54 protein-coding genes and 4 pseudogenes (2 of these 58 running past the window's edge) are annotated in these 54,734 nt (G+C 65.0%); 24 read left to right on the top strand and 34 right to left on the bottom strand.

What is annotated here, in order from left to right; translation table 11 throughout:
- Positions 1-947: the 5' portion of a beta-ketoacyl-ACP synthase III gene (locus tag KDD17_RS11015; RefSeq protein WP_212703702.1), read on the bottom strand. 178 nt of this gene lie to the left of the window's left edge; the window shows 947 of its 1,125 coding nt (coding positions 1-947); its start codon is at positions 945-947; its stop codon lies beyond the left edge, outside the window.
- Positions 948-1,125: 178 nt separating this feature from the next.
- Between KDD17_RS11015 and KDD17_RS11010 the strand changes: the two genes are divergently transcribed.
- Positions 1,126-1,560 (top strand): BrnA antitoxin family protein, encoded by a 435-nt coding sequence (locus KDD17_RS11010; protein ID WP_212703701.1) that lies wholly within the window; start codon positions 1,126-1,128, stop codon positions 1,558-1,560.
- A 186-nt stretch (positions 1,561-1,746) separates the two neighbouring features.
- Here KDD17_RS11010 and KDD17_RS11005 read toward each other — a convergent pair whose 3' ends face one another.
- From KDD17_RS11005 to KDD17_RS10985, 5 genes and pseudogenes are all read right to left on the bottom strand, one after another.
- Positions 1,747-2,703 carry an ABC transporter substrate-binding protein gene (locus KDD17_RS11005; RefSeq protein WP_212703700.1) on the bottom strand — a complete coding sequence of 319 codons (957 nt, stop codon included), beginning with the start codon at positions 2,701-2,703 and terminating at the stop codon, positions 1,747-1,749.
- A 39-nt stretch (positions 2,704-2,742) separates the two neighbouring features.
- Entirely contained in the window at positions 2,743-3,084 is a 342-nt protein-coding gene (locus tag KDD17_RS11000; RefSeq protein ID WP_212703699.1) for an ABC transporter permease subunit, read from the bottom strand.
- On the bottom strand, positions 3,081-4,532 hold the full coding sequence (locus KDD17_RS10995) for a hypothetical protein (protein WP_212703698.1): 1,452 nt from the start codon (positions 4,530-4,532) through the stop codon (positions 3,081-3,083). Before KDD17_RS10995 ends, KDD17_RS11000 begins: the two co-directional genes overlap by 4 nt.
- Positions 4,529-5,589 (bottom strand): annotated as a pseudogene (locus KDD17_RS10990) (quaternary amine ABC transporter ATP-binding protein). The gene KDD17_RS10995 and the pseudogene KDD17_RS10990 overlap by 4 nt, the downstream one beginning before the upstream one ends.
- On the bottom strand, positions 5,586-7,388 hold the full coding sequence (locus tag KDD17_RS10985; RefSeq protein WP_254796779.1) for a DUF1989 domain-containing protein: 1,803 nt from the start codon (positions 7,386-7,388) through the stop codon (positions 5,586-5,588). The pseudogene KDD17_RS10990 and the gene KDD17_RS10985 overlap by 4 nt, the downstream one beginning before the upstream one ends.
- Before the next feature lie 236 nt (positions 7,389-7,624).
- Between KDD17_RS10985 and KDD17_RS18870 the strand changes: the two genes are divergently transcribed.
- Both KDD17_RS18870 and KDD17_RS10980 read left to right on the top strand, forming a co-directional pair.
- The gene (locus KDD17_RS18870) at positions 7,625-8,029 is read left to right on the top strand and encodes a hypothetical protein (protein WP_254796778.1); all 405 of its coding nucleotides are present in this window, start codon (positions 7,625-7,627) and stop codon (positions 8,027-8,029) included.
- A gap of 61 nt (positions 8,030-8,090) precedes the next feature.
- Positions 8,091-9,062 carry a LacI family DNA-binding transcriptional regulator gene (locus KDD17_RS10980; protein ID WP_212703697.1) on the top strand — a complete coding sequence of 324 codons (972 nt, stop codon included), beginning with the start codon at positions 8,091-8,093 and terminating at the stop codon, positions 9,060-9,062.
- Between the two features lie 414 nt (positions 9,063-9,476).
- Here the strand turns inward: KDD17_RS10980 and carB are convergent.
- Both carB and KDD17_RS10970 read right to left on the bottom strand, forming a co-directional pair.
- Positions 9,477-12,832: pseudogene (gene carB, locus KDD17_RS10975) on the bottom strand (carbamoyl-phosphate synthase large subunit).
- A gap of 146 nt (positions 12,833-12,978) precedes the next feature.
- Entirely contained in the window at positions 12,979-13,737 is a 759-nt protein-coding gene (locus tag KDD17_RS10970) for an alpha/beta fold hydrolase (RefSeq protein ID WP_212703696.1), read from the bottom strand.
- A 55-nt stretch (positions 13,738-13,792) separates the two neighbouring features.
- On the opposite strand from KDD17_RS10970, the gene KDD17_RS10965 reads away from it, so the two are divergent.
- The gene (locus KDD17_RS10965; protein WP_212703695.1) at positions 13,793-14,167 is read left to right on the top strand and encodes a hypothetical protein; all 375 of its coding nucleotides are present in this window, start codon (positions 13,793-13,795) and stop codon (positions 14,165-14,167) included.
- On the opposite strand, the gene KDD17_RS10960 is transcribed toward KDD17_RS10965, so the two are convergent.
- Both KDD17_RS10960 and KDD17_RS10955 read right to left on the bottom strand, forming a co-directional pair.
- The gene (locus KDD17_RS10960; RefSeq protein WP_212703694.1) at positions 14,158-14,553 is read right to left on the bottom strand and encodes a (R)-mandelonitrile lyase; all 396 of its coding nucleotides are present in this window, start codon (positions 14,551-14,553) and stop codon (positions 14,158-14,160) included. The genes KDD17_RS10965 and KDD17_RS10960 overlap by 10 nt on opposite strands.
- A 168-nt stretch (positions 14,554-14,721) precedes the next feature.
- Positions 14,722-15,042, bottom strand: coding sequence for a superoxide dismutase family protein (locus KDD17_RS10955; RefSeq protein ID WP_254796962.1), 321 nt, complete (start codon positions 15,040-15,042; stop codon positions 14,722-14,724).
- 41 nt (positions 15,043-15,083) lie between these two features.
- Here KDD17_RS10955 and KDD17_RS10950 point away from each other — a divergent pair, with 41 nt between their 5' ends.
- Positions 15,084-15,299 (top strand): hypothetical protein, encoded by a 216-nt coding sequence (locus KDD17_RS10950; RefSeq protein WP_212703693.1) that lies wholly within the window; start codon positions 15,084-15,086, stop codon positions 15,297-15,299.
- A gap of 119 nt (positions 15,300-15,418) precedes the next feature.
- Here the strand turns inward: KDD17_RS10950 and glyA are convergent, their stop codons facing one another.
- A complete protein-coding gene (gene glyA / locus KDD17_RS10945; RefSeq protein ID WP_212703692.1) occupies positions 15,419-16,708 on the bottom strand; it encodes a serine hydroxymethyltransferase in 1,290 nt (429 codons plus the stop codon).
- 218 nt (positions 16,709-16,926) lie between these two features.
- Between glyA and KDD17_RS10940 the strand changes: the two genes are divergently transcribed.
- The gene (locus KDD17_RS10940) at positions 16,927-17,688 is read left to right on the top strand and encodes an NAD kinase (RefSeq protein WP_212703691.1); all 762 of its coding nucleotides are present in this window, start codon (positions 16,927-16,929) and stop codon (positions 17,686-17,688) included.
- A 68-nt stretch (positions 17,689-17,756) separates the two neighbouring features.
- On the opposite strand, the gene KDD17_RS10935 is transcribed toward KDD17_RS10940, so the two are convergent.
- The 3 genes from KDD17_RS10935 to KDD17_RS10925 are packed head-to-tail and all read right to left on the bottom strand — an operon-like array spanning position 17,757 to position 19,329.
- The gene (locus KDD17_RS10935; protein WP_254796777.1) at positions 17,757-18,320 is read right to left on the bottom strand and encodes an SCO family protein; all 564 of its coding nucleotides are present in this window, start codon (positions 18,318-18,320) and stop codon (positions 17,757-17,759) included.
- The gene (locus KDD17_RS10930) at positions 18,320-18,883 is read right to left on the bottom strand and encodes a hypothetical protein (RefSeq protein ID WP_254796776.1); all 564 of its coding nucleotides are present in this window, start codon (positions 18,881-18,883) and stop codon (positions 18,320-18,322) included. Before KDD17_RS10930 ends, KDD17_RS10935 begins: the two co-directional genes overlap by 1 nt.
- Positions 18,880-19,329: a hypothetical protein gene (locus KDD17_RS10925; protein WP_212703690.1), complete on the bottom strand. Its 450-nt coding sequence runs from the start codon at positions 19,327-19,329 to the stop codon at positions 18,880-18,882. The genes KDD17_RS10930 and KDD17_RS10925 overlap by 4 nt, the downstream gene beginning before the upstream one ends.
- A 151-nt stretch (positions 19,330-19,480) precedes the next feature.
- Here KDD17_RS10925 and KDD17_RS10920 point away from each other — a divergent pair, with 151 nt between their 5' ends.
- Complete coding sequence (locus KDD17_RS10920; protein ID WP_212703689.1) at positions 19,481-19,678, top strand: CsbD family protein; 198 nt, start codon at positions 19,481-19,483, stop codon at positions 19,676-19,678.
- Positions 19,679-19,785: 107 nt separating this feature from the next.
- On the opposite strand, the gene KDD17_RS10915 is transcribed toward KDD17_RS10920, so the two are convergent.
- The gene (locus tag KDD17_RS10915) at positions 19,786-21,675 is read right to left on the bottom strand and encodes a propionyl-CoA synthetase (RefSeq protein ID WP_212703688.1); all 1,890 of its coding nucleotides are present in this window, start codon (positions 21,673-21,675) and stop codon (positions 19,786-19,788) included.
- 116 nt (positions 21,676-21,791) lie between these two features.
- Positions 21,792-24,056 carry an NADP-dependent malic enzyme gene (locus KDD17_RS10910; RefSeq protein WP_212703687.1) on the bottom strand — a complete coding sequence of 755 codons (2,265 nt, stop codon included), beginning with the start codon at positions 24,054-24,056 and terminating at the stop codon, positions 21,792-21,794.
- Positions 24,057-24,203: 147 nt separating this feature from the next.
- Here KDD17_RS10910 and KDD17_RS10905 point away from each other — a divergent pair, with 147 nt between their 5' ends.
- The 5 genes from KDD17_RS10905 (at position 24,204) to KDD17_RS10885 (ending at position 29,171) form a co-directional block, all read left to right on the top strand.
- A complete protein-coding gene (locus tag KDD17_RS10905) occupies positions 24,204-24,596 on the top strand; it encodes a cytidine deaminase (protein ID WP_212703686.1) in 393 nt (130 codons plus the stop codon).
- On the top strand, positions 24,597-25,901 hold the full coding sequence (locus tag KDD17_RS10900) for a thymidine phosphorylase (protein ID WP_212703685.1): 1,305 nt from the start codon (positions 24,597-24,599) through the stop codon (positions 25,899-25,901). It abuts the gene before it with no gap.
- Positions 25,901-27,073: a phosphopentomutase gene (locus tag KDD17_RS10895; protein WP_212703684.1), complete on the top strand. Its 1,173-nt coding sequence runs from the start codon at positions 25,901-25,903 to the stop codon at positions 27,071-27,073. Before KDD17_RS10900 ends, KDD17_RS10895 begins: the two co-directional genes overlap by 1 nt.
- A 1-nt stretch (position 27,074) precedes the next feature.
- Positions 27,075-27,710 (top strand): uracil phosphoribosyltransferase, encoded by a 636-nt coding sequence (upp, locus tag KDD17_RS10890; protein ID WP_212703683.1) that lies wholly within the window; start codon positions 27,075-27,077, stop codon positions 27,708-27,710.
- An 87-nt stretch (positions 27,711-27,797) separates the two neighbouring features.
- The gene (locus tag KDD17_RS10885; RefSeq protein WP_212703682.1) at positions 27,798-29,171 is read left to right on the top strand and encodes an SPOR domain-containing protein; all 1,374 of its coding nucleotides are present in this window, start codon (positions 27,798-27,800) and stop codon (positions 29,169-29,171) included.
- 163 nt (positions 29,172-29,334) lie between these two features.
- On the opposite strand, the gene KDD17_RS10880 is transcribed toward KDD17_RS10885, so the two are convergent.
- The 3 genes and pseudogenes from KDD17_RS10880 to KDD17_RS10870 form a co-directional block, all read right to left on the bottom strand.
- Complete coding sequence (locus tag KDD17_RS10880; protein WP_212703681.1) at positions 29,335-30,042, bottom strand: SGNH/GDSL hydrolase family protein; 708 nt, start codon at positions 30,040-30,042, stop codon at positions 29,335-29,337.
- The gene (locus KDD17_RS10875; protein WP_212703680.1) at positions 30,039-31,049 is read right to left on the bottom strand and encodes a hypothetical protein; all 1,011 of its coding nucleotides are present in this window, start codon (positions 31,047-31,049) and stop codon (positions 30,039-30,041) included. The genes KDD17_RS10880 and KDD17_RS10875 overlap by 4 nt, the downstream gene beginning before the upstream one ends.
- Before the next feature lie 214 nt (positions 31,050-31,263).
- Positions 31,264-32,890, bottom strand: a pseudogene (locus tag KDD17_RS10870) (AMP-binding protein).
- An 87-nt stretch (positions 32,891-32,977) separates the two neighbouring features.
- On the opposite strand from KDD17_RS10870, the gene KDD17_RS10865 reads away from it, so the two are divergent.
- The 5 genes from KDD17_RS10865 to KDD17_RS10845 all read left to right on the top strand — a co-directional run bounded on the left by KDD17_RS10865 (position 32,978) and on the right by KDD17_RS10845 (position 36,913).
- Positions 32,978-33,919 (top strand): DMT family transporter, encoded by a 942-nt coding sequence (locus KDD17_RS10865; protein ID WP_212703679.1) that lies wholly within the window; start codon positions 32,978-32,980, stop codon positions 33,917-33,919.
- Positions 33,916-34,563, top strand: a complete 648-nt coding sequence (locus KDD17_RS10860; protein WP_212703678.1) for a sulfotransferase family 2 domain-containing protein — start codon at positions 33,916-33,918, stop codon at positions 34,561-34,563. Before KDD17_RS10865 ends, KDD17_RS10860 begins: the two co-directional genes overlap by 4 nt.
- A 222-nt stretch (positions 34,564-34,785) precedes the next feature.
- Positions 34,786-35,451 (top strand): Hint domain-containing protein, encoded by a 666-nt coding sequence (locus KDD17_RS10855; protein WP_212703677.1) that lies wholly within the window; start codon positions 34,786-34,788, stop codon positions 35,449-35,451.
- Positions 35,452-35,543: 92 nt separating this feature from the next.
- Positions 35,544-35,858 carry an ArsR/SmtB family transcription factor gene (locus tag KDD17_RS10850; RefSeq protein WP_212703676.1) on the top strand — a complete coding sequence of 105 codons (315 nt, stop codon included), beginning with the start codon at positions 35,544-35,546 and terminating at the stop codon, positions 35,856-35,858.
- A gap of 113 nt (positions 35,859-35,971) precedes the next feature.
- Positions 35,972-36,913 (top strand): permease, encoded by a 942-nt coding sequence (locus KDD17_RS10845; protein WP_212703675.1) that lies wholly within the window; start codon positions 35,972-35,974, stop codon positions 36,911-36,913.
- A gap of 106 nt (positions 36,914-37,019) precedes the next feature.
- Here the strand turns inward: KDD17_RS10845 and KDD17_RS10840 are convergent, their stop codons facing one another.
- The 10 genes and pseudogenes from KDD17_RS10840 to KDD17_RS10795 all read right to left on the bottom strand — a co-directional run bounded on the left by KDD17_RS10840 (position 37,020) and on the right by KDD17_RS10795 (position 45,889).
- Complete coding sequence (locus tag KDD17_RS10840; protein ID WP_212703674.1) at positions 37,020-39,224, bottom strand: 3-hydroxyacyl-CoA dehydrogenase NAD-binding domain-containing protein; 2,205 nt, start codon at positions 39,222-39,224, stop codon at positions 37,020-37,022.
- Between the two features lie 46 nt (positions 39,225-39,270).
- Positions 39,271-39,735: a hypothetical protein gene (locus KDD17_RS10835; protein WP_212703673.1), complete on the bottom strand. Its 465-nt coding sequence runs from the start codon at positions 39,733-39,735 to the stop codon at positions 39,271-39,273.
- On the bottom strand, positions 39,732-39,959 hold the full coding sequence (locus KDD17_RS10830; RefSeq protein WP_212703672.1) for a hypothetical protein: 228 nt from the start codon (positions 39,957-39,959) through the stop codon (positions 39,732-39,734). Before KDD17_RS10830 ends, KDD17_RS10835 begins: the two co-directional genes overlap by 4 nt.
- Positions 39,956-40,129 (bottom strand): hypothetical protein, encoded by a 174-nt coding sequence (locus KDD17_RS10825; RefSeq protein WP_212703671.1) that lies wholly within the window; start codon positions 40,127-40,129, stop codon positions 39,956-39,958. Before KDD17_RS10825 ends, KDD17_RS10830 begins: the two co-directional genes overlap by 4 nt.
- A 50-nt stretch (positions 40,130-40,179) precedes the next feature.
- Positions 40,180-41,390: pseudogene (locus KDD17_RS10820) on the bottom strand (acetyl-CoA C-acetyltransferase).
- A gap of 22 nt (positions 41,391-41,412) precedes the next feature.
- The gene (locus KDD17_RS10815) at positions 41,413-42,051 is read right to left on the bottom strand and encodes a glutathione S-transferase family protein (protein ID WP_212703670.1); all 639 of its coding nucleotides are present in this window, start codon (positions 42,049-42,051) and stop codon (positions 41,413-41,415) included.
- Between the two features lie 158 nt (positions 42,052-42,209).
- Positions 42,210-43,334 (bottom strand): acyl-CoA dehydrogenase family protein, encoded by a 1,125-nt coding sequence (locus KDD17_RS10810; protein WP_212703669.1) that lies wholly within the window; start codon positions 43,332-43,334, stop codon positions 42,210-42,212.
- A gap of 46 nt (positions 43,335-43,380) precedes the next feature.
- Complete coding sequence (locus KDD17_RS10805) at positions 43,381-43,593, bottom strand: hypothetical protein (RefSeq protein WP_212703668.1); 213 nt, start codon at positions 43,591-43,593, stop codon at positions 43,381-43,383.
- Positions 43,594-43,644: 51 nt separating this feature from the next.
- A complete protein-coding gene (locus KDD17_RS10800) occupies positions 43,645-45,426 on the bottom strand; it encodes an acyl-CoA dehydrogenase C-terminal domain-containing protein (RefSeq protein WP_212703667.1) in 1,782 nt (593 codons plus the stop codon).
- A gap of 64 nt (positions 45,427-45,490) precedes the next feature.
- The gene (locus KDD17_RS10795) at positions 45,491-45,889 is read right to left on the bottom strand and encodes a MerR family transcriptional regulator (RefSeq protein ID WP_212703666.1); all 399 of its coding nucleotides are present in this window, start codon (positions 45,887-45,889) and stop codon (positions 45,491-45,493) included.
- A 258-nt stretch (positions 45,890-46,147) separates the two neighbouring features.
- Between KDD17_RS10795 and KDD17_RS10790 the strand changes: the two genes are divergently transcribed.
- Both KDD17_RS10790 and KDD17_RS10785 read left to right on the top strand, forming a co-directional pair.
- Complete coding sequence (locus KDD17_RS10790) at positions 46,148-46,876, top strand: helix-turn-helix transcriptional regulator (RefSeq protein WP_212703665.1); 729 nt, start codon at positions 46,148-46,150, stop codon at positions 46,874-46,876.
- A 97-nt stretch (positions 46,877-46,973) separates the two neighbouring features.
- A complete protein-coding gene (locus KDD17_RS10785; protein ID WP_212703664.1) occupies positions 46,974-47,207 on the top strand; it encodes a hypothetical protein in 234 nt (77 codons plus the stop codon).
- 15 nt (positions 47,208-47,222) lie between these two features.
- Here KDD17_RS10785 and KDD17_RS10780 read toward each other — a convergent pair whose 3' ends face one another.
- Positions 47,223-47,603: a MerR family transcriptional regulator gene (locus tag KDD17_RS10780; RefSeq protein WP_212703663.1), complete on the bottom strand. Its 381-nt coding sequence runs from the start codon at positions 47,601-47,603 to the stop codon at positions 47,223-47,225.
- A gap of 133 nt (positions 47,604-47,736) precedes the next feature.
- Here KDD17_RS10780 and KDD17_RS10775 point away from each other — a divergent pair, with 133 nt between their 5' ends.
- The 3 genes from KDD17_RS10775 to KDD17_RS10765 are packed head-to-tail and all read left to right on the top strand — an operon-like array spanning position 47,737 to position 49,977.
- Positions 47,737-48,159, top strand: a complete 423-nt coding sequence (locus tag KDD17_RS10775) for a PaaI family thioesterase (RefSeq protein ID WP_212703662.1) — start codon at positions 47,737-47,739, stop codon at positions 48,157-48,159.
- Positions 48,156-48,665, top strand: coding sequence for a PaaI family thioesterase (locus tag KDD17_RS10770; protein WP_212703661.1), 510 nt, complete (start codon positions 48,156-48,158; stop codon positions 48,663-48,665). The genes KDD17_RS10775 and KDD17_RS10770 overlap by 4 nt, the downstream gene beginning before the upstream one ends.
- Positions 48,658-49,977, top strand: a complete 1,320-nt coding sequence (locus tag KDD17_RS10765; RefSeq protein WP_212703660.1) for an MATE family efflux transporter — start codon at positions 48,658-48,660, stop codon at positions 49,975-49,977. The genes KDD17_RS10770 and KDD17_RS10765 overlap by 8 nt, the downstream gene beginning before the upstream one ends.
- Here KDD17_RS10765 and KDD17_RS10760 read toward each other — a convergent pair.
- From KDD17_RS10760 to KDD17_RS10750, 3 genes are read right to left on the bottom strand one after another with little or no spacing between them, the layout of a single operon-like run.
- Entirely contained in the window at positions 49,947-51,011 is a 1,065-nt protein-coding gene (locus tag KDD17_RS10760) for a quinone-dependent dihydroorotate dehydrogenase (RefSeq protein WP_212703659.1), read from the bottom strand. The genes KDD17_RS10765 and KDD17_RS10760 overlap by 31 nt on opposite strands.
- A complete protein-coding gene (locus KDD17_RS10755) occupies positions 51,008-51,439 on the bottom strand; it encodes a DUF1330 domain-containing protein (RefSeq protein ID WP_212703658.1) in 432 nt (143 codons plus the stop codon). The genes KDD17_RS10760 and KDD17_RS10755 overlap by 4 nt, the downstream gene beginning before the upstream one ends.
- A complete protein-coding gene (locus tag KDD17_RS10750; RefSeq protein WP_212703657.1) occupies positions 51,436-51,786 on the bottom strand; it encodes a DUF952 domain-containing protein in 351 nt (116 codons plus the stop codon). Before KDD17_RS10750 ends, KDD17_RS10755 begins: the two co-directional genes overlap by 4 nt.
- A 133-nt stretch (positions 51,787-51,919) precedes the next feature.
- On the opposite strand from KDD17_RS10750, the gene KDD17_RS10745 reads away from it, so the two are divergent.
- Positions 51,920-53,479 (top strand): bifunctional metallophosphatase/5'-nucleotidase, encoded by a 1,560-nt coding sequence (locus KDD17_RS10745; protein ID WP_212703656.1) that lies wholly within the window; start codon positions 51,920-51,922, stop codon positions 53,477-53,479.
- Positions 53,480-53,539: 60 nt separating this feature from the next.
- On the opposite strand, the gene KDD17_RS10740 is transcribed toward KDD17_RS10745, so the two are convergent.
- Positions 53,540-54,010 (bottom strand): DUF1203 domain-containing protein, encoded by a 471-nt coding sequence (locus KDD17_RS10740; RefSeq protein ID WP_212703655.1) that lies wholly within the window; start codon positions 54,008-54,010, stop codon positions 53,540-53,542.
- A gap of 118 nt (positions 54,011-54,128) precedes the next feature.
- On the opposite strand from KDD17_RS10740, the gene KDD17_RS10735 reads away from it, so the two are divergent.
- Positions 54,129-54,734, top strand: partial view of an SOS response-associated peptidase gene (locus tag KDD17_RS10735; protein ID WP_212703654.1) — the 5' portion only. Its footprint extends 78 nt past the window's final position; the window shows 606 of its 684 coding nt (coding positions 1-606); the start codon lies at positions 54,129-54,131; its stop codon lies beyond the right edge, outside the window.

Below are 54,734 nucleotides of genomic sequence, written 5' to 3'. Positions count from 1 at the left end.
ACCCGGCCAAGCACCTTGCGGCCGATAAAATCATTCATGGATTTGTTGGCCTGATGCAGCCAAATTCGTTTGAGATCAGAGGCTTGAACGCCCTCATCGTCCATGTGGCCTGCGATGTGCTCGGACACCATCGGCAGCACCTCCTTGAACACCTTGCGACCGTTCTGCATGAACTGCATGTCGCGGCGATCGGCCACGCCGTCGGGGCGCGAGCGGCGCAGGAAGCCGTTGTTGTTGCGGATGTTGTTGGAGAACTCTGTCGCGCAGCGCGTTGATTTGATTTCGAAATAGCTCCCCGCCGCGTCCTCGCTCCGCTCGATCAATGTGGCGGTTGCCACATCGCCAAAGATGAAATGGCAATCGCGATCGCGCCATTCTAGATGGGCGGAGCATATTTCCGGGTTAACGACCAGTGCGCTGCGGATCGATCCGGAGCGGATCATGTCCGCCGCCGCCTGAATCCCGAAGGTGGCAGAGGAGCAGGCGACGTTCATATCAAAGGCGAAGCCATTGATTTGCAACAACTCCTGTATCTCGATCGCGACGGCGGGGTAGGCGCGTTCGAGGTTGGAGGCCGCACAGATGACCGCATCCACGTCCGCCGCCGTCTTTCCCGCCTGCGCAAGCGCCTTTTGGGCGGCATCCAGCGCCATTTCGGCCATGAGCGAAGGCTCATCATCGGCGCGCTGGCGCAGCAGGGGATGCATGACCTGCGGGTCGAGAATGCCAGTCTTGTCAATCACATAGCGCTGCTCGATCCCCGATGCCTTGACGATGAATTCTTCCGATGAGTGGGCCTTGGCGGGCAGGGTGCCTGCGGCAATCTCCTCGGCGTGCTCCGCGTTGTAGAGATCCACGTAGGCGTTGAACGCGGCGACCAATTCGGCGTTGGTGATGACCTGTTCGGGGGTGAATACGCCGGTGCCTGTGATCGCGGGTGTGTACATCTTGCTTCTCTCATTCATTACAACGGGTTGCACGCGTATTGGCATGTGGATAACCGCGCCGGGCGGGCGGAGTCACATCCTGTACACCGCGCGTGCACAGCCCGTGCATACGGTCGGGTTACGCTGTTTTAATCAAATTTGCGCAGTCTTGCCACGGGTTTTCAGCAAGGAGTGTCCCATGGCCGTTCGCAGCCCCGTCAAGCAGGCGCATCGCAACTATTTCAACAACCTGATGATGCAGATCGAATGGGATCTGCACCAGACGCTGCTGGATGAAAAACGTATCCCCGACGACTGGCACAAGATCGCGCGGGGCCGGATGCCGCAAAAGAAAACCCGCATCACGCTGCGGGTGGAGGAGGACGTGGTGAAGTTCTTTCGCCGCATGGGGCCGGGGTATCAGCAGCGGATGAACGACGTGCTGGCGGCCTGGATGCAGGGACGGCTGGCGGCGCTGATCGACGGGCCGGATGCGCGAGATCTGGACGCCGAAGCCTTTGGCAGTATCACGCGCCCGCGGCTGGGGGATGTGGAACTGCTGTCGCGGGGGCTGGCGCGGGACGCCGACGGCGTTGTGCGCGATATGGAGACGGGGGAGGCGGTGGAGGAGTGAGGCGCGTCCGCCTGCCGGGAAGGTATGTGCGGAGGGGGGACGAAATGTGAGCCTGATCGCCGGATGCAGCACCTTGCACCACGCGGACGCCAAAGACTGACTGCGAAGATTTGCGTCCGTCGCCCAACCTCAAAAAAAGGGCCGCCCGGGAAGCGGGCGTCCCGATTGGATTATCCGAGGGGCAGATCAGCCGCTGATCCAGCCCGTCACGGTCTCTTTGTTATCCGCGATCCAGTCTTCTGCCACTTCGCGCGGATCACGCTTGTTCTCGAACATCTCGACGATCCATTCGTTGATCTCGTCACCCGTGAACTGCACGTTCGACAGCATTTTGGCCACTGCCGGGTTGCGCTCTTCGAGCGACGCGGAATAGGCCACGAAGATATCGTTGGACGCGATGACGCAGTTGAACTCGGACACTTCCAGCCAGTCTTCCGCATCGAGGTCCACGTCCTCGCAGCCGTCTGTGCGGCCGGGCTCTTCAAGCGCGGTCAGGTCGTATTTCACGTGGATCGCTTCAGGCGTCCAGTAGTAGAAAAGCTGTGGCTGCTCGGACGTATAGGCGGCTTCGAGCCCGGCCTTGAACGTGTCGGCAGAAACGATGTTGGGCTCCCACAGACCATCGAGACCGTAGGATTTGAATTTGATCTGCCAGCGCTTGGTTGACGCCCAGGTCACGTCGCCGGCCCAATATTCGCCTTTTCCGTTCCCATCGGTGTCAAACATTGCGGCGACTTCTGGATCGCGCAGATCGTCGATCGAGCGCACGCCCTTTTCTGCCATGTAGGAGGGGACGTAGATGTTGGATGTGCCGTTATAGGGCTGGTTCGTCTTCACGGTGCCCAGACCGTCGATATATTCATCCCACAGCGCCTGCTGATTGGGCATCCACAGATCGGTAAAGACGTCGATGGAACCGTCGCCCTTGTCCATGCCGGCCATGATGACCGCGGCCTGATTCATGCCCGAGACGATCTCGGCATCGCCGCCCATCTCTTCTTCGATGATGGTGGACAGCACATGGCCGATGGCTTGTGCTCCGTTCCAGCTGAGATCGGAAAACGTGACCTTTTCCTGGGCCGAAGCCCCGGTGGCGGCCAGTGCAAGTGCTGCGAATGCAGCAGTGGATTTTAACGCGTTCATTTGAGTATCTCCCTGTTTTGCGTTTTCGATTATGGGGTGTCAGATGCGGCTGAATGAGTTTCGGATGCCGCGCAGGATGCGGTCGATCATCATCGCCACGAGGGCGATGGCGACGCCCGCAAGCAGCCCCTTGCCCGCCTGTGCATCGCCAAGGGCTGACGTGACGATCGCGCCAAGCCCCTCTGCGCCAATGAAGGCCGAGATCGTGGCCATGGACAGGGCCAGCATGATGGTCTGATTGAGGCCCGCCATGATGGACGGAACGGCCATTGGTAATTCTACCTTTCGCAGGAGCTGACGTTCGGACGCGCCGAAGGCCAGCGCAGCCTCTTTGGTGCTTTCGGGCACTTGCCGGATGCCCAGCGCGGTCAGCTTGATCATCGGGGCATGGCAAAGACGACCGTGGCCAAAACGGCGGGCGGCTGGCTGATGCCGAAGAAGGCAACGGCAGGGACAAGGTAGGAAAGCGATGGGATCGTCTGCATCACATCCAGGATCGGCTCGGTGATGAAACGCGCGATCTTGTTCTTGGCCATCCAGATGCCAATGGGCAAGCCGACCAAGACACAGACCGCCGTGGAGACGACCACCAGCGCCATGGTCTGCATCGCGATCTGCCAGAGTTCGAACAGCGCCAGAAAGGCAAGAGACGACCCAACGAAGACGGTCGTTCCCCAGCCGGTAAAGGCCCAACTGAGCGCAAGAAAGAGAAACGCAACCACGGGCCATGGCGTTTGCATAAACGCGACCTCGACCCGGATCAGCGATTGGCGCAGCACATTTGTCATTGCATCGAAGGCGCTGGCATAGGACGCGCGCAGGAGGTTGATCGAGATGTCGATGCTTTCCGCCGAATAGGTGAACAGCGTCACCTTGCGGCCTTCGATCGGCTCTTTGATGTCGGCAATCACTTCGCTGTTGCCGTCCTCGTCGGTGATCCTGCGGTAGGTTACATCTTCGGGCGGGTCGAGCCTCGCAAGGGTCGGGAAATCGTCGATGAAGAAGCAGTCGAACCGGTCGCGTGTCGAAATCAACGCGTATTCGTCCACCTGTTCGGACGCGCGGCGCAGGTCACGCGCTTCGCTCCGGGCGTCCCGCCGTTGGGTGTTTTGCTCTGCGGTGCGGTCGGAGATCGCGTCCAGCGCGTCAAAGCGTGCCTGTGCCGCGGCGGCATCGGCGCGGACCGCATCGCCAAGCTCGGACACACCGCTTGCGTCGTAGCGGGGCAACAGCGCCTCGACCGCCTCGGCGGCGCGGATCTGGTTGAAGCACGCACGCTCATCCAGGCGGAGTTGCGTGGCGCGGTAGGTGGTCAATGGGGCGACCAGAGCGAGGATCACAGCCCCGATCACCAACCGTTTCAGCGATACGCCATGGGCAGTATCGTGATCGATGCGCCAGCGCATGTACTGGCTATAGTACCAGCGGTTGGCGTAGGCCCCCATCCACAGACGCCCGATCACCAGCGCGGCAACCCCGCACCACGTGTACGTTGTGATCCATCCCGAGTAGCGGGCGATGAGTGTCGTGTTGCTGTCGGGATCCTGCATCGCCTCGGCCAGAAGCGGCGAGAATTTGACGACCTGCATCAGGCAGACAAGCGCCAATACGTCCAGCGCCAGCGCCAGCCAGAACATCACCCACACACCGCGCCGCGCAGCCCAGAACCAAGGCACAAGCAGGCCCCAGATGTTCATGGACCAGAGTGGCAGTTTCCCGCGCTGGATGCGTTCGAACGCCGCCGCATAGTAGTCTTCGCGCTGTTCGACGAACGTGCCTACCGAAACGTCGCGATCCGAATAGTCTTCGCGTGTTTCCGCGCCGCTCATGTCGTACCTCCTTGTTCGTTGCTGCCCTGTAGTCCGCGCAGCAGGATATCCTTGGACACCACGCCGACGACCTTGCCGTCGGCCTTGATGAGAACCGGTTTGTCCGTCCCTGTGGAAAGACCGACAAGCGTATCAAGGTCATCTTCGGGTGTGGCCGACGGATGCGGTGACGTTTCATCAAGCGGTGCGACCTTTGACGCGTATTCGTCCGGGCGCATCATGATCTTTGCGGCGGACACCAGTTTGAGACGGGAAATGCCCGCGACGAAATCGGCGACATAATCGTCAGCGGGGGCCGTCACGATGTCCTCGGCGGTTCCGATCTGCACGATCTCGCCGTCCTTCATGATGCCGATGCGGTCCCCATGCGGATCGCTTCATCGAGGTCATGGGTAATGAAAACCGTTGTCTTCTTGAGATTCTGAGAAAGCCCGAGAAACTCATCCTGCAGATTGCGGCGGATCAAGGGATCAAGCGCCGAGAACGGTTCATCCATCAACAGGATCTCGGGATCTGCGGCCAAGGCGCGGGCCAGACCCACCCGTTGTTGCATCCCGCCAGACAGCTCGGAGGGCAGCCTGTCACCGTAGCCATGCAAAGACACTGTTTCGAGCGCGGCATCCGCCTGTTTGGCGCGGGTGTACCCATCGACACCGCGCAGTTCGAGCGCAAAGCCGATATTGTCCCGAACGGACCGGTGCGGCAGCAGGGCCATGTTCTGAAACACCATCCCGATCTTGTCCGCCCGCAGCACCCGCAGCGCTTCGGGTTTCATCGCGCCCACATCCTCGCCCAGAATGCGGATTGATCCGGCTGTGGGATCAATCAACCGGTTGATATGACGCACCAGCGTCGATTTACCGGAGCCCGACAGCCCCATGAGGCAAAAGATCTCGCCTTCTTCGACCTTGAACGATGCGTCCCTGACCCCGACCACGGCATCAAAGCGCGACAGGACCTCTGCCTTGCCGATGCCCTCTGACCGGATCGCGGCCATCGCTTCCTTGGCGCGCGCGCCAAATACCTTCCAGACATTTTCCAGTTCGACAACACTCATGCGCGGGCTCTTTCACGTTTGGGGTCTACAAAGGGAATGTCACATACCGTGGCTCCCAGCCGTTTCATGCGTCCGTCCAATTGTCCTACCTCAAGCCTTGTTCCGGTATCGGCGCTTTCGACGCCGAGCCGCACCATCGCAATCGCGCATTCCAGCATGGGAGAGCGCGCAGCCGACGTCACGACGCCCACGGGCCGTTCCCCCGCATAGACTGCAGCCCCCTGCGCCGGCACATCGTCACAGTCGAATTTCAGGCCCCTGAGCACCTTTCGCGGCGCGGTGCGATTGCGCTCCAGCGCGGCTTTGCCGACAAAATCGGCCTTTCGCAGATCCACCGCAAAACCGAGCCCGGCTTCCCAGGCGTCCACGCCGGGCGCAAATTCTGCTCCGGCTGCTGCCAGGCCTGCTTCGGTCCGGATGATGTCCAGGGCGTGCGAGCCCATGGGTTTGAGCCCGCGCGGCGCGCCCGCCCGCATCAAGGCATCCCAGATCGTCTCTGCATGCGGCGCAGCACAGAAGATCTCGTAACCCAGCTCACCGGTATAGCCCGACCGGGTCAGGAAAAACGGCGCCCCCTCGCGGTCATGAAGGCGGGCGACCGTCGCGCCGAACCACCCCAATTGATCAAGGCCGGGCACATGGGGCTGGGTGAAGACAACATCGCGCAGAATTTCGCGGGATCTGGGGCCTTGCAGGGCCAGGTTCGGCAGCGATCCCTGCAAGTCGTGGATCCGGACCTGCAGCCCGTTTTGCGCGGCCAGCTGCGTCAGCCACCGCCCGCTTTCCTCCGACCCGCAGCACCAGCGAAACAGCTCTGGCGCAAGACGAAACAGGGTGCCGTCGTCGATCACCTCGCCTCCGGCATCGCACATGAGCGCGTAGGTTCCGCGCCATTGCGCCAGTTTTGCAATGTTGCGGGTCAGCGCCTTTTGCAAAAGGACTTCTGCATCCGGCCCGATCACGTCGAATTTGCGCAGGCCCGACATGTCCTGCAGCGTGGCCGCGTCCCTGCAGGCCCAATATTCGCCCACCGTTCCGACGCCGGGATAGACCGTTGGCAGCCACAGATCTCGGGCAGGGGCGAAATGTTCGGTAAGGTCCGCGTGGCGAACGTGAAACGGCGACGGCTGAGACAGACGCATCGGGGCATCCTCCTTGGACCGGTAGGCGACGGCGTGTTGGATCGGGGCCTCGGCCTGGTAGATGCGCACGTGGATGTCGGTGGGGTTCCAGCCATTGATGGGGTCGATGTCGTCCGGGCAGGCGGTCGACACAGCCACGAGCGGCTCCAGCGCCTCCATTGTGACAAAGTCACCGGGCCGCGAATGGCTTTCCTCGGTCTGGATGTGGTGATGTGCATCAATCCACGTGCGCCAGAAGAAATTGATGGCGGGCCAGCCTGCGCGGGGGATTACTCCGAACGGCGTGAGCGCCTCGGAGATGTTATCCGAACAATTTACGTGACCGGGAAAGCCGCGGTCTTCGTAGCCGCGGGCGGTGCAGGCCAGCCCGAAGGTGTCGTGCTGCCCGCAGGTGTCTTGCAAAACCCGCAGCATCGGCACCATGTGCGGATCAAAGAACTTGTCCAGCATCCCGGGACCGGGATAGCTGTGCCGGACCATCGATCTGGTCGCGGTGCTGTCGATCAGATGCTCCCGTCCGGCATCCAGCCCGCGCAGGGTGAGCGCCTGGAAATCGGAGCATTGCTGCCCGTCGATGTCGATGATCTGGACCTTTTCGCCCGCCGCCAGCTCATAGGCCAGAGCCGTGCCGCGCGGTACCGTGAACTCGTCGCGCACGGCGCCCTGGGGTCGGGCAACGAAAAGCCTTTGGCATGTGACTGATGATTGATGCGCACAGGCGCCACGCCGCGACAGGCAATCAGATCCCAGGCAGGCACCGGGGCGAAAAGCCAAACGGTACAGCTGGCCGAACACCGCAGAACGGTGTCCTGAGTGGTGAGCGCAATATGTGCTGCGGGCAGGGTGTCGGACGCCTGCCGTCCCCGCGCGCCAAGCCATCCGGCAAAAGGGCCGTGATCGACATCCGCGAGGGGCAGCGCGTGCTCTGCGCGCAGGCCCAAAAGGGCCTCGGCGGGTTTTCCGTCCGCGTGGAAAGCCGCCAGATGCAGCGTCCGATCCTCGTCTTGCGACACACATCGCAGCAGATCCCCACCGCGCATCTCGATGCGGATGCAGCCCCGTGCCGGGAGATCAATCCGGCGCAGGTCCGAGGTTTGAGAGAACCCCGCAAACCTGCGCGCGCCGTCGAGGTGCCCCACGTTCGAAAAGCTGTGCAGAACGCTTTGACCGATCAAACCGGTCTCCCCTGTGTTGTTCCCCGTCTTGTTTTGGGATCGGGAATCGCGCTTGTGCGCGTTGAAACTAGTTACAGCATCTCTGAAAGTAGTTTCATTTGTCAACATTCAGAATATGGTTGATCCATTCATTTGAAGGGCATCCGACCCAGTGAACCTCACATCGGGAAAAAAACGCAGCAATATGCGAGACGTCGCCCGGCTTGCCGGGGTGTCCGTCGCGACCGTATCGCGGGTTCTGAGCGGCAAGGCGATCGTATCGAAATCGGCCAAGATCAAGGTAGAGACAGCTGTCGCCGCATTGAACTTTGTCCCCAGCGCCGCGGCGCGGGCCATCAATTCAGGCCGGTCGCACATCGTGGGGGCCCTGGTCCCGACACTCTCGCACGAAATCTTTGCCAGATTTCTGGACGAGCTTGAGCGCGGCCTTTCGCGGGCGGGTCTGTCCGTGGTCGTTGCGACGACCGGCTATGACAAGGAAAAGGAATTACACCGTGCAACCGATCTGCTGAACCTGGGCGCCGAAGCGCTCGTGGTGTCCGGGCTTGAGCGTGCGGCCGGATTTGACGCGCTCATCGATCGGCATCAGGTCCCTGTAGTGGCGACCTCTCGCTTCCGCCAGGACGCAGACCTCCCGGCTATCGGGTATGACAACCAGGGCGCTGCGCGGTTGGCGTTGGATTATCTTCGCGAGGCAGGCCACCGGAACATTGCCGTGCTGAGCGGCCCAACGGTCGACAATGACCGGACGGGCGAGCGTGTCCTTGGGTTGCACGGGCTGCTGCCGCCGCGCGCGTTCTTTCAGACGGGCCGGTCGATTCCGGAGGCAATTGCGCTTGCCGCCAGCGTTGTTTCCGCGCTTGAGCCGACGCCGACGGCTCTTTTGTGTTTGTCTGACGTTGTCGCTCAGGGCGCGTTGATCGCGTGTAAAAACGCGGGAATGGACGTGCCTACCGACATATCCGTCATCGGTATTGATGATCTGCCAAGCTCTGCCTACACAGATCCGCCGTTGACGTCGGTTCACCTGCCGGTTGGGCGCATGGGAGACGCAACCGCCGCCGCCATTGTCGCAGCTCTTGAGACCGGCGCGCCGATACACTCCGAAGAGATCGCCAGTTACCTTCAGGTCAGGGCATCCGTCACACGGGCGTGACCGACCCATCCGGGCGCTTGGAATAACGGCGGTACTGACGGAAGCCTGCGGGCTCTGCCGAAGGGGACGCTGACCGCCGGGTGAGCGTGTCTGGGGCGCCGGGCGCGTGGGTGCAGCGACGCGGTGATATGCGCCAAATGTGACGGATGGCGCAAGCTGCGCGGTCGATTGCGCAGACGACGGGTAGATGTGCGGTGAATGCCCGTCAGCAGGGAGTCCCCTGATGAAACCAAAGTTGCCAGCGACCGCCGTTTTTGACCCACGGCAACGCGCGGCGTCCTCATCGCCGTATCTTGCCTCGCGCGTGTAGGTCGCAAGGGCCACGTCGGCAGCGACCAGCTTCCCCGCGTAATCTGGTAGGGGTATTGATGCTTTCCCAAAGCGTTTGTCAGACCAGAGGTCCGGTCAGGCCTGTCACCCCTGAAGCGATTTGACCCCGATTTCGTCCTCCGCCTGTGCCTTGATCGCCAGTGCGGCGGCGTAGGCGCCTGCGGCGGTGGTGTAGTAGGGGATGCGGTCGTAGAGGGCGATGGCGCGGATGGATTTGCTGTCCTCGACCGCCTGCGCGCCCTCAGTCGTGTTGAGCACCAGTGCGATGCGCCCGTCCTTCATCAGGTCGGTGATGTCGGGGCGGCCTTCGTAGACCTTGTTGACGGTCTCGCAGGGGATGGCGGCCTCGGCCAGCCACGCGGCGGTGCCGCGGGTGGCCACGATGGAGAAGCCCTGCGCCACGAGGATGCGCGCGGCGTCGAGTGTTTGCGCAGTCTTGTCGGCGTCCTTGATCGACAGGAAGGCGCAGCCGTCGGAGGGCAGCATGGTGCCCGCACCCATCTGCGCCTTGAGGAAGGCGCGGGGAAAGTCGCGGTCCCAGCCCATGACCTCGCCGGTGGAGCGCATTTCGGGGCCGAGGATCGTATCGACGCCGGGGAAGCGGGCGAAGGGGAGCACGGCCTCCTTGACCGAGAACCACGGCATGTTCGGATCCGCGAGGGTCATCGGATCGCCCAGCGGCAGCGTGTCGGAGTACGACGTCTGTTCGGGGTAGGGGGCGCGCATGGGGAAGGTGGCAAGCGGCTCACCTGCCATGACGCGCGCGGCGATGGAGGCGATGGCGCTATCGGTGGCCTTGGCGACAAAGGGCACGGTGCGCGAGGCGCGCGGGTTGACCTCGATGAGGAAGATCTCGCCATCCTTGACGGCGAATTGGATGTTCATCAGGCCCACGACATTGAGCGCGAGGGCGAGCGCGCGGGTCTGCTCCTCGACCGTTTTGATGGTGGCGGGGTCGAGCGAGTAGGGCGGCAGGGAGCAGGCACTGTCGCCGGAGTGCACGCCGGCCTCTTCGATGTGCTGCATGATGCCCGCGACATGCACATCGGTGCCATCGGAGAGCGCGTCCACGTCCAGTTCGACCGCGCCCGCGAGATAGCTATCAAGCAGCACGGGGCTGTCGCCCGAGACGACCACGGCGGAGGTGATGTAGCGTTCGAGCTGGGCCATGTCGCGCACGATTTCCATGGCGCGCCCGCCCAGCACATACGACGGGCGGATCACCAGCGGGAAGCCGATATCTGCGGCGATCTCCATCGCTTCGGCGTCGGAATGGGCGATGCCGTTGCGCGGCTGTTTCAGGCCGAGTTTCTGCACAAGCTGCTGAAAGCGCTCGCGGTCTTCGGCCAGGTCGATGGCGTCGGGTGTGGTGCCGAGGATCGGGATGCCCGCATCGTGCAGCGCGCCCGCGATTTTCAGCGGGGTCTGGCCGCCGAATTGCACGATGACGCCGTGCAGCGTGCCGTTTTCCTGCTCGACCCGCAGGATTTCCATCACGTGTTCGAACGTCAGCGGCTCGAAATACAAGCGATCCGAGGTGTCGTAATCGGTGCTGACGGTCTCGGGGTTGCAGTTGACCATGATCGTCTCAAAGCCCGCGTCGGTGAGCGCGTAGCAGGCGTGACAACAGCAGTAGTCGAATTCGATGCCTTGCCCGATGCGGTTGGGGCCACCGCCCAGGATCACGACCTTTTTCGCGTCCGACGGGCGCGCCTCGCATTCCGCCTCGCCCATCATGGGGTGTTCGTAGGTGGAATACATGTAAGGCGTCTGGGCCTCGAATTCGGCGGCGCAAGTGTCGATGCGTTTGAACACGGCCTTCACGCCCGCGTCGAGGCGGGTGCGGCGCACGTCGCCCTCTGTGCGTTTTGCGAGCGTGGCGAGGCGCGCGTCGGTAAAGCCCATCATCTTGAGCCGGCGCAGGGGCGCCTCGGCTGTGGGCAGGCCGGTTGCGATGACCTCGGCCTCGGCCTCGATGATCTCGCGGATACGGGCGAGGAACCACGGGTCAAACATCGTGGTGGCGTGGATGTCGTCGTCGGACATGCCGTGGCGCATGGCCTGCGCGATGGTGCGCATCCGGTCGGGCGTTGTGGCGCTGATCGCCTTTGTGATGGCGGCGCGGTTGTCGGGGCATCGGCGGGCAGGTCGGTGTTGAAGCCCGGGATGGTGATGTCGTCAAACCCGGTGAGGCCCTGTTCCATCGAGGCGAGCGCCTTTTGCAGCGATTCGTGGATGGTGCGCCCGATCGACATCGCCTCGCCCACGGATTTCATGGCCGTGGTCAGATAGGGTTCGGCGCCGGGAAATTTCTCGAACGCAAATTTGGGGATCTTGGTGACGATGTAGTCGATCGTCGGCTCAAAACTGGCGGGGGTGACGCCGGTGATGTCGTTGTCGAGCTCATCCAGGGTAAAGCCCACGGCGAGTTTCGCCGCGATCTTGGCGATGGGAAAGCCCGTCGCCTTGGACGCCAGCGCCGAGGAGCGCGAGACGCGGGGGTTCATCTCGATCACGACCATGCGGCCATCGGCGGGGTTCACGGCCCATTGCACGTTGCTGCCGCCCGTCTCCACCCCGATTTCGCGCAGCACCGCGATGGAGTGGTTGCGCATGATCTGGTATTCCTTGTCCGTCAGCGTCAGCGCGGGCGCCACGGTGATACTGTCGCCGGTGTGCACGCCCATGGGATCGACGTTTTCAATGGCGCAGACGATGATGGCGTTGTCGGCGGTGTCGCGCACCACCTCCATCTCGAATTCCTTCCAGCCCAGCAGGCTCTCGTCGATGAGGATCTGGCCCATGGGCGAGGCATCCATGCCCGAGCGGCAGATCGCCTCGTAATCCTCGCGGTTGTAGGCCACGCCGCCGCCGGTGCCGCCCATGGTAAAGGCGGGGCGGATGATCGCGGGAAGGCCCACATGCTCAAGCGCGTCGAGCGCGAGCGCGACGCCTGCGGCGAGGTCTTTCTTGCCGTTCGTGGTGGGGGCCGTGCAGATCGTGGCCTTGGGGTTTTCGATGCCCAGACGGTCCATCGCCTCACGAAACAGTTTGCGGTCTTCGGCCATTTCGATGGCGGCGCGTTTGGCGCCGATCATCTCGACGCCGTATTCCGCGAGCACGCCCATTTCCTCGAGGGCCAGCGAGGTGTTGAGCCCGGTCTGCCCGCCCATGGTGGGCAAGAGCGCGTCGGGGCGTTCCTTGGCGATGATCTTGGCCACGATCTCGGGGGTGATGGGTTCGATATAGGTGGCGTCGGCGAGACCGGGATCGGTCATGATGGTGGCGGGGTTGGAGTTGACCAGAATGACGCGGTAGCCTTCCTCCTTGAGGGCCTTGCAGGCCTGTGCGCCGGAGTAGTCGAATTCGCACGCCTGCCCGATCACGATAGGCCCCGCGCCGATGATCATGATCGACTGGATATCGGTCCGTTTTGGCATGACATGCCCCCCTGATGTGCAAATTGTCTGCGTTATAGGCAATGGACACGGTGGTGCAAGGCGGAATCACCCGTGACGGGCGGGGGCAAAATTTCGACGAAATTTTGGGCGCAAAGTTTGGGGACAAACTTTGGCGCGCGGCGGGCTCAGGCGTCGAGGAAAACGCGCAGGGCGGCTTCGAATTCGCGGGGTTTTTCCGCGTGCAGCCAGTGGCCCGCGCCGGGCAGTTTGGCAAAGCGCGCGTTTGGAAAGAGCTCTTTGATCCGCGGGCGGGCCTCGGGGCGTACGTAATCGCTGTCGGCACCGCTGAGAAACAGGGTGGGGCCGTCGAACGGGCCCGTCAGATCGGGAAAGCCGATGATCGCGGGCATCTCGGCCTCGAGCGTGTCGAGGTTGAGGCGCCAGCGCTTTTCGGCCACGTCGAGCGATTGGGTGAAGAAGCTTTGCAGCTCGCCCGGCACGCCCTGCGCGCCCAGTTGGGCGGCGGCGTCGGAGCGGCGGGAAACGCGGGACAGATCCACCGCGCGCATGGCGTCGATCTGTTGGCTCTGCGTGTGGGCGTAGGCGACGGGCGCGATATCGGCCACGATCAGGCGGCGGATGTGCTGTGGTTGGGTGAGGGCCAGCGTCATGGCCGCCTTGCCGCCCATCGAGTGGCCGCACAGATCGACCGGCCCGCCGATGTGCGCGATCAATTCGGCCAGATCGCCGGCCATGTTTTCGTAGCTTTGGGTGTTCGCGCGGGGGCTTTGGCCGTGGTTGCGCATGTCCGGTGTAATCACGCGGGTGCGGTCCGACAGGCGTTTGGCGATGACGTTCCAGTTGCGCGCGGAGCCGAAGAGCCCGTGCGCGATGACGAGGGGCGGCTGATCGGTGGCGGAGCCGTGGTCGGTGTAGTGCAGCATGGGCCAAGGGATAGCGGGATTGCGTCGCGCTTACCAGTCGCGCTAGGAACGCGGGATGATGTCGGATCGGGATATGGCGGCGCGTTCGGCGCAGATACTGGGCCTGTTGCGCGAGAAATACGGCGTGCAGGCGCGTGATCTGCGCCGCGGCCTGCGCCGGGTGGGCCGCCAGTTGCCGCGCGGGATGCGCAAGCGGGGCCGCGCCTTGCTGGCGGCGGAGACGCAGGCGCAGAACCCGCGACTGGCCCGGCAGATCGACGCGCAGGCCGTGGCGCGCGACCATGACGCGCTGGTTGCCTATCTGCGCGGCATCGACGTAGGAGACCGCCGCCGGGGCCGTATCCTGTCACTGGCCGCCGCCGTGGCCTTCAACCTGATCGCGGTGGCGGTGCTGTTCATCGTGTGGATGTGGTGGCGCGGCTACGTCTGATATTCGGCGTCGGTGACGTGCGCGAGCCAGGTGACGGAACTGCCGTCGAGTTCCTCTTGCAGGGCGATATGGGTCATGGCGGTGTCGGGGGCGGCGCCGTGCCAGTGCCGCTCTCCCGGCTCGAAGTAGATGACATCGCCGGGGCGGATCGTCTGGATTTCGCCGCCCGCGCGCTGCACGCGCCCCACGCCCGCCGTCACGATCAGCGTCTGGCCCAGCGGATGGGTGTGCCACGCCGTGCGCGCACCGGGCTCGAACGTCACGCTCAGCCCGCGCAGGCGCGCGGGGGCGGGCGTTGAGATCAGCGGATCGAGGCGCACCGCGCCGGTGAAATACGCGGCCGGGCCGGTGGTGGAGGGGCGGGAGCCTGCGGGGTGGAAGATCATGCGCGGAGCCTTTCGACAGCGGTGTGCGCGCAGTCTGACGGAATTGACGGGGGGTGGTAAGGGGAAACCCACCCCCCGCCGCAGCCGCTCGCACGGCAAGGTCCACGGCGGGAGAGGCACCGTGGACCCGGCGCGCGGACCGGGGAGGTGTCCGCGCGGGAGCGCGTGCTAGCCGGTGGTGACGACACCGCAGACGATGCGCGCGCCGGCGCCACCGATGGGCTGGCTGATCTGATCGTCCTCTTCGGCGTGGATCACGATGGCCGTGCCGTCGCTGTCCAGCAGGGGCAGGTCACCGCTGTCCAGAAACGCGCCCGCCTTGAAGAACTGCAGCTCGCCGACGCCGTTTTCAGCGACGTAGATGTTGCCAAGATCGCCCTTGCCCGGGCCGCGGGGATTGAGCAGCCCGTGATCGCCCTCGCCCTCGCCGTGGTGGCCCATGGAGGATTTGAAGCCGGTATCGGCGGCGCAATCGGCGCGGGCGTGCAGATGGATCCCCTTGGCGCCGGGGGCAGATCGCTGACGCGCACATGCACGAGAACCCCGTGCGGCGTCTGCGTCAGTTGCGCGGTGCCGACGGTCTCGCCGTCGAGGTTGGTGAGCTGGGCCTGCGCCGTTTTGGCGGGGTCGGCCGCGAGCACGGCCTGCGAGGCGATGAACATGGCGCCGAACAGGGTCGCGCCGGTCAGCAGGAGGTGGTGGGAGAGTTTCATGGGATCATGTCCTTTTGCGTGGGTTACGCATAAAGAACACCGCCCCGCGCCGATTTATTTGATCGCGGGGGTGGGCCATTCGGTCGCAGGTGCAAAAAAGGCCCCGGCAGGTGGGTGCCGGGGCCTTTTTCAGGTGGTCTGGCGCGTGCCGATCAGAGATTCGGGTAGATCGGAAAGCGCGCGCACATCTCTTCGACTTCGGCTTTCACCTTTGCCTCGACGGCGGCGTTGCCGTCTTCGCCGTTGGCGGCGAGGCCATCGACGACCTCGATGATCCAATCGGCGATCTGGCGGAATTCGGCCTCTCCAAAGCCGCGCGTGGTGCCCGCGGGAGAGCCCAGACGGATGCCGGAGGTGACCATCGGCTTTTCGGGGTCAAAGGGCACACCGTTCTTGTTGCAGGTGATATGCGCGCGGCCCAGTGCCTTTTCGGTGGCGTTGCCCTTGACGCCCTTGGGGCGCAGATCGACCAGCAGCACGTGGGTGTCGGTGCCGTGGGTCACGGTGTCGAGCCCGCCCGCGATCAGCTGATCGGAAAGCGCCTGCGCGTTGGCGATGACCTGCTTCATGTAGGTCTTGAACTCGGGCTGGAGCGCCTCGCCAAAGGCCACGGCCTTGGCCGCGATGACGTGCATCAGCGGGCCGCCCTGGATGCCGGGGAAAATGGCGGAGTTGAACTTCTTGGCCAGCGCCTCGTCATTCGTCAGGATCATGCCGCCGCGCGGGCCGCGCAGGGTCTTGTGGGTCGTGGTGGTGGCCACATGCACGTGCGGGAAGGGGTTGGGGTACTCGCCCGCGGCGATCAGGCCCGCAAAATGCGCGACGTCCGCCAGCAGCCAGGCGCCGACACTGTCGGCAATCTCGCGCATCCGGGCAAAATCGATGGTGCGCGGGATGGCGGAGCCGCCGGCGATGATCATCTTGGGCTGATGTTCCTTGGCCAGACGCGCAACCTCGTCGTAGTCGAGCAGGTTATCCTCGCGCCGCACGCCGTATTGGATGGCGTTGAACCATTTGCCCGACTGGTTCGGCTTGGCCCCGTGGGTGAGGTGCCCGCCTGCGTCAAGGCTCATGCCCAGAATGGTGTCGCCGGGCTGCAACAGTGCCTGGAACACGCCCTGGTTCGCCTGAGAGCCGGAGTTGGGCTGCACGTTGGCAAAGCCGCAGTCGAAGAGTTTGCAGGCCCGCTCGATCGCGAGATCTTCGGCGATGTCGACGAACTGGCAGCCGCCGTAGTAGCGGCGCCCGGGGTAGCCTTCGGCGTATTTGTTGGTCATCACGCCGCCCTGCGCTTCCATGACGGCGGCGGAGACGATGTTTTCCGAGGCGATCAGCTCGATCTCGTTGCGCTGGCGGTGCAATTCCTTGGCCGTGGCATCGGCGATGGCCGGATCGGTGTCGGCAAGGCTGCGGGTGAAGAAGTCGGATGTCTTGGTCAGCATTGGGGTGGCTCCTTGTGAGCGGGTGGCAGTGCCCCGTTTCCTATCGGAAACGACGCGGCACGGGAAGGCGCGAAAACGACTGCGCGTGGGATAGGCGCGGCGTGGCCGAGGCGCACCCCCCAATTTTGTCGCGGACGGTCGATTGGCGCGGCGATACTGGTGCGCGCGGGGGATCTGTGATTGTCTTGGGCAATTCTTTAGCGGATCGGAAACCTGAGATGCCCCAAAAGCTCGCCTTTCTTGCCAGCCGTGCGGCGGTGGCGCAGACCGCGCGTGCCGCGCTGATCGGGCGTTACGGCAATGTGCCGCCGGAGGAGGCGGAGGTGATCGTGGCGCTGGGCGGCGACGGATTCATGCTGCAGACCCTGCACGAGACACAGGCGCTGGCCGCGCCGGTCTACGGGATGAACCGCGGGACCATCGGGTTTTTGATGAACGCCTACGCGGAGAGTGATCTGCGCGACAGGCTGGCCGCGGCGGAGGAGGCGGTGATCAACCCGCTATCGATGCGGGCCACGCATACGGATGGGTCCGTGTCGGACGCGCTGGCGCTCAACGAGGTGGCGCTGCTGCGCGCGGGGCCGCAGGCGGCAAAGTTGCAGATCCGCGTCGACGGGCGGCTGCGCATGCAGGAGCTGGTCTGCGACGGGGCGCTGGTGGCCACGCCTGCGGGGTCGACGGCGTATAATTATTCGGCGCACGGGCCGATCCTGCCCATCGGCTCGGACGTGCTGGCGTTGACGGCGATGGCGGCGTTTCGCCCGCGCCGCTGGCGCGGGGCGCTGCTGCCCAAGACGGCCGTGGTGCGGTTCGACGTGCTGGAGCCGGAAAAGCGCCCGGTGATGGCGGATGCGGATGGCGATAGCCACCGCGATGTGGCCAGCGTCGAGATCCGATCGGAGCCGAGCATTGCGCACAAGATCCTGTTCGACCCGGGCCACGGGCTCGAAGAGCGTCTGATTTCGGAACAGTTCACCTGAGGCCGGGGCAAAATTTCTCTCGAAATTTTGGGCACAAAGTCTGTTTACAGACTTTGCCGCGCGCGGGATCAGCCCTGCGCGCCAAGATATTTCAGGGTGATCTGCGTGGCCCGCGCGGCATCGAGCACCGGGGGAAGCACGGTAAGCACCGTCCCTTGCGCATCCATCAGATAAATCAGCGAGCCGTGGCTGTAGACGGGTCCGTATTCTGGATCGTCATAGACCCATTGATGATCGACGTTGAAGGCCGCATAGGCGCTGTCGAGCGCCGTTTGCGGGCCGGTCAGGCCGATGAAATCCCGGTGAAAGGTGGTCATGGCAGGCGCCATGGTCTCAACTGTATCGCGGGCGGGATCGACGGTGATCATCACCGGTCGCAGGCTGTGGCCCGCCGCGCCGACTGCATCCACGACGTCGGCCATCAGCGGCATCGCCGCCGAGCAGATGCCGGGGCAATTGGCGTAGCCGAAGAACAAAAGCTGCGCGTGGCCGTCCGGGTCGGCCTGCGTTCGCGTCTGACCGTGCTGGTCGGTGAGGCTGTAGGGGCCGCCCTTGACCAGTGGAAACAGCCCTTCGGCTGCCGCAGGCGCGGCCAGCGCCAGCGCCAGAAGCCCGGCGCGCAGCAGGATCATCAGAACCAATCCGCGATGAAGGCGGCGTCGGCCTCGGGGCCAAGGCCGAGGTAGCCGTTTTCCTCGATCTCTGCCTTGATGCGGGGGCTGCGGCGGAACCACGGGCCTTTGCCCGCAGCGTCCGGGTTGGCCTTGGCCCACTCCTTGGTCCATTGGTTTGCGGCGACCCAATCGGCGCCGTCCGCCTTGATCCGCTGCACCAGGTAGATGTTTTGCGCACCCAGATCGGGATCGTCGATCATCAGCCCGTCGACTTCGATCGTCTGGTTGCAGTAGGGCAGCAGATCGACCGCGGCGCCGGAGAAGGCGGGCTGGCCGTTCTTCATCGGCAGCACAAGCGTGTCATCGGCGCTGCGCAAAAGGCCAAGCTGGCGGCGGCCCGCACCGCAATCCTCCGGGCAATCGCCGGTGAAGGTGCACAGCAGATCCACAACGGTCGCCTCGAACCGGGCGGGTTGCTCGGCGTAGAGGTTCCATGTCTTTGCCTCCGACCCTTCGGAGAAATCCTGCGCCAGGGCGAGGGAGGGCACGAGGGCGAGGGCGGCGATAAGGGCGCGCATCATTCCTTAGGCTCCGGGATGGCGAAGCCGGGCACGGGACCGTAATCCTCATGCGTGAGGTTGGTGATCTCTGGCGCGGCCTCGACACTTCCGACGACGAGATATTTGATGCCGTCGCGCTCGTAGAGCATGGCGTCTGCGGTGACCTCGTAGCTCGCGAGGCTCAGCAGCGTATCGCCGCCTGCGGCTTCATCATCCTCGTCCACCTTGAGCACGGTATAGACGGTGCCGTCCTCGGCGAGGATGCCCACGGGAATGCCGCCCGCGCTGCACCACAGCGCGCAGGTATGATGGGCCGTGCCCACAACCGCGTCCGGCCCGCCCATCACGCCGGAATAATAGCACCAGGTATCGATGATCTCTCCGGTGACCTGCACGCGGGTGCCTTCGGCGGCGTGCCCGGCCAGCGGGGCCAGCGCGAGGGCGAGCGTAGGGATGAGATGCTTCATAGAAGGGCTCCGGCATTTATTGAGTGGGCCGAGCGTAGGAGCGGGGCAGGGCGGCTGGCAAGAGAATTCTGCCCGAAAAGTGGAACACAAACGCGAGAGGCGCGTTGTATTTGCAAGAGGGAACTGTCCCTTCACCGAAAGGAGTACTACAATGAACTGGCAACAGATCGAAGGTAACTGGAAGCAATTCAAAGGCAACGTGCAGCAGCACTGGGGTGAGTTGACAAACGACGACCTCGACAAGGCCGAGGGCAGCCGTGAAGCGCTGGTGGGTCGTATCCAGGAGCGGTACGGCAAAGCCAAGGAAGAGGCCGAGCGTGAGATCGACGAGTTTCTTGCCAGGCACTGAGCACTGACAGCCGACCAAAAAGCCCCCTGATTTTCCGGGGGCTTTTTGCTGCGCGGACAAAATTTCGTCCGAAATTTTGGGCCCAAAGTTTGCGGGCAAACTTTGCGTCAGCTCTGGGCGAGGCCGATGGATTTCAGCGCCGTGCGGATCTCGTCGAGGATGGCGGGATCGTCGATTGTTGCGGGGAGTTTGAACTCCTGGCTATCGGCGATCTTGACCATCGTGGCGCGCAGGATCTTGCCCGAACGCGTCTTTGGCAGGCGGTCCACCACCACGGCGAGTTTGAACGCCGCCACCGGGCCGATCTGGTCGCGCACGCGCTTTACGCATTCCGCCGTAATCTCGTCATGCGGGCGGTTCACGCCGTTGGTGAGGCACACAAAGCCCACGGGCGCCTGACCCTTGAGCGCATCGCTCACCCCGATCACGGCGCATTCGGCCACGTCCGGGTGACCGGCCAGCACTTCCTCCATCGCCCCCGTAGACAGGCGGTGGCCCGCCACGTTGATGACGTCGTCTGTGCGCGCCATGATGTAGAGGTAGCCGTCCTCGTCGATCATGCCGGCATCGCCGGTCTCGTAATAGCCCGGGAAGGTCGTCAGGTAGCTTTTGCGGAACCGGTCTTCGGCGTTCCAAAGCGTGGGCAGGGTGCCGGGGGGCAGGGGCAGTTTGATGGCGATGGCGCCCAGCTCTCCGGGTGCCATACGGTTGCCGCCTTCATCGAGGATCTGCACGTCGTAGCCGGGCATCGGCACGGTGGGCGAGCCGATCTTGACCGGCAGTGCCTCAAGGCCTGCGGGATTGCCCGCGATAGTGTAGCCGGTTTCGGTCTGCCACCAGTGATCGTAGACCGGCACGCCCAGCGTTTCCTGCGCCCAGATTATCGTGTCGGGATCGGCGCGTTCGCCCGCCAGATAGAGTGCGCGCAGGCCCGACAGGTCGTATTTGGCGATCTCCAGCCCTTTGGGATCCTCGCGTTTGACGGCGCGGATGGCGGTGGGGGCGGTGAAAAAGCTGCGCACGTTATGCTCTGAGATCACGCGCCAGAAGGTGCCCGCGTCGGGGGTGCCGACGGGTTTGCCCTCGAACACCACGGTGGTGTTGCCCGCGATCAGCGGCCCGTAGGCGATATAGCTGTGGCCGACGACCCAGCCGACGTCTGAGGCGGCCCAGAAGACCTCACCGGGATCGACCTGATAGATGTTCTTCATCGTCCAGTTCAGCGCGACCAGATGGCCGGCCGTATGGCGCACGACGCCCTTGGGCGCCCCGGTGGTGCCGGAGGTGTAGAGGATATAGGCCGGGTGATTACCCGCCACGGGCACGCAGTCGGCGGGGGTGCCTTGGGCAATCGCCGCGTGCCATTCGACATCGCGCGGGCCCAGCTCACACGGATGCTCGGGGCGTTGCAGGATGATGCAGGCGTCCGGCTTGTGCGTCGCCATCTCGATCGCGCCGTCGAGCAGGGGCTTGTAGGCCACCGTGCGGTTCGGCTCCAGCCCGCAGGAGGCGGCGATTACCGCCTTGGGGGTGCAATCGTCGATGCGCACGGCCAGCTCGTTGGCGGCGAACCCGCCGAAGACGACCGAATGCACCGCGCCGATGCGCGCGCAGGCCAGCATCGCCTCGATCGCTTCGGGCACCATGGGCATGTAAATGATGACGCGGTCGCCTTTTTCGACGCCCTGCGCCACCAGCGCGCCCGCCAGCCGGGCGGTGCGGGTCTGCAGCTCGGCGAAGGTGATCGTCTGCTTTTGGCCGGTGATCGGGCTGTCGTAGATGATCGCGGCCTGATCGGCGCGGCCCCCTTCGACGTGGCGGTCGACGGCGTTGTAGCAGCCGTTGACCTGCGCATCGGCGTACCACTCATAAAGGTTCTCGCCGCGGTCAAACAGGGCGCGGTCGGGCGGGGTGATCCAGTCAATGGCCCGTGCCTGATCGAGCCAGAAGGCTTCCGGATCTTCCTGCGCGGCCTTGTATAATTCTGCGTATCCCATGGTGTCCTCCCCGTCGTTTGGGCCGAGTTAGACCGACCGGACCGCGCGCGGCAAGCGTTTTGCGAAGCCGCCCGCGCGCATGTGTCAATGGATTTACACCCGGGCGCGTGCGCCGGTCAGCCGTATTCGGCCACCGGCGTGCCCGCGATGGCGGCCATGTTGAGCAATCCGCGTGCCGTGATCGACGGTGAGACGACATGCGCGCGGTTGCCCATGCCCATCAGGATCGGCCCGACCTCCAGCCCGCCAGCCTTCATCTTGAGGATATTGCGCACGCCCGAGGCGGCATCGGCGTGGCCGAATACCAACACGTTGGCCGCGCCCTTCATGCGGTTTTCCGGGAAAAGCCGCGCGCGCAGATCGGGGTCGAGGGCGGTGTCGATGTTCATCTCGCCCTCGTAGCAAAAATCGACGCCGCGTTCGTCGAGGATGCGCAGGGCGCGGCGCAGGCGGCTGCCCGATCCTTCGCCCTGATTGCCGAATTGCGATTGCGAACACAGCGCGACGTTGGGCGTGAGGCCAAAGCGCGCCACGTGGCGCGCGGCCCCCGCGGCAATATCGGCGAGCTGTTCGGGCGTGGGGTGCTGGTGTACCTGCGTATCGGCGATGAACAGCGGCCCGTCCTCAAGGATCATCATCGACAGGGAGCCGTCGGGTTTGTACCCGTCACGGCCCAGCACCTGTTCGATGTAGTTGAGGTGCCAGCGGGTTTCGCCAAAGGTGCCGCAGATCAGGCTGTCGGCCTCGCCCCGGTGTACCATCACGGCCCCGATGGCGGTGGTGTTGGTGCGCATGATCGCGCGGGCAATATCGGGCGAGACACCGCGCCGGGCGAGCAGGCGGTGATAGGTCTCCCAGTAGTCGCGGTAACGCGGATCGTTTTCCGGATTCACCACATCGACCTCATCGCCCAGTTTCAGGGTCATGCCATTGCGCGCCATGCGCGCCTCGATCACCTCGGGGCGGCCGATGAGGATGGGCCGTTCGGTGGTTTCTTCCAGCATGGCTTGCGCGGCGCGCAGCACGCGCTCGTCCTCGCCCTCGGCAAAGACGATGCGGCGCGGGGCCTGGCGGGCGGCCTGAAACACCGGGCGCATCAGCAGGGCGGATTTGAACACCGAGTTTTCCAGCCGGGCGCGGTAGGCGGCCATATCGTCGATGGGGCGGGTGGCCACGCCCGTTTCCATCGCGGCCTGCGCCACGGCGGAAGAAACGATGGCGATCAGGCGCGGATCAAAGGGTTTGGGGATCAGGTAGTCGGCGCCAAAGGTCAGCTGTTCGCCCTGGTAGGCGGCGGCAGCCTCGGCGGAGGTGGTGGCGCGGGCGAGGGCGGCGATGCCTTCGATGCAGGCGATCTTCATCTCGTCGTTGATCGTGGTGGCGCCCACGTCGAGCGCCCCGCGAAAGATGAAGGGAAAGCACAGCACGTTGTTGACTTGATTGGGAAAATCCGACCGCCCCGTGGCGATGATCGCATCCGGGGCGACGGCGCGCGCGGCGTCGGGCATGATTTCGGGCGTGGGGTTGGCCAGCGCAAAGATGATCGGCGCGGGGGCCATTTTCGCGACCATTTCGGGCGTCAGCACATTCGGTCCTGAAAGGCCCAGAAACAGATCGGCGCCGTCGATCACATCGTCGAGCGTACGCTTGCCCGAGGCCTGGGCGTATTCGGATTTGATCGGGTTCATATCGACCTCGCGCCCTTCGTACACGAGCCCGTGAATATCGCAAAGCCAGACGTTTTCGCGCTTTACCCCCAGTTTCAGCAGCATGTTGAGGCAGGCAATGCCCGCCGCCCCGCCGCCGGTGCTGACGATCTTGATATCCTCGAATCGCTTGCCTGCGACGTGCAGCGCGTTGGTGGCCGCCGCCCCCACCACGATGGCGGTGCCGTGCTGGTCGTCGTGAAAGACGGGGATGTTCATGCGCTCGTTGCAGATCCGCTCGACCGTAAAGCAATCGGGCGCCTTGATGTCCTCGAGGTTGATCGCGCCAAAGGAGGGCTCCAGCGCGCAGACGATATCGGCGAGCTTTTCGGGGTCGGGCTGGTCAAGCTCGATGTCAAAGCAGTCGATGCCCGCGAATTTCTTGAAGAGCACGGCCTTGCCTTCCATCACCGGTTTGGAGGCCAGCGCGCCGATGTTGCCCAGCCCCAGAACGGCGGTGCCATTGGTGACGACCGCCACCAGATTGGCGCGCGCGGTGTAGGTGGCGGCGGTCGCGGGATCCTTCTGGATCTCGATGCAGGCCTCGGCCACGCCCGGCGAATAGGCGCGCGCCAGATCGCGCCCGTTGGCCAGCGGCTTGGTCGCCCGGATCTCAAGCTTTCCGGGTTTGGGGTGCGCGTGATAGTCGAGGGCGGCCTGACGGGGATCGGACATGATGGCTCCGGCGGTTTGGGGATTTCAGGGTAGTTTAGTATTAAACCAACCCTGCGCAACCGTAGGTTTCGTGGCGTGCAGATAGGCGGTCGCATCTTTGAAAAACCGCCGCTAGGATCGGGGTCCGGTTTTGACGAGGAGACAGGCATGACGGAGTTGCGGACGCGGGCGGTAGCAGTGCGGGAAAACGCGCACGCACCCTATTCGGGGTTCAAGGTGGGGGCCGCACTGCGCGGGGCTTCGGGGGCTGTCTATGTCGGCTGCAACGTCGAAAACGTGGCCTACCCCGAAGGCACCTGCGCCGAGGCGGGCGCGATTGCCGCCATGGTCGCCGCCGGAGAGACGGCGTTTACCGAAGCCTACGTCGTGGCCGGATCGCCGCTGCCGGTGACGCCCTGCGGCGGGTGCCGCCAAAAGCTGGCAGAGTTCGGCGCGGCGGATGTGGTGGTGACCATGGCCACCGTGGACGGGGTCGAAGAGGCGCGCAGCATCGCCGATCTGCTGCCCGGCGCGTTTGACCCTTCGTTTCTGGGGGGCTGAATGAGCGCGCGGGAGATTTTGGCCAAGCTTCGCCACGGGCGTGCCTTGGATGTGGCCGATCTGGAATGGGTGGCGGGCGCGCTGGCCGACGGGGGATTGAGCGACGCGCAGGCCGGTGCCTTTGCCATGGGGGTCTGTGCGCGCGGGCTCGATGAGCCGGGGCGCGTGGCGCTGACGCGGGCGATGTGCGCGTCGGGCACGGTGCTGGCGTGGGATCTGGACAAGCCGGTGCTGGACAAACACTCCACCGGCGGCGTGGGCGATTGCGTGAGCCTCGTGCTGGCCCCGGCGCTGGCGGCCTGCGGCGCCTATGTGCCGATGATATCGGGGCGGGGGCTGGGCCACACGGGCGGCACGCTGGATAAGCTTGAGGCGATTCCGGGCGTGGGCGTGATGCTGGATGAGGCGCGGCTGCGCGCGGTAGTGGGTGAGGTTGGCTGCGCCATCGTGGGGGCGACGGGCGACATCGCGCCCGCCGACAAGCGGCTTTATGCGGTGCGCGACGTGACCGCGACGGTGGATTCGATTGATCTGATCTGTGCCTCGATCCTCAGCAAAAAGCTGGCGGCGGGGCTGGAGGGGCTGGTGCTGGACGTCAAGGTCGGCTCGGGTGCGTTCATGAAAACGCCTGCGGAGGCGCGCGCGCTGGCGCAGGCGCTGGTGGGCACGGCCAACGCCGCAGGCTGCCCGACGACCGCCGTTTTGTCGGATATGAACCAGCCGCTGGTGCCCAGCCTTGGTAATGCGCTGGAAGTGGCGGAGGTGATGCAGGTGCTCACGGGCGGCGCGAGCGGTGCGATTGTGGAGCTGTCGGCGGCGCTGGGCGGGGCGTTGCTTGCCGGGGCGGGTCTGGCGGCGGAGGCGGACGCGGGCGCCGCGCGGATTCGCGCCGCGATTGACGACGGTGCCGCGGCGGAGCGGTTCGGCGCGATGATCGCGGCGCTGGGCGGGCCGGTGCGCTTTGTCGAGACGTGGCAGCGCTTCTTGCCGGAGGCGACGGTGGTGCGCGAGGTAACGGCAGCGCAGGCCGGTGTGGTGCAGGCCATCGACGGCGAGGCGCTGGGCCATGCGGTTGTGGCGCTGGGGGGCGGGCGCGTGGTCGAGAGCGATCAGGTCGACCCGGCGGTGGGGCTGAGCGGCGTAGTGCGGTTGGGCGAACCCGTGGCCAAGGGCCAGCCGTTGGCCGTGGTGCACGCGAGCCGCCCCGCGCAGGCGGATGCCGCCGTGCGGGCGGTGCGCGCGGCGATCAGCCTCGGCGCGGGGGCGGTCGAGACGCCCGATTTGATCCTTGAGAGGGTGAGCTGATGGCCCGCGCGTTTCTGGTGGTGATGGATAGTGTCGGCATCGGCGGCGCGCCGGATGCCGATCAGTATTTCAACGGCGACGTGCCCGATACCGGGGCCAATACCGTGGGCCACATCGCGCGCGACCGGGGGCTGGCGGTGCCGACGCTGGCGGGCCTTGGTCTGGGGGCCGCGCTGCATGCGGCGACGGGGATGGACGATCCGTTTGACGTGCCGGTGACGGGAACATGGGGCGTGGCGACGGAAACCTCGCGCGGGAAGGATACCCCCTCTGGCCACTGGGAGCTGGCGGGGCTGCCGGTGGATTGGGACTGGCACTATTTCACCGCGCGCGAAGGATCCTTTGACGCGGATCTTTGCGCGCTGGTGGCGCGGGCGGCCGGCACCGACGGCATCCTTGGCAACCGCCACGCGCCCGGCACCGCCATCATCGACGCGCTGGGGGCCGAGCATCTGCGCACGGGCTGGCCGATCTGCTATACGTCGGTCGACAGCGTGTTCCAGATTGCCGCGCACGAGGAGGCGTTTGGCCATGACCGGCTAATCGACCTGTGTGCACAGATCGCGCCCGCACTGCACAGGATGCGCGTGGGCCGGGTCATCGCGCGGCCCTTTGTGGGCGATGCGCAAAGCGGGTTCACCCGCACCCCGCGCCGCCGCGACTTTGCGCTGATGCCGCCGCGCCCGGTGCTGAGCAATTGGGTGCAGGACGCAGGCCGCGCGACATTCGCGGTGGGCAAGATCGGGGATATCTTCTCGATGCAGGGGTTCGACGAGGTGCGCAATGGCACGGATGCCGAGCTGATGAGCCATCTGGGCGATCTGGTGGACAGCGCACCGGACGGATCGCTGACCTTCGCCAATTTTGTGGAGTTCGACAGTCTCTACGGCCACCGTCGGGATGTGGCGGGCTACGGCGCCGCGCTCGAATGGTTTGACGCGGCGCTGGCGCCGATCCTCGCCCGGCTGCGGGACGGCGACGTGATGATCCTGACGGCGGACCATGGCAATGATCCCACGTGGATCGGCACCGATCACACCCGCGAGCGCGTGCCGGTGCTGGTCGCGGGGCGGGGGCCGGGTACGCTGGGCCAGATCGGTTTTGCGGATGTCGCGTCTTTCGTCGCCGATCATCTGGGGGTAGATGTGCCCCAAGCCGTCAAAGGAGCCTGACATGTCCGATCCCCATCTTACCGTTGTCGATCACCCGCTGGTGCAGCACAAGCTGACCCTGATGCGCGACAAGGAGACCTCAACGGCGGTGTTCCGGCAGCTCTTGCGGGAAATCAGCCAGCTATTGGCCTATGAGATCACGCGCGAACTGGAGATGACGACCAAGCGGATCGAGACCCCGATGCAGGAGATGGACGCGCCGACGCTGGCGGGGCGCAAGCTGGCGCTGATCTCCATCCTGCGGGCGGGCAACGGCCTGCTGGACGGGATGCTTGAGCTGATCCCCTCGGCGCGGGTGGGTTTTGTCGGGCTCTACCGCGACGAGGAAACGCTGGAGCCGGTGCAGTATTATTTCAAGGTGCCCGACGCGATGGGCGACCGGCTGGTGATTGCGGTGGATCCGATGCTGGCGACGGGCAATTCCTCGGTCGCGGCGATTGATCTGCTCAAAGAGGCCGGCGCGACCAATATCCGTTTCCTGTGTCTGTTGGCCGCGCCCGAGGGAATCGCGCGCATGAAAGAGGCGCATCCAGATGTGCCGATTGTCACCGCGGCGGTGGACGCCCGGCTCAATGAGGTCGGATATATCGTGCCGGGGTTGGGCGACGCGGGCGATCGCATGTTCGGCACGAAATAATAAGGCAAAATTAAGGCTATTGTTTCGCGGGCGCTAGACTTGGCCCCTGCGGTTTGACATTCTGCCCCATATCCTGTGGGGGCAGACATGAAATTTACCAGACTTGTATCAGTAGCACTCTTTCTCGCGAGTGTGAGCGCGGGCGCGCTGAGCGCGCAGACCCGTCCGGGCAGCGAGCCTGCGGAGTTCCCGCCGGCCTCGTTCAAGGGCAAGCAATACGTCGACAGCAAGGGCTGTGTATTCATCCGCGCAGGCATCGACGGCAACGTGTCGTGGGTGCCGCGCGTGACGCGCACGCGCAACGGGGTCTGCGGGTTCAAGCCGACCTTTGCCGGTCAAGTGACCGAGGCACCCGCACCTGCGGACACGCAGACCGCCGAAGTGATCACGATCACCAATCCGGCACCTGCCGCCGCGGCCCCGGCCCCTGCGCCCGTGGTACGCCGCGCGCCCGCGCCACGGCCCGCGCCCAAGGTCGTCCGTCAGGTGGCCAAGCGTCCCGCACCAATTGTCGAAGTCGCACCGGCGCCTGTTGCGGCCCCGGCGCCCGCGCCGGTGGTGCGCACGGCGGCCGGGCCGGGCACGGCCTGTCCCGATGCCTCCCCGCTCAGCCAGCGGTATTTGCAGCGCGGCAGCTATGACGTGCGCTGCGGTCCGCAGGCGCAGCCGATTGTGGCCGCGCGCCGGGCAGCGCCCGCTGCGGCGGCTTCTGCTGCGGCGGCGCCCGTGGCCGTCGCGCAAGCCCGCACCGGTGGCCCGATCCGGGTGGATCAGAACCGCCGCATCGTGCCGCGTCACGTGGCCGTCAACCGGGTGAACACCACCAATGTGAAAGTGCCGCACGGCTACCGCCGCGTCTGGGAGGATGGCCGTCTGAACCCGCGCCGCGCCGAGCAGTCGCTGGCTGGGCACCGGGCGATGTCGCTGATCTGGACCTCGACCGTGCCGCGCCGTCTGATCAATCAGGCGGACGGGCGGGACGTGACCGCTTCGATCCCGCTGGTGTACCCTTACGTGGATTACGCGCGCCAATCGGCGGAGCTGGGCCAGGTGAGCATCGTGCAGCGCAACGGCCAGACGCTCAAGCGGATCCTGCGTAACACGACCGCCGCGCTGACACCCAATGCCAACCGTCAGGCGCGGGTGACGACGGTCAACCGCACCCCGATCTATTCGTCGCGGTCGGCGGCCCCGGCGGCGCCCAAGGCGCAGCGCGCCCAGCCCAAGGGTGAGGTCGCGGGCCGTGGTTTCGTGCAGATCGGGGCGTTCACGGATACGGCGGCGGCACACGCGCGGGCCAAGCGGATCCAGCGCATGGGCCTGCCGGTGCGCGTCGGCGTCTATACCAAGAACGGTCAGACAACGCGGCTGGTCATCGCGGGGCCCTTCAAGGGGCAGGGCGCGGTGGACAGCGTGATCGCGCGGCTGCGCAGCGCGGGCTATAACGCCACGGCGCGCTAAAGGCTGAGCAACGCCTGGAATGGCCCGTCGGAGAGGATCCGGCGGGCCATTTCTTTTGCGCATTTGGTTTGCGGGGCGGGGCCGGGAGAGGGAAAATCTCCTGCGCGGATCTTTTCGACGTATGTGTTTTCATCCGTTCCGCGCGCTGCGGGTTGAGATGCGGTCAGATGGCGCGCTCGGACAGGATTTGGCGCGCTATTTCCTGTGCCCATGCGGCATAGATGACGGGGCCGGGATGAAACCCGTCCTCCGCCATGTCCGCGGGATCCAGCGTGTCGGGCAGGGGAATGTAGCGGGTGTCGGGCGCCGTGCGCAGGGCGCCTGCGAGGGCGGCGTCGAAGCGGATCGCGCGCTGGCCCAGCAGCCAGCGCAGCGGGTGGGGCAGCAGCGGGAAGGCGCCCAGCGGCGGGACCTGGCTGATGTAGAGCCGTTTGGCGCCCGCGTTACGCAGCAGGGCGCGCAGGTCGGCGTGGTCCCGCAGCCATTGGCGCTGGCGGGCCAGATGGGTGACGTCGTTCACCCCCAGCACGATCACGGCCACATCGTGCGGCGGGGGCGGGGACTGGCGCGCCTCGGCGAGGGTTTCGGCGGTGGTGATGCCGGTGCGGGCGATGAGGCGCCACGCGACGCTATGATGCGCGGCGAGGGCCGATGTCAGCTGCCCCGCGAGCGCCGCGTCCTGCGTCTGCGCGCCGACCCCGGCGGCGGAGCTGTCGCCGAGGATCAGCAGGCGCAGGGGCGGGCCGGTGCCAATCCGGCCAGTGCGGGGGCCGTCCGCTTCTTGCAGGCGCAGGGCGCGGCGGCGTAGGGACAGCGCCTGCGCCACCAGCACGGGCGCGCAGAGCACCGTGACAAGCGCCTCGCGGATCATCCGCCGCAGAGGTTTTGCAGCCGCAGCCAGCTGCTGTCGGGCAAGAGCGGCTCGGTATCGCGGCCCTGCATCGGGTCGCCCTCGATCAGGGCCAGCGTGGTTTCGCCGGTGATGTCGCGGGCGCGGGCGTAGGGGGTGGCGGGCACATCCGTACCCTCGAAAAGCGCGAGCAGATTGGGCGTGTCGGGCGTATCGGGGGCGCTGGTGATCAGATGCTCGGCGTAGGCGTCAAGTGCCTGTTCGGACAGCTCACCCGTGGTCAGCAGGCGAAAATTCTCCCACGGGCCCGCGACGTCCAGCAGCCGCGCGAGCGGGTCGCGTTCCACTTGCAGCGCAAGCTCGGCCAGGATGAAGCCCGCGGCGACGTCCGGTTCCTCCCAATCCTCAAAGACGGAGCGGTCGAGCACGATGACGCCGCCGGGCAGGTGCAGGGCGGGGCGGGTGAGGCCCGGAACGACGGCGAGTTTGGTGGTGCCGAGCCGCCGCCCGAGGCTGCGCAGGGCGCGCAGGCCTGCCGCATCGCTGCACATCGGCCCCGCGACGCGCTGCACCCGGTCGATGATCGCCACGCCAAGCGCCTCGCGTTTGACCTGCGGGACGACGCGCAGCGTGTTGTCGCGCATCGCACCGGGCAACCAGAACAGCACCAGCGCCGCAACCGCCGAGACAGAGGCCAGCGCGCCGAGCCAGCGCAACCGTCCCGGGCGCGGCCGGGTGCGGGCGACGGCAAGGCGCAGGGTTTCGATGGCGTTGATCATCTCGGATTCGTTCGGCGGAAGGTCGAGGGTTTCGCCGGTATCGCCGTCGGGGTGATAGGTGGCGCCCTCGGATCCCGGCGCGCGGGCGATGGCGGGGATCGACCAATGGGTGAGCGCGGTGTCGTTGAGATCGCTGATCACCAGCGTGGCGTCCCCGATGGACACGATCACCTCTTGCCGCTGCGCGCCCGTGTCGGGGCGCCACAGGCCGGTGGCCTCAAGGCGGGCGTATCTGGTCAGGGCGGTCACGGGTTCGGCTGCTCGGCTCGTTTTTGTTGCCCGCAGGATAGCAGAGCGGCAGAGCGGGGCAATGGGGCGTGACCCCGCCGGGAGGATCGATTTTTTGCGAAAAAATCGGCCGGAATTTTTGGAAAATTCCGATGCGCGGTCGAGAGGGATGGGCGTGGAGGCTCGGTGGGAATTAGGTATTTTTGAAAGGGTGCAGGGGTGGGGTGGCTTTCTTTCAGAGGGATTGTGCGATGCGGCGGAGTTCGAATTTCTGGATTTTACCCGTGGAGGTTTTCGGAAGCTCCTGAAAGATCACGCGTTTGGGTGCTTTGAACCCTGCGAGGGTTTGGCGGGCGAAGGCGATCATTTCGGCTTCGGTGGGCTGCGCGCCGGGTTTGAGTTCGACAAAGGCGCAGGGGACTTCGCCCCATTTGTCGTCTGGTTTGGCGACCACGGCGGCCAGCATCACCGCGTCATGGGCCATCAGCGTGCCTTCGACCTCGACCGAGGAAATGTTTTCGCCGCCCGAGATGATGATGTCCTTGGCGCGGTCGGCGATCTGGATGTAGCCGTCGGGATGCTGCACCGCAATGTCGCCCGAATGAAAGTAGCCGCCCGCAAAGGCCTCGGCGGTGGCGGTGGGGTTTTTGTAGTAGCCCTTCATGACCGAGTTGCCGCGGATCATGATCTCGCCCTGGGTTTTGGCGTCGCGGGGGACATCGCGGAGGTCTGTGTCGGTGACGGTGATACGGTCCATCATCGGCATGGCCACGCCCTGGCGGGATTTCACGGCGGCGCGGTTTTTCTGGTCAAGCTGGCCCCACTCATCCTCGCGCCAGGTGCATTCGGTCACGTGGCCGTAGGTTTCCGTCAGACCGTAGACATGGGTGACGTTGAAGCCCATCGCCTCGATCTTGGACAGGGTGGCGGGGCCGGGGGGCGCCTGCGGTGAAGACTTCGACCGCGTGATCGACCGGGCGCCGTTCGGACGCATCGGCATTGACCAGCATGTTGAGCACTATGGGGGCGCCGCCGAAGTGGGTCACCCCCTCGTCCGCGATGGCGTCGAAGATGTTGGCCGCCGTGATGTCGCGGCAGCAGACCAGCGTGCCGCCGATCAGCGGCATCAGCCAGCTGTGGTTCCAGCCGTTGCAGTGAAACAGCGGCACGATCTGCATGAAGATCGGGTGCAGCACCATGCGCCAGCTGATCACCGTGCCCATGGTCATCAGATAGGCGCCGCGGTGGTGGTAGACGACGCCCTTGGGTCGACCCGTGGTGCCGGAGGTATAGTTGAGCGCGAGGCTTTCCCATTCGTCCTGTGGCAAGATCCAGTCAAAGGCCGGGTCGGCCGCGGCAAGCGTATCCTCATAGGTGGGGTGGCGCCCGGTAGCGGGGAAGCCTGCGGGCGCGTCGGGCACTTCGATGATAGTGGGGCCGGAGGTTTCCATGGCGGCGATGGCGGCCTCGGCGAGATCGAGAAACTGCGTGTCGACCAGCACCACCTTTGCCTCGCCGTGGCTGAAGATGTAGCTGACGGTATCGACATCGAGGCGCGTGTTGATTGTGTTGAGCACGGCGCCGCAGGCGGGCACGCCAAAGTGCGCCTCGGCCTGCGCGGGGGTATTAGGCAGGATCGTGGCGACGACCTCTCCCGGGATCACGCCCATGTCGGCGAGTGCGCAGGCAAGTCGGGTGCAGCGTTCAAAGTAGCGCGCGTAGCTGACGCGGTGATCGCCGTAGATGACCGCCGTGCGGTTGGCAAACACATCCGCCGCGCGGATCAGATGCGACAGTGGCGTGAGCGGTACGAAATTCGCCTGTGTGCGGTCCAGCCCGGTTTCGTCTTTCATCCAGCCCATCCGATCCACTCCGGTAAAAGTTGCGCAAGCTGCGCAGCACGATATGCAGGGGGCAGGAATTTGCAATCGCGAAAGCGGGAGACGGGCATGGGTGACGGAGCCTTGAGGCCGGGGGTGGCGGCGGCGTCGATTCTGGGGGGGATGTTCGCGCTGGGGATCACGGATAATTTTGTGCCGCTGATCGCCGAGACGGGATCGCTGTGGCAATTCCACATGCTGCGGGGCGTGATGGCGCTGGTGCTGTTGGGGATCGTCGCGGGCGTGGGGCTGGGGGTGATCCGCCCGCTAAGCTGGCGCGCGGTGCTGGGGCGCAGCCTGTTCACGGCGACGGCGATGTTGATCTATTTCGGCTGCCTGTCGGTGTTGCCGATCGGTGTGGTGGTGGCGGGGCTGTTCACCGCGCCGTTGTTCGTGATGCTGATATCGGTGCTGTTTCTGGGCGCGCGGGTGGGGGTGATCCGCATTGCGGCGGTGCTGGCGGGGTTTGTGGGGGCCTTGCTGGTGATCCAGCCGGATCCGCGCGCGCTGGATCCGGTGGCCTTTCTGCCGGTGCTGGCGGCGGTGTTCTATGCCGTCGGGGCCGTCGTGACGCGCGTGTGGTGCGCGCGCGAGGGAACGGTGGCGCTGACGGCGGGGTTCTTTGCGGTGCTCACGGTGGTCGGCGCGATCGGTCTGCTGATCCTGCCGGCGGGCGGGCCGGCGGGGCCGGAGGGATTCGTGCTGCGCGGTTGGGTGCCGAATACGCCGCATCTTTTGTTCTGGACGGCGGTGCAGGCGGTGGGCTCGATCATCGGGATCGGGTTGATCTTTCGCGGCTATCTGCTGGGGGAGGCGGGCACCGTGGCGGTGTTCGAATACTCCCTGCTGGTGTTCGCGAGCTTTTGGGCCTGGGTGCTGTGGGGGCAGGCGGTGGGGCCGCTGGCGCTCTTGGGCATGGTGCTGATCGCGGGCGCGGGGGCGGTGATCACGAGGCGTACTGACACGCCGGTGCCGGTGCGCGCGGTGAAGCTGCCGGAGGAGGCGCCGTGATCCTGTCGCGCGCGCGGCGCTATCTGTTCATCCACGCGCCCAAGACCGGCGGCACCTCGATGGCGCTGGCGTTGGAGGCGCGGGCGGCCAAGGATGATCTGATGCTGGGCGACACGCCCAAGGCCCGCGCACGCCGCCACAAGGTGCGCGCCACGCCCGAGACGGGGCGGCTGTGGAAACATTCGACGCTTGCCGATCTGGAGGGCGTGGTGCGGCCCGATGAGCTGGACGATCTGTTCATCTTTACCCTCGTGCGCAATCCGTGGGACCGGATGGTGAGTTATTATCACTGGCTGCGCGCGCAGAGCTTTGACAACCCCGTGGTGGCGCTGGCGCGGGCGACGACATTCGAGGCGTTCGTGACCACGCCATCGGTGCTGGAGAGCTTCGCCCGTGCGCCCGCCGCGTCCTACGTCACCGACAGGGCCGGGCGGATGCGGGCGCGGCTGTTCATCCGGCTGGAGCATCTGGCAGAGGATATCGCGCCGCTGGAGGCGCATCTGGGCTTCGCCCTTGAGGTGCCGCACGCCAACCGCAGCGCGCGCGCAGGAGAGTGGCGCAATGCCTATTCCGCGCGCAGTCGCGCCGCCGTCGCAAAGGCCTGCGCGCGCGATATCGCGGATTTTGGCTATCAATTCGGATAAGGGGCGCGTCCGGGGCGATTTTCCCCCAAAATTTCCCGTCCTGAGGGATTTTGGGTGGATCATTGTCGCCGTTCGTGTTCGAATTCTGGCACGAACGCGCGATTAACACCCGAAATCGCGACAATGCCCCGGTTTTGCCCCAACCTCACCGCTTGGCTGCCGTGAGAATCATCCCAAGTGGTTTCATCAACAAGCGCCCGGCGAAACGGGGCAGCACGAGGGATGGATAAGATGTTCGGTCTGGATTGGAAAACACAGCAGAGCCCCCGCCGTTCGGCGGAGATGACCGGCGCCTGGGACGGCGGATTGGTTGCACCCGGTCACGGTTTGATGGCGGGCACGCGGGTTGCGAGCAATCTGGGCTGGCGCCCGATCGAGGCGCTGGCGGTCGGCGACAAGGTGCTGACCTTCGATCACGGCATGCAGCCGATCGCGCAGATCCGCCGCGCGCATCTGTGGCTTGACGCGCCCGACACCGCCGAAGGCCTGTGGCCGGTGGTGGTGCCGGCGGGCGCGCTGGGCAACCGCGAAGAGTTGACGCTGCTGCCCGATCAGGGGGTGATGGTGGAAAGTGATGCGGTGACGGACGCGCAGGGCGATCCTTTTGCGGTACTGACGGCGCGTGCGCTGGTGGGGGTGCGCGGCATCGCGCGGCGCCGCCCGATGCACCGGGTTGAATTGATCGCGATCTACTTTGCCGCCGATGAGGTGATCTATGCCGAGGGCGGTGCGCTGATCCATTGCCCGCAGGATCTGTGCACGCTGGACCGATTTCTGGAAGGCGGGGCAGATGCGCGATATGTCGTTCTGGACGGTGAGGCGGCGGAGGATCTGGCGGATTTCATCGCAATCGAGGATCAATTTGCCGCGCAGGCCATGGGCGTCTGACCGGGCGCGGGTCTGCGTGGTGAGGGTCGCTCCTGATGGGGCGGCTTTCTTATCCGCTCGACAAAACTATAAAACTAGTTTTATAAGAGTGTATGGATATACATCAGCACTCCGCTACCGCCCTTGCGGCCCTGGGTCATGACAGCCGCCTGTCGGTCTTTCGTCTGTTGGTCCGTGCGGGGCCGGATGGGTTGGCGGTGGGTGAGATCGGGGCGCATCTGGGCCTCGCGCCCTCAACGCTGGCCCATCATCTGGGCACGCTGCGCGATGCCGGGCTGGTCGTACAGGTCCGGCAGGGGCGGCAGATTTTCAACCGCGTGGATTTTGACGCGATGGCGCGGACCCTGTCGTTTCTGAGTGCGGAATGCTGCAAGGGCGTGTCGGTCGTGACCGACGATGCCGCATGAGAGGCAGGAACAATGACTGATCTGCCCCCCCGGCACTGAACGCCCGCGCACTGCATCTGTGGCAGTGCGAGCGGGTCTGGCTGTTTTGCGCCGCTTTGGCGCTTGCGTTGCTAATGGTCGTGCCCGCACAGGGAATTGAGACGCTCCGCTTTACGCTCGCAAACCTGATTTCCATCGCGCCGTTTCTGTTGGTCTCGATTGCCGTGGCCGCCTACGCGGGCGCGAGCGGGGCGGACGGGCTGATCGCGCGGGCGTTCACCGGTGCGCCTTTGGTGATGATCGCGGTAGCGGCGCTGGCGGGCGGACTGTCGCCGTTCTGCTCGTGTGGGGTGATCCCGCTGATTGCGGCGCTTCTGGCGATGGGGGTGCCACTGTCGGCGGTGATGGCATTCTGGCTCGCCTCACCGGTGATGGATCCGTCGATGTTCGTACTGACAAGCGGGGTGCTGGGCACACAATTCGCGCTGGCCAAGACGCTGGCCGGTGTGGGCCTGGGCGTCTTTGGCGGGCTTGTGGTGCTGGCGGTCGGAGCCATGGGCGGATTGCGCGATCCGCTGCGCGCGGGTGTGGGCAACGGTGGCTGCGGTGCCTCGAAGGTGCGCACGGTGCAGCCGGTGGTCTGGGCGTTCTGGCGTGATCCGGCGCGGATGGGGAAATTTCGCGCGGAGGCGGTCAAGACGACGCTGTTTCTGGCCAAGTGGCTGACGCTGGCCTTCATGCTGGAAAGCCTGATGCTGGCCTGGGTGCCCGCCGATCTGATCGCGCAAACCCTGGGCGGTGAGGGGCTGGCCCCCATCGGGATCGCCACACTGGTGGGCGTGCCTGCCTACCTCAACGGCTATGCGGCGCTGCCGCTGGTGGGCGGTCTGATCGGGCAGGGCATGGCGCCGGGCGCGGGGCTCGCGTTTCTGGTGGCGGGCGGCGTGACGTCACTGCCTGCGGCGATTACGGTCTGGGCCTTGGTCAAACGCGAGGTGTTCGCGCTCTATATCGCGATTGCGCTGACGGGATCGCTGGTCAGCGGTCTGCTATTCCAGCTCTTCCTCTCGCTCTAGCGCGGGCAAAATTTCGGGGAAATTTTGGGGCCAAAGTTTGCGGGCAAACTTTGCGCCGGTGCGGATAGAAAAAGGAGCGCCCGAGAGCGCCCCTTGGGGATGTGCATCAGGCGGCGGCGGAGGCCTCTGGCCCGAAGCGGCCGTAGAATGTCTGGTTCTTCTCGGCCATTTCGCGCAGCAGGTCGGGGCATTTGAACCGCTCGCCAAACTGCGCTTCGAGCTGGTCACACCGCTCTGCCGCGTAGGGCGTGCCGATCATGTCGAGCCATGAGAGGGGCCCGCCCGACCATGGCGCAAACCCCCAGCCGAGGATCGCGCCCACGTCGCCCTCGCGGATGTCCATCAGCACACCTTCCTCCAGCGCGCGCACGGCCTCCAGCACCTGCACGAACATCAGCCGGTCCTGCACGTCCTGCAGCGGGGGCTGTTCTTCGGCCAGCGGGTACTTGTCCTGCATGCCTTTCCAATAGCCCAGACGTTTGCCTTTCTCGTCGTAGTCGAAATAGCCCGCCTTGGTCTTGCGACCCAGACGGCCCTGCTCTTCGAGCCAGACGATGAGGTTGTCGGCCTCGGAGGCCGGATAGGCGTTGCCCATCGCCGCCTTGGTGGCACGCATGATCTTTGTCGCCAGATCCACCGAGGTCTCATCGCCCAGCTGCACCGGCCCCACGGGGAAGCCCAGCATTTGCGCCGCGTTGTCGATGTACCACGGCGCAACCCCTTCGGTGATCATGCGGTTCGCTTCACCGCCGTAGGGGATGATGCAGCGGTTGGCGTAGAAGAACCGCGCGTCGTTCACCACGATTGGCGTCTTGCGGATCTGGCGCACGTAATCGAGCGCCTTGGCCACGGCGCGGTCGCCGGTGCCGTCACCCTTGATGATCTCGACCAGCAGCATCCGCTCGACGGGCGAGAAGAAGTGGATGCCGATGAACTGATCGGGACGGCTCGACGCCTTTGCCAGTTCGGTGATCGGCAGGGTCGAGGTATTGGAGGCAAAGATGCAGTCCTCGGGGATCACGGCTTCGACCTTCTTGGTCATCTCGGCCTTGACGGCGGTATCCTCGAACACCGCTTCGATGATCAGATCGCAGCCTTTGAGGTGTTCCAGATCGGGCGTCGCAGTGATGAGCGACAGCAGCGCCTCCTTCTTCTCCGGCGTGGCTTTCTTGCGGGCGATGCCCTTGTCCATGAACGCCTCGGAATACGCCTTGCCGCGATCGGCGGCTTCCTGATCGCGGTCGACCAGCACGACCTCGATGCCCGCCTGCGCGGACACAAGCGCGATGCCCGCACCCATCATGCCCGCACCCAGCACGCCCAATTTCTTGACCCGCTGGTCGGGGATGCCTTCGGGACGCACGGCGCCTTTTTCCAGCGCTTCCTTGTTGAGGAAGAGCGAGCGGATCATGGCCGAAGAGCTGGGGTTCATCAAGACAGAGGTGAACCAGCGCGCCTCGATCTTCAGCGCGGTGTCGAAGGGCACAAGCGCGCCCTCGTAGACCGCGCTTAGCAGCGCCTTGGCCGCCGGGTAGACGCCTTTGGTCTTGCCGTTGACCATGGCAGAGGCGCCCACGAAGGTCATGAAACCGGCGGGGTGGTAGGGCGCGCCGCCGGGCATTTTATAGCCCTTCGCATCCCATGGCTTGAGGATATCGGCATCCTTGGCCGACAGCACCCACGCGCGGGCGTCGGCCATCGGATCGGCGCTGACCTCGTCGATGATCCCTGCCTTTTGCGCGGCGGCGGGGGCGAGCATTTTGCCCTCCAGCAGCAGCGGGGAGGCGGCCATCGCGCCCAGCTTGCGCACCAGACGCGTGGTGCCGCCGGCGCCGGGGAAGATGCCGACCTGAATTTCGGGCAGGCCGATGCGGGCCTTGGGGTTGTCGGCGACAAAGGTGCGGTGCGTCGCCAGCGGCAATTCAAGCCCGATGCCCGCGGCGGTGCCGGGCAGCACGGCTGCGACGGGTTTGCCGCCCTTGTTGGTCTTTGGATCCATGCCCGCCCGCTCGATCTTGCGCAGCAGCGCGTGCATCTTCATCGTGCCCTCGAAGAGCCCCTTGGCCGGATCATCGCCCGCATCCGCCTTCATCTTGGCCAGCAGGTTCAGGTCCATCCCACCGGCAAAGGATCCGTCCTTGCCGGAGGTGATGATGATGCCCTTGACGGCGTCATCGGCCAGCGCCTGATCGGTCAGCGCGTCCAGCTCTTCGAGGCCGTTGATACTCATCACGTTCATCGATTTGTCTTCGACGTCCCAGACGATGGTGGCGATGCCCTCGGCATCGGTGCTCATGGTGAAATCGGTCATTGTTGATCCCTTGTTTGCGTGTCGCTTGGGGTGCGCGGGCGCACCGTTACTCTTGATTTTGCGGGGTGGCGCGGCGGCTCAGGACCGCCCCCAACCCTGCGTCGGGCTCGATTGCGTTGTCGGATTCGGTCACCCACCAGACCCCGTTGATCCGGCGCAGGACAGAGCGCACCGGATAGGGGTCCTGCGCGATCTGCGCGCCCCGCAGCATCCGTGTCTCATGCGTGCCGTCGATCGTATCCTCGGCGGTGAAGCGTGCGGCCAGACAGTGCCTGTCGTAGTCGGTGATGGCGTTGGCCGCCTGATGGGTGCAGATATCGTCGAACAATGCGCGCAGCTGCGTACGATCCTCGATCCAGGCGGTCGGACCAAAGCTGCGCACCGCATGCGGCACCGCAACCATCTGCGCGAAGGCGCTGAAATCGCGGCGCTTGTAGCTGTCCGAAATGCGGTCCAGCAGGTCCTGATAGATCGCCATGGCTTGCTCTGTTCCTCCGAAGGCATCGTTCATCGCGGCAACATGTTGATGGCCCGGTCCACGTGGCTGCGGGCATCGACGGCGTATTGGCTCGACGCGATCCGCCAACGGCCGGAGATGAATTCAAGCACCGAGAAGTTCGGGAACGGGTCGTTCACCCGCAGATCCCCCGCCATCATATGCGTCATGTGGGTCGCTTCGATCCGCGTGTCGCTGCGGAATTCCGCGACCTCGGTGATGCGTACCAACGTGGTCACCCCCGGCGCTTGTAATCCGCAGCAACCTGCACAAAGACGGCGAGCAGGTCATCGCGGGTGCGCAGGGTCCGTTTGCTCTCGGCGGTCTCGATCCGGTGGGGCAGGTGAAAATGCGGCTCGAAAGCGTGGAAATCATTGCCGAGCAGGGCTTGCGCCGTCAACTCGAGCAAGGATTGCGAAATCTCTCTCGCCGTTTTTCCGTTCACCTGCCGCACGCGCTCTACACCCGCTCGATGATGGTGGCCGCTCCCATGCCCGAGGCGATGCACAGCGTGGCAAGGCCGACTTCCTTGTCCGCGCGCTCCAACTCATCGAGCAGCGTGCCGATGATGATCGCCCCGGTGGCCCCCAGCGGGTGGCCCATCGCGATGGAGCCGCCGTTGACGTTGACCTTGTCGTGATCGACGTCGAACGCCTGCATGAACCGCATCACGACGGAGGCAAAGGCCTCGTTGACCTCGAAAAGGTCGATGTCGCCGATGGTCATGCCGCTGTCGGCAAGGATCTTTTCGGTGACGGGCACGGGGCCGGTCAGCATGATCGTGGGGTCGGTCCCGATCTTGGCGGTCGAGCGGATGCGCGCGCGGGGTTTGAGCCCGTATTTCTCGCCGAACTCCTTGTTGCCGATGAGCACGGCGGCGGAGCCGTCGACGATGCCGCTGGAGTTGCCCGCATGGTGGATGTGGTTGATCTTTTCCAGATGCGGGTACTTCAGCAGCGCGACCTTGTCGAAGCCCGGCATGACCTCGCCCATCTGCTGGAACGCGGGGTTCAGCGAGCCCAATGACTGCATGTCGGTCTGCGGGCGCATGTACTCGTCGTGGCTGAGGATATCGAGACCGTTCTGATCGCGCACGGTGATGACGGATTTGGCAAAACGCCCCTCGTCCCAGGCCCGTTGCGCGCGCTGCTGGGAGGCAACGGCAAGCTGGTCGGCCTCGTCGCGGGTGAAACCGTATTCGGTCGCGATGATGTCGGCGGAGATGCCTTGGGGACGAAATACTGCTCCATCGCTATGGAGGGATCTGCGGCGATTGCCGCCCCGTCGCTGCCCATCGCCACGCGGCCCATCATTTCGACGCCGCCGGCGATATAGGCCATGCCGGCACCGCCCTTGACCTGATTGGCGGCCAGGTTCACGGCCTCCATGCCCGAGGCACAGAAGCGGTTGATGGCAAGACCGGGGATCCGCTCATCCAGATCAGAGGCCAAAACGGCGGAGCGCGCCAGACAGCCACCCTGTTCCATCACTTGCGTGACATTGCCCCAGATCACGTCCTCGACGGCGTGCCCTTCGAGGTTGTTGCGCTCCTTGAGCGCGTTGAGCGTCAGTGCCGACAGGCGCAGCGCGGTCACTTCGTGCAGTGCACCGTCCTTGCGGCCCTTGCCGCGCGGGGTGCGCAGCGCGTCGTAGATATAGGCTTCGGTCATGGGAATACTCCGTTGGTCTGTTTCAGGCCCGGTCCGCAGGGGAGCCGGGCATCAGGTCATAGGGGGCTTTCCACCCCGGTGTGTCGGACAAACGCGTGAGCCACGCGTCGATGTTGGGAAATTCGCGGCGGTCAAAGCCGAAAGGTTCGGGGTAGTAGAGATACCCGCAACAGGTCAGATCGGCGTTTGTGATGCCATCGCCGACGATCCAGTCACGCCCCGCAAGATGCGCATCCAGCACGGCATAGGTGCCAGCAAGGCGCCCCTGATTGAACGCGATCACCTCTTTGGGTTGCTTGTCCTCCGGCAGGAAGTTCATCAGGAAGCGGGTCACACCGGCCATTGAGCTGAGTTTGTGATTGTCCCACAGGATCCAGCGCAGGATTTCCCGGCGCTCAGCTGCATCACACCCGCCGAACTTGCCGGATTTCTCCGAGATATAATCCTGGATCACACCAGATTGCGTCAGTTTGACGGCGCCGTCGATCATCACGGGCGCCTCACCCATGACGTTGAGCCCCTCGCGAAATTGCGCCGTACGGCCTTCGCCACCAAAGAAATCGATCTTTACAGGCTCCCAATCGAGGCCGGAAAGCTCGAGGGCAAGTGCGGCTTTGTAGGAATGGCCGCTTTCGCCGAAGCAATGCAATTTGATCGTCATGGTTGTCTCCCGATGGTTGGCGTCGCGCGCGCCGATGGCGTGCTTTAGGTATTTTTGAAAGGGTGCAGGCAGGGGGGCGGTGCGAGAAAGGGCGTGCGGCTTTGCCCCTGCACCCTTTTCCAAATACCTAAAATCCCGACCTATCCGCGATCTCGCGATCAGAGATTGCGCGCAATCAGCTCCTTCATGATCTCATTGGTGCCGCCGTAGATGCGCTGCACCCGGGCGTCTGTCCACATCTCGCCGATGGCATATTCCTGCATGAAGCCGTAACCGCCGTGCAATTGTAGGCAGGCGTCGAGAACCTCTCCTTGGGTGTCCGTGAGCCAGTATTTCGCCATCGCCGCACGATCAACGGTAAGCTCACCGCGCAGATGCTCCGCGATGCATTGGTCAAGGAACGCGCGCGCCACGACGGTTTTCGTCTTGCATTCGGCCAGTTGAAAGCGGGTATTCTGGAATTGGGTGAGCGGGCCGCCGAAGGCTTCGCGTTCCTGGCAGTAGGCGATCGTGCGCGCCACAGCGCCTTCCATGGCGCCCACCGCTTCGCAAGCGATGATAAGGCGTTCTTGGGGAAGCTGCTGCATCATCTGGTAAAAACCGCGCCCTTCTTCGCCGCCCAGGATATTTTCTGGCGGGATTTCGACGTTGTCAAAGAACAGCTCAGACGTGTCGGAGGCGTGTTTGCCGATTTTCTCGAGGTTGCGACCACGCTGGAAGCCCGCCGCCCCCTCGGTCTCGAGCACCACGAGGCTCACGCCCTTGGCGCCCTCTTTCGGGTCGGTTTTGGCGGCGACGATGATCAACTCGGCGTGCTGGCCGTTCGTGATGAACGTCTTTTGGCCCGACAGACGGTAGGCGTTGCCATCGCGCAGTGCCCGGGTTTTAATCGCCTGCACGTCCGACCCGGTGGAGGGTTCGGTCATCGCCAGCGCGCCGACCATCTCCCCCGAGATCATCCGGGGCAGCCAGCGCTGTTTTTGCTCTTCGGTCCCGTAGGCCAGCACGTAATGCGCCACGATCCCGGAGTGAATGCCCACGCCCCAGCTGGCGAGATTGGCGCGTGCGGCCTCGATCAGGATCGCGGCCTCATGGCCAAAATCACCGCCCGTGCCGCCGTATTCCTCGGGGATTGAAGGGCAGAGCAGGCCCAGCTCTGCCGCCTCATTCCAAGTGCCGCGGTCCATTTCGGACTGTTTGCGCCACTTCTCGAACCGCGGGGCCCATTCGGTGTTGATGAAATTCGCCGTCATGTCGGCGAGCATCCGGTGCTCGTCTGTCATCCATGTCGACGTCGTTGGTGCGAAATCTCTCACGGCTGGCTACCCCCTAGCGTTTACGGTCGTCGATTTCGGCGTTGAAGAGCCTGAGCCGTGCGGTCAGGTTTTCTTCGTTCATCACGGAATTGAAGTTCTCAAAGAGAAACGACAAGGCTTCGCCCTCGTCCAACCCCGCGTCGGCCGCGAATTTCTTGAGGCGGCGGTAGCCGTCTTCCGTCATGGCGACGGGAAAGCGGCGGGTCAGGCGAAAGCGTTTTGGCATTGTCTCTCCGGCAGGGCAGGGGCGGGAGGATATACCCGCCCCGAGGCCAGTTTAGAAGTTCGCCGCGTCCAGCGCCATCACAGTGTCGGCACCGGACTGGATGCGTGTGAGGTGCAGCGCTGTGGCGGGCAGTTGGCGTGCCATATAGTAGCGGCCTGTCGCCAGTTTTGTCTCGTGGAACGTGGCGTCGGAGGTGCCGTTCGCCAGCGCCTCGGTCGAGGCCTTGCCCATCATCGCCCACATCAGGCCAAGGCAGACGTGGCCGAACATGTGCATGAAGTCGTTGGAGCCCGCGAGCGCGTTGTTGGGGTTTTTCATGCCGTTCTGCATGAAATACATCCCCGCCGCCTGCAGATCCTTCGACGCTGCTTTCAGCGGCTCGATGAAATCACGTGCGTACTCCTCGTTCAGATCGGCGTTGTCCTTGCAGAAGGATTTCACCAGGTCGAAGAAGGCCATCACGTGCTTGCCGCCGTCCTGCGCCAGCTTGCGGCCCACCAGATCCAGCGCCTGAACGCCGTTGGCGCCCTCGTAGATCATCGCGATGCGCGCGTCGCGGGTGAACTGCGACATGCCCCATTCCTCGATGTAGCCGTGGCCACCGTAGACCTGCTGCGCCTTGACGGTCATGTCGTAGCCGACGTCGGTCAGGAAGCCCTTGATCACGGGCGTCAGCAGCGACACGAGGCCGTCGGCATCCTTGTCCTCGGAGCGGTGGGCCGCGTCGATCATCGTGGCCCCCCAGAGGATAAACGCGCGCGCGCCCTCAGCAAAGCTTTTCTGATCCATCAGCGAGCGGCGGATATCGGGGTGCACGATCAGCGGATCGGCGGGTTTGTCGGGATGCTCGGACCCGGTCACGGCGCGGCCCTGAAGCCGGTCGTGGGCGTAGGCCAGCGCGTTCTGATAGGCCACATCGGCCTGTGCCAGACCCTGCATGCCGACGCCAAGGCGGGCTTCGTTCATCATGGTGAACATCGCGCGCATGCCCTTGTGCTCGGTCCCGAGCAGATAGCCCGTCGCGTCGTCGTAGTTCATTACGCAGGTGGAGTTGCCGTGGATGCCCATCTTCTCTTCGATCGAGCCGACGGAGACGCCGTTGCGCGCGCCAAGGCTGCCATCCTCGTTCACGATGAACTTGGGCACGATGAAGAGCGACACACCCTTGATGCCTTCGGGGCCGCCTTCGATCTTGGCCAGCACCAGATGGATGATGTTGTCGGCCATGTCGTGCTCACCCGAGGAGATGAAGATTTTCTGCCCGGTGATCTTGTAGCTGCCGTCGTCCTGCGGGGCCGCCTTGGTGCGCATCAGGCCCAGATCGGTGCCGCAGTGGGGCTCCGTCAGGTTCATCGTGCCGGTCCATTCGCAGGACGTCATCTTGGGCAGGTAGGTGTCTTTTTGCGCGTCGGTACCGTGGGCCAGGATCGCGGAGGCCGCACCATGGGTCAGGCCCTGATACATGGTGAACGCCTGGTTCGCGGCCGAGAACATCTCGCCCACGGCGGTGCCCATGACGTAGGGCATGCCCTGACCGCCATATTGCTCGGGCATGTCGAGGCCGGTCCAGCCGCCTTCGCGGACCTGATCGAACGCGGCCTTGAAACCGGTGGGCGTGTAGACGACGCCATTCTCCAGACGGCAGCCTTCCTTGTCGCCAACGGCGTTCAGGGGCGCGAGCACTTCGGAGGTCAGCTTGCCCGCTTCTTCGAGGATGGCGGAGGTGAAATCGGGCTCAAGATCCTCGTAGCCGGGGATCTTGGCTTCGGTGACTTTCAGCACGTCATGAAGGACGAACTGCATGTCTTTTGTGGGGGCTGTGTACGTTGGCATTTGGTTTCTCCCTAAAGGCGTGTTGGGTGGCGCGGCCCGCGGTCCGGACCGTGCCGAGAATTCTTCAGCCCGCTTTGCGGGGTTGGCGGAGCGAAGCGATCATGCGCTCGCCCCATTTCAGCTGGTCGCGCAGATCGGTGATCGCGCCTTCCAGCTCGTCGCGCTGGGCCAGCAGATCGTCGAGGCGCTTGCACGCCAGCTCATAGCTTTTCTCAAGCTGGCTCAACTGGCCGTCGCCCTTGTAGTAAAGATCGAGCAGCTGGCGGATCTCTTCGAGCGAGAAGCCAAAGCGCTTGCCGCGCAGGATCAGCTTGAGCCGGGCGCGGTCGCGTTTGGTAAACAGGCGCTTCTGGCCGATGCGCTGGGGAAACAGCAGTTCCTTGGCCTCATAGAATCGCAGGGTGCGCGGCGTGACATCATAGGTGTCGCACATCTCCCGGATCGTCAGTGTGTCGGTACTCATCACGGTGTCTCGTCTCATCTGGGCCCGGTGGCAGGGGCGCTCTGCGGGCTGGTGTATCCTATTCGATGACGTTGACGTAGTAAGACCTAACGTCACGTTCCAGAGTTACCTTGAGGGACGTAACGTCAACTTGTGTCATTTGTGAAGTCAAAGGCGTCCGGCACCGATGGCGGTGGCGATTTTATGCACTTTTGCGCCGGTGAACTGCGCCGTTTTTCGCCGCTTTGCCAGATTGGGCGGGGATGCTAGGCTGTAGAAATGGAGACATCGGGATCTTTTGCGTTCTTCGTGGCGCAGTGCCAGGGCTGTACGCGCGTCAGCGTGCTTTGGCAGGCGGCGCTGACCTATCTGCACGCTCAGGGTATCAAGATGGTGAGCTACCACAGCAATGATGCGCAGCGGCCCGGGTCGGACCATCTGGGTATCGTCGCCGACGGATTTCCGCAGGATTGGGTCTGTCATTACATCGGTGACAACCTGTCGAAAGTTGACCCGATCCCGCAGCTTGCGGCCCGCGTGGGGCGCCCGTTCCTGTGGTCCAGAGCCGCCGATCTCGAGGCGCTGACCCCGGCGCAGCTTGCCTATCTGCAAGAGCTGAGCAGCAGCGGGCTGGGAGACGGGCTGGCGATGTGCGCCTATGGGCCGGGGATGCGCAACGCCTATGTCGGGCTTGGCTTCGGCGGACCGGCCCCGGATTTGAGCGACACACAGATTTTCGAGCTGCAATGCGCCGTGCAGATCTGCCATCTGAAATACTGCGAGTTGACGGAGTGGCGGCAGGCCTCTTTTGATCCGTTGACCAAACGCGAGCGCGAAGTGCTCGAATGGATTGCACAGGGCAAAAGCAATAGTGTCATCGCGGAGATTTTGGGGATTTCCCGCCATACTGTCGATACATTGCTGCGGCGGCTGTACGAAAAACTGGGTGTGAACGACCGCACGACCGCAGCCATCCGGGGGGTTGGATCGGGGCTGGTGGTCGTCTGACCCCGCGCGCGGCGCGCGGCGTGTCACGCAGGTACGTGACGGATCAGCACCCGCAAAAGATGTATCAGGATCGGGCGAGAATCGCAGGAGCCCGCAAATGACCGATCGGAAATCCGAAGAATACGGCTTCTATAGCCATCCGCGCAAATCCCTCTCGGACGTTGAGCGGCAGGTGATGGACCGCCTGCGCGCCGCCGCCGAGGATGTCGGCGCGGGCGCCTATGCCATTGCGGGTGTGCAACCCAATGAGGTCGTCTCGCAACTGATTATCCTGTCTGCGGAACTGGAACGTCTGGCGAATGTCATCGAGGGGCGCGACCGCGTCAACTGACCGCGCGCTCGGCTGTCAGGTCTTTGCGGCCAATTCTTTCTCGGTCTCGTCGCGCAGGCGGGTCAGCTCGGTCATCGCCTCGTCAAGCTCGCGGCGCTTGGTCGCCAGTTCGCCAAGCTGGCGGGTGGCCATGTCGACCCAGGCGCGCATCTGCGCTTCGGTGCCTTCATGCTCGTAGATCATCAGCCACTGGCGTATTTCCTCCAGCGCAAAGCCGAAGGTGCGCCCGCGCAGGATCAGCTCCATCCGCGCGCTTTCGCGCGGGCCGTAGAACCGTGCGCGCCCCTCGCGGTCGGGCGAGAGCAGCTCGATATATTCGTAGTATCGCAGGGTCCGCGGCGTCACGTCGAACTTGGCGCACATCTCCTTGAATGTCAGACGGTCGTCTGTCGTCATGGCATCGCTCCTCCCTGCCGGACAAGCTAAGGGCAAGAGGGGGCCAAGTGCAACGCCCCCTCTTGCTCTTTGTGCGCCTGTGAGTTGTAAAAGACGGGCGCCACGACCGCCCAATTTCGCAGGATAAAACAGCATGTCAGACAAGACAGCCCTCGCCCGTCAATTCATCGAGGCGTTGCCCCATTCGGTCATGCTGGGGATGGAGCCGCAGGAAATGGGGCAGGGTCGTGCGGCCATCCGGATGCCCTACAAGCCCGAACTGGTGGGCGATCCGGTGACCGGTGTGATCCACGGCGGCGCGGTATCGGCGCTGATGGACACCTGCTGCGGCGCGGCGGTGATGTGCCACCCCGACAACCGCGCGGGCACGGCGACGATCGATCTGCGCATCGACTACATGCGCCCCGCAACCCCCGGACAGGCGATCATCACGCGGGCGCATTGCTATCACCTGACCCGCTCTGTCGCCTTTGTGCGCGCGGTCGCCACGGACGAGGATGAGGACAACCCCGTCGCCACCGCCACCGGCGCCTTTACGGTGGAGAAACGCGCGTGAGCCGGTCGCGTCCCGAACCCGTACAGGTGGTCAAGCAACGGCGCGACGCGGCGCTCGCCGCCTTGGTGGGCACGGTGCCCTACATCCGCTTCCTCGGCATCGCATTCGAGCGGCGCGGGGATGAGATCACCGCGATCCTGCCGTTCAAGCCCGAACTGATCGGCAATCCGATCCTGCCCGCCCTGCACGGCGGGGCCACGGCGGCGTTTCTGGAGGTCACGGCGGTGATGGCGCTCAATTGGCACTACCTGTGGGACGATCTGGAAGCGGGCAAGCTGGACCTTGAGGGCAAGGCGCCCGAAGAGCTGCCGCGCCTGCCCAAGACGGTGGATTTCACCGTGGATTACCTGCGCACAGGCCTGCCGCGCGACGCCTACGCGCGGGCGCGGATCACGCGGGCCGGGCGGCGTTATGCCTCGGTGCAGGTGGACGGCTGGCAGGACAATGTCGCGCGCCCCTACGCGCAGGGGCTGGGGCATTTTGTGATGCCGCGCCCGCGTGAGTGAGGCCGCGACCGGCCCGCTGACCCACCGCCGCGTGCTCAACATCGCGGTGCCGGTGGTGCTGTCGAATGCGACGGTGCCGATCCTGGGCGCGGTGGATACGGGCGTGATCGGCCAGATGGGCCTTGCCGCGCCGATTGGCGCCGTGGGCATCGGCGCGGTGATCCTGTCGGCGTTCTATTGGGTGTTTGGTTTTCTGCGCATGGGCACGGTGGGGCTGACCGCGCAGGCCGAAGGGCGCGGTGACACGGGCGAAGTGGCCGCCCTATTGAGCCGCGCACTGATGATCGGGCTGGGCGCGGGCGTGGTCATCATCGCGGCGCAAACGGCGCTTTTCTGGGCGGCGTTTCAGGTCTCGCCCGCCAGTGCAGAGGTCGAGGCGCTGGCGCGTGACTACATGGCGCTCCGGGTCTGGTCCGCGCCTGCGGCCATCGCCCTTTACGGCATCACCGGCTGGCTCATCGCGCAGGAGCGCACGCGCGCGGTGCTGGTGTTGCAGCTGTGGATGAACGGGCTGAACGTGGTGCTGAACTTCTGGTTCGTGCTGGGCCTTGGCTGGGGTGTCGAGGGCGTGGCGCTGGCCACGGCCATCGCGGAGTGGAGCGGGCTGGCGCTGGGCCTGTGGTTTTGCCGCGCGGTATTTGCGGGCGCGGCCTGGCGCGATTGGCCGGTGGTGATGAGTGCCGCGCGCTGGGCGGGCATGATGCGGGTGAATTCGGACATCATCATACGCTCGCTGTTGCTGGAGGCGATCTTCGTCAGCTTCATGTTCTTTGGCGCGGGGCAGGGGGACGTGACGCTGGCGGCCAATCAGGTGCTGCTGCAATTTTTGATGATTGCGAGCTTTGCGCTGGACGGCTTTGCCTTTACCGCCGAGGCGCTGGTGGGCCGCGCGTTCGGGGCCGCCGACCGCGCGCGGGTGCGCCGCGCGGCGGTGCTGGCATCTGGCTGGGGGATGGCCTCAGCCGGGGTGCTGGCGCTGGCTTATGCGTTGGCGGGCGGGGTCATCGTGGATTTGATGAGCACCAACGAAGACGTGCGCGCGGCGGCGAGGCTGTATCTTCCGTACGTTGCCGTATTGCCGCTGGTGGCCTGCGCGGCCTTCATGCTCGACGGGATCTTCGTGGGGGCGACGCGGAGCCGTGACATGCGCAACATGATGGCGCTGTCGTTTGTCGTCTACGCGGTGGCCGTCGCGCTGTTGCTGCCGCCCTTGGGCAATCACGGGCTGTGGCTGGCGATGCTGATTGCCTTTGTCGCGCGGGGCGTCACGCTGGGATTGCGTTATCCGGCGTTGGAGCGCGCGGCGGCGTAATCCGCGCGCCTGCTGCCCACGGCATCCGCGACCGTGGCAAACCCGTCGCGCGCCAGCAGATGATCGAGCCCTTCGGCGATCCGCGGCACAAGGCTCATCCCGCCGTAGACCAGCGCAGTATAGAGCTGCACGGCGGATGCTCCCGCGCAGATCTTGGCGTAGGCCTGCTCCGCACTGGAAACACCGCCCACCCCGATCAGCGGCACCTCCGTAAGGCCCGCCAATTCGGCCAGCACCTGTGTCGAGCGGTCGAACAGCGGCGCGCCCGACAGCCCGCCCGCCTGATCGCGGTGGGCCGACTGCACCCCCTCGCGGCTGAGCGTCGTGTTCGTGGCGATGATCGCGGCGACGCCGGCACTCTGGGCGACCTCGGCGATTTCGGCAATCTCTGCCGAGGTCAGATCGGGCGCGATTTTCAGGAAAACGGGCGTGCTGCCGCGCTCGGCCATCACGCCCTCCAGCAGCGCCGACAGCGCGGCCTTGCCCTGCAGATCGCGCAGCTTTTCGGTGTTGGGGGACGAGACATTGACGGTCGCAAAATCCACGTGATCGCGGGCGGCGGCCATGACGCGGGCGAAATCCGCCGCGCGGTCGCTGCTGTCCTTGTTGGCGCCAAGGTTCAGGCCGATGGGGATCGCGCGCGGCGCGGCGGCAAGGCGGGTGACAATCGCCTCCACTCCGTCGTTGTTAAAGCCAAAGCGGTTGATCGCGGCGGCATCCTCGGTCAGCCGAAACAGGCGCGGTTTGGGGTTGCCGGGCTGGGCGCGCGGGGTGGCGGCGCCGACCTCAAGAAAGCCGAAACCGCCCAGTTGCAATCCTTTGAGCGCGGTCGCGTTCTTGTCGAACCCGGCGGCAAGGCCGATGGGATTTGGCATGTCGATCCCGGCGACAGTAGTGCGCAGCCGGTCCGAGGTCACCGGCCCCGGCTTGGGCGCAAGCCCCGCCTGCAAGGCGCGGATCGCGAGGCCATGCGCGGCCTCCGGATCGATGCGGCGCAGCACGCTCAGGCCCAGCCCCTCGATCAGCGCGTTCATGCGAAACGGTCCTGCGCGTCCGACGGCGTGGCGCGGATCAGCCGTGAGGTCAGCACGGCGGCCTGACGGTGGACGACGTGTTTTTGGTACTCAGGGTCCGTGACCATGGCGAGGAAGGCGTTTGCACCGGGGTAGCGCACGATGAACATCGCGTCCCACGCCTCATCCTGCGCGCCAATTAGCGTGGCGTCGAAACTGCCGCGCCAGATGACCGCACCGCCGACTTTCTTCAGGATCGGGGCGGTGTGGTTGCCGTACTGCGCGTAGGCCTGCGCGCCGGTCAGACCGTCGCGGGCCAGCACATGATCGCCAGGGTAATTCGCCAGATCGCGGAATTGCACGAGGTTGACCATGTTGATGGGGGTGTCGCGGGGCAGCGCCTTGAACGCCTCGAACTGTTCGCGGGTGGGATCGACGTGATGGCTCATGCGCCTGCCTCCGCGAATCCGGGGGGGAATTGGTGCTGACCGTCCACCAGCGGCAGGGGCTGCGCCCAGATCACATCCGACAGCCGCAGCGCGCGGTAGAGATGGGGAAATTCGGCCCCGCCGCGCGACACCTCCCAGCGCAGATCGGTGCCGCAGGCCTCGGCATCGACGGCCAGCAGGAACAGCCCGTCGGCCCCGTAGAAATGCTTTGCCGCGGTCTCAGCCGCCTGTGCGGCGGTCGAAAAATGCACGTAGCCGTCGGCCACGTCGATGGGCGCGCCGGCGGTTTCGCCCGCGTCGCGCAGGGCCTGCCATTCGTCGGCCCGGAAGATCTTGTAGATATGCATGGGGGTGGTGATGCCTTGCGCCCGTTAATTGGTCAAGGGCGCGCCGGTGACGCAGGGGGAGGTCACGCAGGTTTTGACAGCACGCCTCTGGCGCGCTCTGATAGGGCCAAATTCAACCGACAGGGGACAAACCATGAAACGATTCCTTTTGGGCGCTGCCGCCCTGAGCCTGACCGCCGGCATGGCGAGCGCGGATTACACGCTGACCATCCTGCACACCAATGACTTCCACGACCGGTTCGAGCCGATCAGCAAATACGACGGCCCGTGTTCGTCCGAGGACAACGCGGCCGGCGAATGCTTTGGCGGGATCGCGCGGATGATCACCGCAGTGGCCGAGGCGCGCGCGCGCGGCGGCGAGAACCAGCTGCTGCTGGACGCGGGCGACTGGTTCCAGGGCTCGCTGTTCTACACGCAATACGGCGGCGATCTAGCGGCGGAATTCATGACCCAGCTTGAGTATGACGCGATGGCCGTGGGCAACCACGAATTCGACGATGGCCCCGAAGGGTTCGCGCCCTTCCTCGACAAGGTGTCGTTCCCGGTGCTGTCGGCCAATATCGACGTGAGCCAGAACAACGCGCTGGCAGGCAAGATCGGCAAATCCACCGTGCTTGAGGTCGGCGGTGAGCGGATCGGCATCGTGTCCGTGCTGGCCGAAGACACGCCCGAGACATCGTCGCCCGGCGCAAGCGTCATCTTCTCCTCAGCGGTGGACGCCGCACAGGGCGAGATCGACGCGCTGACCGGTGACGGGGTGAACAAGATCATCCTGCTGACCCACGTGGGCCTGTCGAAAGACCGCGAACTGGCCGAGGCGCTGACGGATGTGGATCTGATCATCGGCGGGCATTCGCACACGCTCTTGAGCAATACCAACGACCGCGCGGCGGGCAGCTATCCGGTGATGGTCGGTGATGTGCCCATCGTGCAGGCCTATGCCTACAGCAAGTATCTGGGGGAGCTGAACGTGACCTTTGACGAAGCCGGTGTCGTCACAGAGGTGGCGGGTGAGCCCATTCTCCTCGATGCCTCGGTGGCCGAGGATGAGGCGGCGGTGGCGCGCATGGCCGAACTGGCAAAGCCGCTCGAAGAGCTGCGCAGCAAGGTGGTGGCCGAGACATCCGAGGCGATTGAGGGCGACCGCAGCGTGTGCCGTGCGCAGGAATGCCCGATGGGATCGCTGATCGCGGATGCGATGCTGGCGCGGGTTGCCGATCAGGGGATCGAGGTTGCGATCCAGAACGGCGGTGGTATCCGCGCCTCCATCGACGCAGGCGAGGTGACGATGGGCGAGGTGATGACCGTGCTGCCGTTCCAGAACACGCTGGCGACGTTCCAGGTGACGGGCGAGACGCTCGTTGCGGCGCTTGAGAACGGGGTAAGCCAGCTGGCCGATGGCGCGGGGCGGTTCCCGCAGGTGGCGGGCATGTCCTATGCGTTTGACGGCAGCGCCGAGGCGGGCAGCCGCATTTCCGACGTGATGGTCGGCGGCGCGCCCATCGAGATGGACAAGCTCTATGGCGTGGTGTCCAACAACTACGTGCGCAACGGCGGTGACGGCTACGCGATGTTCGAGGACGCGCAGAACGCCTATGATTTCGGCCCCGATCTGGCCGAAGTTTTGGCGGACTACATGGCCGAAAACGCGCCCTTCACGCCCTATACGGACGGTCGTATCACGGTGAAGTAAGCCGACCCGCGACGGAATCTTTAGCGCGCGCGGAGCGATCCGCGCGCGCTTTTTCGTGGCTCAAGCCCGGCGGATCCGCAGTTGAAAGCAGTTGTTGCGTGCGGAGCGCAGATCGACGAAGGCGATCTCGTCCCGCGCCAGCAGCGCCGCCGCTGCCTTGGATAGATCCTGTGTGGGCACGATCTGCCCGGTGCCGTAGCGAATGCGTTCGTCGGCCGTGTAGCCTTTGATGAGATAGGTTTCGCCCGGCTTCAGGATTGGTGGCGGCGTCTGACCGTGCCATGCTGTACACGCGTCCGCGCACAGAAAGATCGGCCCGGTTTCCGCATAGGGGTGCAGCCCCGCAAAGGGGCGATGCGCGAGGATCAACATGCCCGCGCCCGCCGGAATGTCGTGCAGGCAGTGGCGACAGGGGTTGCCGTCGCCGTCCGAAATGGCGCGTTCAGCCGGGATGCCATAGGCGTCGGGGACGCCCGCTTGCAGGGCGGCGACGATATCGCTGGGCAGGGGAGTATAGTGCAGGTCGGTCATTCGGTCTCTCCTTCGTGGGTGGGTCTTGCATCGCACGGGGGTGCGTTCGGGAGCGAGCCGGATCCTGCGCATTGATCCTGTGCCAACACCGCCTATCATCGGGCAAGGAGGATGCGCGATGTGTGGACGTATGGCTGTCACGGTACCTATTGATGCGATGGCGCAGGTGTTCGACGCGGCCCCGGCCAATGATCTGCCGATCACGCCCAACTACAACATCTGCCCGACGGTGCAGGTGGCCGTGGTCACCGGTGGCCCCGACCGCGCCCGGCGGCTGGAGCCGATGCGATGGGGGCTTATTCCGCCGTGGTACAAAAAGCCAAACGACGGCCCGCTGCTGATCAACGCGCGCGCCGAGACGGTGCTGGAAAAACCCTCCTTTCGCAGTGCGGTGCACGACCGCCGCGTGCTGGTCGTCGCCAGCGGGTTCTATGAATGGACGAAGGACGCGGATGGTAACCGCGACCCGTGGTACATCACCCGCCGCGATGGCGCGCCGCTGGCCTTTGCGGGGATCTGGCAAGGGTGGCGCACCCCCGAGACCGGCGATAGCAGGCGCACGGTTGCGGCCCTGACCATCGCCGCGAACGCACCCATGCGCGCGATCCACCACCGCATGCCGGTGATTGTCGAGCGTGACGATTATGGCCTGTGGTTGGGCGAGCGCGGAAAAGGCGCCGCTCCGCTGATGCGGGCGGCGCCTGAGGACACGTTGCAGTGGCAC

It is taken from the genome of Sulfitobacter albidus, from assembly GCF_018200035.1.
GTDB classification, from domain to species: Bacteria; Pseudomonadota; Alphaproteobacteria; order Rhodobacterales; family Rhodobacteraceae; genus Sulfitobacter; species Sulfitobacter albidus.
Note: the sequence above shows the minus strand (reverse complement) of the source record. Positions and strands in the feature narration are given on the sequence as shown.

Bases quoted from the DNA above. Each gene is read 5' to 3' on its own strand.
- KDD17_RS10840 (WP_212703674.1), bottom strand. From the start codon at position 39,224: ATGACCGATTTCACCATGAGCACCGATGCCGAGGGCATCGCCACCATC.
- KDD17_RS10970 (WP_212703696.1), bottom strand. From the start codon at position 13,737: ATGCTGCACTACACCGACCACGGCTCCGCCACCGATCAGCCGCCCCTC.
- KDD17_RS10795 (WP_212703666.1), bottom strand. From the start codon at position 45,889: ATGAGTACCGACACACTGACGATCCGGGAGATGTGCGACACCTATGAT.
- KDD17_RS10850 (WP_212703676.1), top strand. From the start codon at position 35,544: ATGGATATACATCAGCACTCCGCTACCGCCCTTGCGGCCCTGGGTCAT.
- KDD17_RS10740 (WP_212703655.1), bottom strand. From the start codon at position 54,010: ATGACCGACCTGCACTATACTCCCCTGCCCAGCGATATCGTCGCCGCC.
- upp (WP_212703683.1), top strand. From the start codon at position 27,075: ATGTCCGATCCCCATCTTACCGTTGTCGATCACCCGCTGGTGCAGCAC.
- KDD17_RS10755 (WP_212703658.1), bottom strand. From the start codon at position 51,439: ATGAGCCATCACGTCGATCCCACCCGCGAACAGTTCGAGGCGTTCAAG.
- KDD17_RS10920 (WP_212703689.1), top strand. From the start codon at position 19,481: ATGAACTGGCAACAGATCGAAGGTAACTGGAAGCAATTCAAAGGCAAC.
- KDD17_RS11010 (WP_212703701.1), top strand. From the start codon at position 1,126: ATGGCCGTTCGCAGCCCCGTCAAGCAGGCGCATCGCAACTATTTCAAC.
- KDD17_RS10900 (WP_212703685.1), top strand. From the start codon at position 24,597: ATGAGCGCGCGGGAGATTTTGGCCAAGCTTCGCCACGGGCGTGCCTTG.
- KDD17_RS10925 (WP_212703690.1), bottom strand. From the start codon at position 19,329: ATGAAGCATCTCATCCCTACGCTCGCCCTCGCGCTGGCCCCGCTGGCC.
- KDD17_RS10835 (WP_212703673.1), bottom strand. From the start codon at position 39,735: ATGAACGATGCCTTCGGAGGAACAGAGCAAGCCATGGCGATCTATCAG.
- KDD17_RS10940 (WP_212703691.1), top strand. From the start codon at position 16,927: ATGCCCCAAAAGCTCGCCTTTCTTGCCAGCCGTGCGGCGGTGGCGCAG.
- KDD17_RS10930 (WP_254796776.1), bottom strand. From the start codon at position 18,883: ATGATGCGCGCCCTTATCGCCGCCCTCGCCCTCGTGCCCTCCCTCGCC.
- KDD17_RS10785 (WP_212703664.1), top strand. From the start codon at position 46,974: ATGACCGATCGGAAATCCGAAGAATACGGCTTCTATAGCCATCCGCGC.
- KDD17_RS10865 (WP_212703679.1), top strand. From the start codon at position 32,978: ATGGGTGACGGAGCCTTGAGGCCGGGGGTGGCGGCGGCGTCGATTCTG.
- KDD17_RS10805 (WP_212703668.1), bottom strand. From the start codon at position 43,593: ATGCCAAAACGCTTTCGCCTGACCCGCCGCTTTCCCGTCGCCATGACG.
- KDD17_RS10810 (WP_212703669.1), bottom strand. From the start codon at position 43,334: ATGACAGACGAGCACCGGATGCTCGCCGACATGACGGCGAATTTCATC.
- KDD17_RS10745 (WP_212703656.1), top strand. From the start codon at position 51,920: ATGAAACGATTCCTTTTGGGCGCTGCCGCCCTGAGCCTGACCGCCGGC.
- KDD17_RS11000 (WP_212703699.1), bottom strand. From the start codon at position 3,084: ATGATCAAGCTGACCGCGCTGGGCATCCGGCAAGTGCCCGAAAGCACC.
- KDD17_RS10950 (WP_212703693.1), top strand. From the start codon at position 15,084: ATGCACGAGAACCCCGTGCGGCGTCTGCGTCAGTTGCGCGGTGCCGAC.
- KDD17_RS11005 (WP_212703700.1), bottom strand. From the start codon at position 2,703: ATGAACGCGTTAAAATCCACTGCTGCATTCGCAGCACTTGCACTGGCC.
- KDD17_RS10760 (WP_212703659.1), bottom strand. From the start codon at position 51,011: ATGAACGCGCTGATCGAGGGGCTGGGCCTGAGCGTGCTGCGCCGCATC.
- KDD17_RS10880 (WP_212703681.1), bottom strand. From the start codon at position 30,042: ATGATCCGCGAGGCGCTTGTCACGGTGCTCTGCGCGCCCGTGCTGGTG.
- KDD17_RS10780 (WP_212703663.1), bottom strand. From the start codon at position 47,603: ATGACGACAGACGACCGTCTGACATTCAAGGAGATGTGCGCCAAGTTC.
- KDD17_RS10790 (WP_212703665.1), top strand. From the start codon at position 46,148: ATGGAGACATCGGGATCTTTTGCGTTCTTCGTGGCGCAGTGCCAGGGC.
- KDD17_RS10915 (WP_212703688.1), bottom strand. From the start codon at position 21,675: ATGGGATACGCAGAATTATACAAGGCCGCGCAGGAAGATCCGGAAGCC.
- glyA (WP_212703692.1), bottom strand. From the start codon at position 16,708: ATGCTGACCAAGACATCCGACTTCTTCACCCGCAGCCTTGCCGACACC.
- KDD17_RS10995 (WP_212703698.1), bottom strand. From the start codon at position 4,532: ATGAGCGGCGCGGAAACACGCGAAGACTATTCGGATCGCGACGTTTCG.
- KDD17_RS10910 (WP_212703687.1), bottom strand. From the start codon at position 24,056: ATGTCCGATCCCCGTCAGGCCGCCCTCGACTATCACGCGCACCCCAAA.
- KDD17_RS10960 (WP_212703694.1), bottom strand. From the start codon at position 14,553: ATGATCTTCCACCCCGCAGGCTCCCGCCCCTCCACCACCGGCCCGGCC.
- KDD17_RS10980 (WP_212703697.1), top strand. From the start codon at position 8,091: ATGCGAGACGTCGCCCGGCTTGCCGGGGTGTCCGTCGCGACCGTATCG.
- KDD17_RS10935 (WP_254796777.1), bottom strand. From the start codon at position 18,320: ATGATCCTGCTGCGCGCCGGGCTTCTGGCGCTGGCGCTGGCCGCGCCT.
- KDD17_RS10855 (WP_212703677.1), top strand. From the start codon at position 34,786: ATGGATAAGATGTTCGGTCTGGATTGGAAAACACAGCAGAGCCCCCGC.
- KDD17_RS10815 (WP_212703670.1), bottom strand. From the start codon at position 42,051: ATGACGATCAAATTGCATTGCTTCGGCGAAAGCGGCCATTCCTACAAA.
- KDD17_RS10885 (WP_212703682.1), top strand. From the start codon at position 27,798: ATGAAATTTACCAGACTTGTATCAGTAGCACTCTTTCTCGCGAGTGTG.
- KDD17_RS10775 (WP_212703662.1), top strand. From the start codon at position 47,737: ATGTCAGACAAGACAGCCCTCGCCCGTCAATTCATCGAGGCGTTGCCC.
- KDD17_RS10750 (WP_212703657.1), bottom strand. From the start codon at position 51,786: ATGCATATCTACAAGATCTTCCGGGCCGACGAATGGCAGGCCCTGCGC.
- KDD17_RS10845 (WP_212703675.1), top strand. From the start codon at position 35,972: ATGGTCGTGCCCGCACAGGGAATTGAGACGCTCCGCTTTACGCTCGCA.
- KDD17_RS10895 (WP_212703684.1), top strand. From the start codon at position 25,901: ATGGCCCGCGCGTTTCTGGTGGTGATGGATAGTGTCGGCATCGGCGGC.
- KDD17_RS10965 (WP_212703695.1), top strand. From the start codon at position 13,793: ATGATGTCGGATCGGGATATGGCGGCGCGTTCGGCGCAGATACTGGGC.
- KDD17_RS10905 (WP_212703686.1), top strand. From the start codon at position 24,204: ATGACGGAGTTGCGGACGCGGGCGGTAGCAGTGCGGGAAAACGCGCAC.
- KDD17_RS10800 (WP_212703667.1), bottom strand. From the start codon at position 45,426: ATGCCAACGTACACAGCCCCCACAAAAGACATGCAGTTCGTCCTTCAT.